Origin of the sequence: Candidatus Poriferisodalis sp. (genome assembly GCF_965214215.1) — a bacterium.
GTDB lineage: Bacteria > Actinomycetota > Acidimicrobiia > Acidimicrobiales > Poriferisodalaceae > Poriferisodalis.
This window is the reverse complement of record NZ_CBDCBD010000003.1, coordinates 517,974-575,644: the sequence shown is the minus strand read 5'-3', so window position 1 is coordinate 575,644 and position 57,671 is coordinate 517,974. Positions and strand designations below refer to the sequence as shown.

At 67.3% G+C, this 57,671-nt stretch carries 35 protein-coding genes (2 of these 35 cut by a window edge); 15 read left to right on the top strand and 20 right to left on the bottom strand.

Going from position 1 to position 57,671, the window contains the following annotated elements:
* Nucleotides 1-1,490, top strand: partial view of a sigma-70 family RNA polymerase sigma factor gene (locus ACOOF5_RS05075; RefSeq protein WP_420437256.1) — the 3' portion only. 256 nt of this gene lie to the left of the window's left edge; the window shows 1,490 of its 1,746 coding nt (coding positions 257-1,746); its start codon lies beyond the left edge, outside the window; the stop codon is at nt 1,488-1,490.
* 164 nt (nt 1,491-1,654) lie between these two features.
* Here the strand turns inward: ACOOF5_RS05075 and ACOOF5_RS05070 are convergent, their stop codons facing one another.
* On the bottom strand, nt 1,655-2,443 hold the full coding sequence (locus ACOOF5_RS05070) for an SDR family NAD(P)-dependent oxidoreductase (protein ID WP_420437254.1): 789 nt from the start codon (nt 2,441-2,443) through the stop codon (nt 1,655-1,657).
* 217 nt (nt 2,444-2,660) lie between these two features.
* On the opposite strand from ACOOF5_RS05070, the gene ACOOF5_RS05065 reads away from it, so the two are divergent.
* The gene (locus ACOOF5_RS05065) at nt 2,661-3,047 is read left to right on the top strand and encodes a helix-turn-helix transcriptional regulator (protein WP_420437252.1); all 387 of its coding nucleotides are present in this window, start codon (nt 2,661-2,663) and stop codon (nt 3,045-3,047) included.
* Nucleotides 3,040-4,338 carry a type II toxin-antitoxin system HipA family toxin gene (locus ACOOF5_RS05060; RefSeq protein ID WP_420437250.1) on the top strand — a complete coding sequence of 433 codons (1,299 nt, stop codon included), beginning with the start codon at nt 3,040-3,042 and terminating at the stop codon, nt 4,336-4,338. Before ACOOF5_RS05065 ends, ACOOF5_RS05060 begins: the two co-directional genes overlap by 8 nt.
* A 75-nt stretch (nt 4,339-4,413) precedes the next feature.
* On the opposite strand, the gene ACOOF5_RS05055 is transcribed toward ACOOF5_RS05060, so the two are convergent.
* From ACOOF5_RS05055 to ACOOF5_RS05040, 4 genes are all read right to left on the bottom strand, one after another.
* The gene (locus ACOOF5_RS05055) at nt 4,414-5,196 is read right to left on the bottom strand and encodes an SDR family NAD(P)-dependent oxidoreductase (protein ID WP_420437248.1); all 783 of its coding nucleotides are present in this window, start codon (nt 5,194-5,196) and stop codon (nt 4,414-4,416) included.
* Between the two features lies 1 nt (nt 5,197).
* Nucleotides 5,198-5,866, bottom strand: coding sequence for a nitroreductase family protein (locus tag ACOOF5_RS05050; protein ID WP_420437246.1), 669 nt, complete (start codon nt 5,864-5,866; stop codon nt 5,198-5,200).
* A 101-nt stretch (nt 5,867-5,967) separates the two neighbouring features.
* A complete protein-coding gene (locus tag ACOOF5_RS05045; RefSeq protein WP_420437244.1) occupies nt 5,968-7,134 on the bottom strand; it encodes a DNA-formamidopyrimidine glycosylase family protein in 1,167 nt (388 codons plus the stop codon).
* Nucleotides 7,135-7,140: 6 nt separating this feature from the next.
* On the bottom strand, nt 7,141-7,644 hold the full coding sequence (locus ACOOF5_RS05040; protein ID WP_420437242.1) for a hypothetical protein: 504 nt from the start codon (nt 7,642-7,644) through the stop codon (nt 7,141-7,143).
* 230 nt (nt 7,645-7,874) lie between these two features.
* Between ACOOF5_RS05040 and hemB the strand changes: the two genes are divergently transcribed.
* A complete protein-coding gene (hemB, locus tag ACOOF5_RS05035) occupies nt 7,875-8,855 on the top strand; it encodes a porphobilinogen synthase (RefSeq protein ID WP_420437240.1) in 981 nt (326 codons plus the stop codon).
* A gap of 8 nt (nt 8,856-8,863) precedes the next feature.
* On the opposite strand, the gene ACOOF5_RS05030 is transcribed toward hemB, so the two are convergent.
* The 5 genes from ACOOF5_RS05030 to dnaE all read right to left on the bottom strand — a co-directional run bounded on the left by ACOOF5_RS05030 (nt 8,864) and on the right by dnaE (nt 16,996).
* On the bottom strand, nt 8,864-9,538 hold the full coding sequence (locus ACOOF5_RS05030; protein ID WP_420437238.1) for an aquaporin: 675 nt from the start codon (nt 9,536-9,538) through the stop codon (nt 8,864-8,866).
* 105 nt (nt 9,539-9,643) lie between these two features.
* Nucleotides 9,644-10,819 (bottom strand): zinc-dependent alcohol dehydrogenase, encoded by a 1,176-nt coding sequence (locus ACOOF5_RS05025; protein WP_420437236.1) that lies wholly within the window; start codon nt 10,817-10,819, stop codon nt 9,644-9,646.
* A gap of 208 nt (nt 10,820-11,027) precedes the next feature.
* Entirely contained in the window at nt 11,028-13,049 is a 2,022-nt protein-coding gene (gene thrS / locus ACOOF5_RS05020; protein WP_420437234.1) for a threonine--tRNA ligase, read from the bottom strand.
* A gap of 65 nt (nt 13,050-13,114) precedes the next feature.
* Nucleotides 13,115-13,294 (bottom strand): hypothetical protein, encoded by a 180-nt coding sequence (locus ACOOF5_RS05015; protein WP_420437232.1) that lies wholly within the window; start codon nt 13,292-13,294, stop codon nt 13,115-13,117.
* 147 nt (nt 13,295-13,441) lie between these two features.
* Nucleotides 13,442-16,996: a DNA polymerase III subunit alpha gene (gene dnaE / locus ACOOF5_RS05010; protein WP_420437230.1), complete on the bottom strand. Its 3,555-nt coding sequence runs from the start codon at nt 16,994-16,996 to the stop codon at nt 13,442-13,444.
* A gap of 154 nt (nt 16,997-17,150) precedes the next feature.
* Between dnaE and ACOOF5_RS05005 the strand changes: the two genes are divergently transcribed.
* Nucleotides 17,151-18,017: an HDIG domain-containing metalloprotein gene (locus ACOOF5_RS05005; RefSeq protein WP_420437228.1), complete on the top strand. Its 867-nt coding sequence runs from the start codon at nt 17,151-17,153 to the stop codon at nt 18,015-18,017.
* 108 nt (nt 18,018-18,125) lie between these two features.
* Here ACOOF5_RS05005 and ACOOF5_RS05000 read toward each other — a convergent pair whose 3' ends face one another.
* Nucleotides 18,126-18,617 (bottom strand): pyridoxamine 5'-phosphate oxidase family protein, encoded by a 492-nt coding sequence (locus ACOOF5_RS05000; protein ID WP_420437226.1) that lies wholly within the window; start codon nt 18,615-18,617, stop codon nt 18,126-18,128.
* A gap of 63 nt (nt 18,618-18,680) precedes the next feature.
* On the opposite strand from ACOOF5_RS05000, the gene ACOOF5_RS04995 reads away from it, so the two are divergent.
* Nucleotides 18,681-20,150 (top strand): PQQ-dependent sugar dehydrogenase, encoded by a 1,470-nt coding sequence (locus ACOOF5_RS04995; RefSeq protein ID WP_420437224.1) that lies wholly within the window; start codon nt 18,681-18,683, stop codon nt 20,148-20,150.
* A 118-nt stretch (nt 20,151-20,268) separates the two neighbouring features.
* Here ACOOF5_RS04995 and ACOOF5_RS04990 read toward each other — a convergent pair whose 3' ends face one another.
* The 5 genes from ACOOF5_RS04990 to ACOOF5_RS04970 all read right to left on the bottom strand — a co-directional run bounded on the left by ACOOF5_RS04990 (nt 20,269) and on the right by ACOOF5_RS04970 (nt 27,699).
* Nucleotides 20,269-22,695 carry a hypothetical protein gene (locus ACOOF5_RS04990; RefSeq protein ID WP_420437222.1) on the bottom strand — a complete coding sequence of 809 codons (2,427 nt, stop codon included), beginning with the start codon at nt 22,693-22,695 and terminating at the stop codon, nt 20,269-20,271.
* 48 nt (nt 22,696-22,743) lie between these two features.
* Nucleotides 22,744-23,505 (bottom strand): succinate dehydrogenase/fumarate reductase iron-sulfur subunit, encoded by a 762-nt coding sequence (locus tag ACOOF5_RS04985; protein ID WP_420440897.1) that lies wholly within the window; start codon nt 23,503-23,505, stop codon nt 22,744-22,746.
* Nucleotides 23,506-23,564: 59 nt separating this feature from the next.
* Complete coding sequence (locus tag ACOOF5_RS04980; RefSeq protein WP_420437220.1) at nt 23,565-25,487, bottom strand: fumarate reductase/succinate dehydrogenase flavoprotein subunit; 1,923 nt, start codon at nt 25,485-25,487, stop codon at nt 23,565-23,567.
* 78 nt (nt 25,488-25,565) lie between these two features.
* Nucleotides 25,566-26,405 (bottom strand): succinate dehydrogenase cytochrome b subunit, encoded by an 840-nt coding sequence (locus ACOOF5_RS04975; RefSeq protein ID WP_420437218.1) that lies wholly within the window; start codon nt 26,403-26,405, stop codon nt 25,566-25,568.
* Nucleotides 26,406-26,475: 70 nt separating this feature from the next.
* Nucleotides 26,476-27,699 carry a hypothetical protein gene (locus ACOOF5_RS04970; RefSeq protein WP_420437216.1) on the bottom strand — a complete coding sequence of 408 codons (1,224 nt, stop codon included), beginning with the start codon at nt 27,697-27,699 and terminating at the stop codon, nt 26,476-26,478.
* 321 nt (nt 27,700-28,020) lie between these two features.
* Here ACOOF5_RS04970 and ACOOF5_RS04965 point away from each other — a divergent pair, with 321 nt between their 5' ends.
* Both ACOOF5_RS04965 and ACOOF5_RS04960 read left to right on the top strand, forming a co-directional pair.
* Nucleotides 28,021-29,472, top strand: coding sequence for a sigma 54-interacting transcriptional regulator (locus ACOOF5_RS04965; protein WP_420437214.1), 1,452 nt, complete (start codon nt 28,021-28,023; stop codon nt 29,470-29,472).
* A gap of 106 nt (nt 29,473-29,578) precedes the next feature.
* Entirely contained in the window at nt 29,579-31,615 is a 2,037-nt protein-coding gene (locus ACOOF5_RS04960) for a hypothetical protein (protein WP_420437212.1), read from the top strand.
* A 3-nt stretch (nt 31,616-31,618) separates the two neighbouring features.
* On the opposite strand, the gene ACOOF5_RS04955 is transcribed toward ACOOF5_RS04960, so the two are convergent.
* Nucleotides 31,619-32,335, bottom strand: coding sequence for a TetR/AcrR family transcriptional regulator (locus tag ACOOF5_RS04955; RefSeq protein ID WP_420437210.1), 717 nt, complete (start codon nt 32,333-32,335; stop codon nt 31,619-31,621).
* A 235-nt stretch (nt 32,336-32,570) separates the two neighbouring features.
* Between ACOOF5_RS04955 and ACOOF5_RS04950 the strand changes: the two genes are divergently transcribed.
* The 6 genes from ACOOF5_RS04950 to ACOOF5_RS04925 all read left to right on the top strand — a co-directional run bounded on the left by ACOOF5_RS04950 (nt 32,571) and on the right by ACOOF5_RS04925 (nt 52,439).
* Nucleotides 32,571-33,695 carry an LLM class flavin-dependent oxidoreductase gene (locus ACOOF5_RS04950; protein ID WP_420437208.1) on the top strand — a complete coding sequence of 375 codons (1,125 nt, stop codon included), beginning with the start codon at nt 32,571-32,573 and terminating at the stop codon, nt 33,693-33,695.
* A gap of 69 nt (nt 33,696-33,764) precedes the next feature.
* Nucleotides 33,765-34,148, top strand: a complete 384-nt coding sequence (locus tag ACOOF5_RS04945) for an STAS domain-containing protein (RefSeq protein ID WP_420437206.1) — start codon at nt 33,765-33,767, stop codon at nt 34,146-34,148.
* A 52-nt stretch (nt 34,149-34,200) separates the two neighbouring features.
* Complete coding sequence (gene nhaA / locus ACOOF5_RS04940) at nt 34,201-35,568, top strand: Na+/H+ antiporter NhaA (protein ID WP_420437204.1); 1,368 nt, start codon at nt 34,201-34,203, stop codon at nt 35,566-35,568.
* A gap of 221 nt (nt 35,569-35,789) precedes the next feature.
* Nucleotides 35,790-37,898: a sodium-translocating pyrophosphatase gene (locus ACOOF5_RS04935; protein WP_420437202.1), complete on the top strand. Its 2,109-nt coding sequence runs from the start codon at nt 35,790-35,792 to the stop codon at nt 37,896-37,898.
* 263 nt (nt 37,899-38,161) lie between these two features.
* On the top strand, nt 38,162-46,714 hold the full coding sequence (locus ACOOF5_RS04930; protein ID WP_420437200.1) for a hypothetical protein: 8,553 nt from the start codon (nt 38,162-38,164) through the stop codon (nt 46,712-46,714).
* 124 nt (nt 46,715-46,838) lie between these two features.
* Entirely contained in the window at nt 46,839-52,439 is a 5,601-nt protein-coding gene (locus tag ACOOF5_RS04925) for a S8 family serine peptidase (RefSeq protein WP_420437198.1), read from the top strand.
* A gap of 167 nt (nt 52,440-52,606) precedes the next feature.
* Here ACOOF5_RS04925 and ACOOF5_RS04920 read toward each other — a convergent pair whose 3' ends face one another.
* Together ACOOF5_RS04920 and ACOOF5_RS04915 are read right to left on the bottom strand one after the other, a co-directional pair.
* A complete protein-coding gene (locus ACOOF5_RS04920; RefSeq protein ID WP_420437196.1) occupies nt 52,607-54,601 on the bottom strand; it encodes an ABC transporter permease in 1,995 nt (664 codons plus the stop codon).
* Between the two features lie 64 nt (nt 54,602-54,665).
* Complete coding sequence (locus ACOOF5_RS04915; protein ID WP_420437194.1) at nt 54,666-55,754, bottom strand: quaternary amine ABC transporter ATP-binding protein; 1,089 nt, start codon at nt 55,752-55,754, stop codon at nt 54,666-54,668.
* Between the two features lie 176 nt (nt 55,755-55,930).
* Here ACOOF5_RS04915 and ACOOF5_RS04910 point away from each other — a divergent pair, with 176 nt between their 5' ends.
* The gene (locus ACOOF5_RS04910) at nt 55,931-56,551 is read left to right on the top strand and encodes a TetR/AcrR family transcriptional regulator (protein WP_420437192.1); all 621 of its coding nucleotides are present in this window, start codon (nt 55,931-55,933) and stop codon (nt 56,549-56,551) included.
* Here ACOOF5_RS04910 and betA read toward each other — a convergent pair.
* A protein-coding gene (gene betA, locus ACOOF5_RS04905; protein WP_420437190.1) for a choline dehydrogenase crosses the window boundary here: on the bottom strand, nt 56,509-57,671 show its 3' portion. Its footprint extends 523 nt past the window's final position; 1,163 of the gene's 1,686 nt are visible here — the last part of the coding sequence; its start codon lies off the right edge, out of view — the gene reads right to left on this strand; it ends in the stop codon at nt 56,509-56,511. The two genes, ACOOF5_RS04910 and betA, sit on opposite strands and share 43 nt — an antisense overlap.

The window sequence follows — 57,671 nt, the reverse complement described above, 5'->3', positions numbered from 1 at the left end:
AAGGCAACCGTCGGCGTCGCGAGGGCGAGAAGACCGAGCGCGCAGCCGTGAACGACACTGCGCTGCAACCCACGCCCAGTGTCGAGACCGAACTTGGGCTCGATCTCGATCTTTCCGAATTGGCCGACGCCGTGGAGGGCTTGTCAGAGCCGTACCGCGAGGCGCTGCACATGCGCTTCGTCGAGGAGCTTTCCTACGACGAGATGGCCGAGGCGGCCGGTGTCAGCGAGGACAACGCTCGTGCCAGGGTGTCTCGGGCCCGTACGGCGCTGCGCTCTGCGATGCGTGTCGCGGCGTTCGTGCCCGTGACGCTTGTCGGACTGCTCCGACGCGGCGAGCGAGCCGCCTCCGCAGTCGCGGGCCACGGAGCTACCGCCGGATCTACTGCGGCTCAGTCGTCGATGGCTTCGGCGATGCCGCTGCTGACCGAGACGGCGCCGGTCGCGTCGCGTGCAGCATCTGCTGTCGCGAACGTCGCGACCACGGGGGTTCCAGTAGTCGCCAAGGCCGCCGTCAGCCTGGGGCTTGCCACCGCAGTGATCACCCCGACAGTCGACTCGCCCGTCCACAAGGCGGCCGAGCGGGTGCTGCCCGATTCTGTCATCGAGGTGCTGACCCCGCTGGCCGTGGAGGTGCCTGCGCCTGATGCACCAGTGGTCGTGCCTGCCGCTGAGGTGCCCGCGGCAGTCGAGGCGGTGCCAACCGTCGTTGAGGCCGAAGCGGCGTCTGCTGTCGCTGAAGCTGAGGTGACGCCAGCCGCCGCAACGGTGTCGCAGGAAGAAACCGTGGCGAGCGCCGACGAACAGCCCGCGGCTGCAACTGCGGACGTCGAGCAGCAGGATGCGCCGGTTGCAACGGGTACCGACAATGACACGTCGTCGGCCGCCGCGGCTGCTGTGTCGGCCGTGCCCGACACAGACGGCGCCCGCGAAGTCGTCGATCAGACGGTCGGCGGGACCGACACGCAGAACGTCGCTGATACCACGGCGGTCGACGAGTCCGAAGCCAGCGCTGTCAGCGAACCAGTGGTGACTGTGGTTGCCACGAGCAGCGTCGAGGGTGCAGATCTGACGTTCACACCGTCGGGTGCCAACCGCTACGACGTCGCAGGCACGCTGTCGCTGACGGTCACAACGACGACAACCACAACGACCGACGAGGTCGAGTCCGTCGAGGCCACCACGATGAGCAAGTCGGTGGCGGTGGTCGTCCCGAGCACGGCGTCGCTTCAAGCCGTCGATCCCGCCGTGGACGAGCGTCGGTTCAGTGCTTTGCTGGTCTTCGCACCCGGCGACGACGGTGCGTCCGCAGAGATGCGACTGGCCGCCCGCGGCACCGAGAACGATGACGGATCGCTGTCGATGTCGGGCGTCTTCACCGGCACACCCACCGAGTCGCTGCCGCTCGTCGATCGAGGCGCCCTGTCGGGCACGCTCATGCTCGACGCCGACGGCCTGCCTCAGTCGCTCGCCGTCACCCTCACCCAGTAGCCAACTGCACCGAGACGAACTCCCTTGGCGTTTGCGGACGGTTCTGCTCGGAGGCTGAGCCAATAGGCGAAGCCGTGGCCCGAGCGGCCCGTGAGAGCGGCAGCGAACAAGAGCGGGAAACAACTGGTGCGACAGCGGGAAGGTTCACCTATCCGCGCATCTTCTCAGGCGTTCTTGATGAGCAGGCCGCCGTCGACGGGCAGCACCGCGCCGGTCATGTACTGGCTGGCGGGCAGGCAGAAGTTGAGCGTGCCGTGGGCGACTTCCTCGGGCTCGGCGTAGCGGCCCAGTGCGGTGCGGCGCTTGGCGAAGATCGTCTTGTGCTCCTGCGATATCTCTGCGGTCATGGCGGTGTTGATCGGCCCGGGGCAGATGCAATTCACCGTGATGGCCTCGCGGCCCAGCTCGACAGCCAGCGACTTGGTGAGCCCGATCACGCCGTGCTTGGCGGCGGTGTACGGCGAGCCGAACTTGGTGGCACCCCAGCCCTCGGTGGAGGCGATGTTGACGATGCGCGCCGCGTCGGACTGGCGCAGGTACGGCAGGGCGGCGCGAACCGTCACGGTGTGCGCCGTCAGCAGCACCTCGAGCGAGATCGCCCAGTTGTCCTCGTACTCGGGGGAATCGATCGGCGAGAACCGTGAGATGCCGGCGTTGTTGATGACGTGGTCGATGCCGCCGAACCGCTCGGCCACCTCGTTGGTGACCTGGGTGACCCGGTCGCGGTTGGCCACGTCCATCGTCCAGCCCGCTGCCGAGCCGCCGGCGTCGTTGATCTCGGCCACCACGGCATCCACCTCGGCCTGGCCCAGGTCGGTCACCGCAACGTGCGCCCCCTCGTCAGCGAACAGGTGCGCGGTCGCCCGGCCCTGGCCCATGCCGGCACCGGTGATCAGCGCCACCCGGCCATCGATCGACCGGCTCAACGTCGACAGTCGCTTCGTCGTCCCCACAGAATTCCTCCGATGTTCGTCGCGCACAGCGCTCGGCCTGCGGCCGCGCTCAACGTAGCCGCAACGGCTGCAGCCGGCCTGGTCGTTGAAGGCATCGTTATGCACTGGTACGAAGACAGGCTCGAAATGTCTGAGTTCTGCGACATATGGGAATTGTCACTGTACGCATGCCCCAGTAGTCTGCCGATGTATCAAGACCAACGTGGAGTGCTTCTGCATGGAAACCGTGACGCCCCGACGGAGCAATGACCCTTCACCAGGCAATGCCGTGCGCCCGTTGTTGACCAGCCGAGATCTCGGAGCAGCCATCGCGGCAGCGCGCAAGGAGCGCGGCTGGTCGCAGAGCACATTGGCGGGCGAGGCTGGCGTGGCCCGCCCGTGGCTGTCGAGTTTCGAGAACGGCAAGCCGACGGTGTCGTTGGACGGGGTGCTACGCGTGACGATCGCACTGGGTCTGGGCTTCGGCCTGGTTCCCGCAGACGCCGATGCCGATGGCAGTACTGGCATCGGCATCGAGAGCGGCCGATTCGATCTCAACCTGTACATCGATGACTGGGGTACCAGCCGCTCGGCCTCTGAGCCGTCAGCCGTTCACCATGACTGACAGCGTCCTCGCTGTGCTGCTGCGTGGGCAGACTGCTGCCGAACTGCACCGCACCACTGCTGGCAAGCTGCGGCTTCGCTACGACGACAGCTACCGCGCCGATCCTTCAGCAACGCCGCTGTCGGTGACAATGCCGCTGTCGTCGGCTGCCTACGGCGACCAGGTTGTGACGCCGTGGCTCTGGGGCCTGCTGCCCGATGACCGCGAAGTGCTGCGACGCTGGGGCCGCGAGTTCTCGGTGTCGAGCGCGAGTCCGTTCCCGCTGTTGGGCACCCCGATCGGTCGTGACTGTCCCGGTGCCGTGCAGCTGTGCCCACCGGCGGAAGTTGGCGCGCTGTCAGGGCGCATGGCCGAGGCGCATTTAATGAGCGAGGCGGACATTGCTGTGCGGCTGCGCGACTTGCGCGCAAACCGTGCGCTGTGGCTCGGCAGTGACTTCCGCGGGCAGTTCAGCCTCGGCGGCGCCCAAGCGAAGACGGCCCTGCACCGCAGCGAAGGGCAGTGGTACCGGGCGAGCGGATCGCTGCCGAGCACGCACATCGTCAAGCCCGAGATTGCCGAGTATCGCTGGAGCCACGTCAACGAGCATCTCTGCCTCGCCACGGCGTCCCACGCGGGGCTCCTGGCTGTGCGGACATCGTTGGCGACCTTCGAAGACGAAACCGCGCTAGTGGTGGAACGGTTCGACCGTGTCTGGCGCGGTGCGCAGGTGCACCGAATTCATCAAGAAGACCTCTGCCAAGCCCTCTGCGTCCATCCCGATCACAAGTACCAATCCGACGGTGGGCCAGGGCCGCAGGACGTTGCCGGCCTGCTGCGTTCGGCCGTGCCAGGCCGGCTGGCCGCCGCTGACGTGTGGCGCTTTGTCGATGCGCTCGCGTTCAACTGGCTGATCGCGGGTACCGATGCCCACGCCAAGAACTACGCACTGCTCTTGCACGGTTCGTGGGCGCGGCTGGCGCCGCTGTTCGATGTCGCATCGTTCCTGCCGTACGACGACTCCAAGGGCCACAAGGTGAACTTGGCCATGAAGATCGGTGACGGCTACCGGCTCACGCGGGCCGACCGTCCTGATGCATGGCAGAAGACTGCGAGCGATCTCGGTCTACATGCGCATGACGTCGTAGCGCGCGTTTCTGACCTCGCCAGCCGTCTACCGGCTGCGGTCGCTAGGGCAGCGAACGATCCAAGCATTGCCGTCTGCGGTGCTCAGGACTTCGCCCAGCGCCTCGTTGAGTTCATCACTGCCCGCGTCAGCCGCTGCGCCGCCATCGTCGAAGCAGCTGCCTGAAGCCGCAGCTCGCGTTTTGGTTGCGGACCGCGCGGCGGCGGATCCGTTCAGGAGCTAGCTCGGCAGGTGCTGCGGTCAGCCGGTTTGCCAGGCGGTGCCGCCGTCGATTTTGAGCACCGAGCCCGTGGTGTAGCTCGACGCTTCTGATGCGAAGTACAGCGCTGCGCCCACCACTTCGTCGGCTTCGCCGCCGCGCCGCAATGCGATCTCGTTGTTGGCCCGCTCGTTGAAGGCCTCCATGTCCCATGCCTTCGAGATGTCGGTCAGGAACGGGCCGGGCATGATGCAGTTCACCCGCACCCGAGGCGCGTACTCGCGGGCGAACGACTGCGTGATGGCGTGGATGCCCGCCTTGGCCGCCCCGTATGCGGTCTCGTTCGGCGACGGCGCCACGGCCGCTACCGAGCTCACATTGATGATCGAGCCGCCGCCGGATTCGAACATGTGCTTGCCGAACACTGCCGAGGCCCGGAACGGCCCCTTCAGGTTCACCTCGATCACCTTGTCGAACAGCGACTCGGACACCTCGTACAGCGACGGGTACAGCGGCGACAGCCCGGCATTGTTCACCAGCACCTCGCAGTGGCCGAACTCGTCGTAGACCCGTTCGCACAGGGCGTCGTTCTGGTCCCAGTAGCCGACGTGGCACTCCACCGCCAGCGCCCGCTGGCCGGTGGTCGAGCGCACCTCGTCGGCGACCGCTTCGCAGTTGTCGAGCTTGCGCGACGCGATCACCACATCGGCGCCAGCCTTGGCGAACGCCAGCACCATCTCGCGGCCCATCCCGCGGGAGCCGCCGGTGACCACCGCCACCCGTCCCGACAGGTCGAACAGCTCGTTCGCCGACCCAGCGGCCATCTCAGCGGCTCCAGGAGTTCCAGCTCATCACCGAGTCGAGATCGGTGCGGGTGGCGAGCTTGAAGTCGGTGCCCTGCGTGTAGGCCACCGGGCTCAGCGCGTACTGCCGCACGGTGTCGTAGGGGATGCCCAGGATCTCGGCGGCTTCGCGCTCATAGCCGAGGTGCAGCGTGGTCCAGCAGGTGCCGAGGCCCCGCTCACGTGCGGCCAGCATGAAGCTCCACGCCGCGGGGATGATCGAGCCGGCCTGGCCCACCATCATCCGGGCGTCGTCGGTGCGGCCGGTGATGCACGGCAGGAACAGCACCGGGCTGCGGTGCATGTTCTCCGACAGAAACTCGGCCGACGAGGTCACCCGAGCCTGCTGCGCCTCCCGCTGGGCGCCGAGGCCCGAGCCCACCCGGCCCGCATACACGGGGCTGTTGCGGTAGGCGTCGAAGCCCTTCTTGTACAGCGCTGAGATAGCCTCGATCTTGTCGCGCTCGGTGACGAACACGAAGTGCCAGCCCTGCATGTTGGAGCCCGTCGGCGCCTGCACGGCTATCTCGACGCACTCCCGCAGCACCGATTCGGGCACCGGCCGGTCGAAGTCGAGCCGCTTGCGCACTGCCCGTGTCGACTGCAGCACCTCATCGGCCGACAGGCCCAGCTTGATTCCGGCATCGCTCATCATGTGCTCCTTGGGCCCGGCGTGGTTGCGGGCGTTGTCTCGCAGATATCCCGCAGGAGGGTATCCGCCGCCCGTGAGCCGCACCGGGGCCGCGAACCCCGCTAGCGCAGGAATTTGCTGGTGGTGTTGTCGGCGAGCACGCGCCCGCCGGTCTGGCAGCCGGCGCAGTAGTTCACCGAGTAGTCGCGGTACTCGACAGCACGCACAATGTCGCCGCAGGCCGGGCACGGCTCGCCGGTGCGTGCGTGCACCGCTGAGGGTCGTTCGGCCGACCGGCTCATCTGGGCGAGTTGGCGCTCGGCTGTCAGCGACTCGTCGACCACGGCGCCGATGGCGGCCACCACCCGACCGACTGCTTCGGCGTCGAGCTTGGCGGTCGAGGCGAACGGCGACAGCTTTGCCCGGTGGCAGATCTCGTTCGCCATGCGACGCCCGAGGCCCGAGATCACCCGCTGGTCCCGCAGGAAATTGTGCAGGCGCGCCGGGTGAGCCGCCATGAGCTCAGCCATGCCGGCGGGGTCCACGTCGGTGGCCTCAGGCCCCAGCCCGATGAGTGGATTGACGGATGCTGCCGAGGTTGTGTCGATGGCCTCGGGCTCCACGCCGGTCGAACGGTCGGTGGTGGGCTCGGGTTCGGGTTCTGGTTCTGGTGCGGCTGGCGGGTCGGTGGACGATGGGTCCGCGGCCGGGTCGCCGGCCAGCACCCACACGCCGGCTCGTTTCTGGGTGCCGGGCTCGGTGAGCAACAGGCCCAGCCCGCTGTCGAATTCGAACCGCACCAGCCCATCGCGGGGCCGGCGCGGCCGCTTCGCACCCGGCTCGAGCACCCGCAGCCGGCCGCCTTGCATGAGGTGCACCACAAAGGTCAGCCCGTCGCCGTCTTCCCCGTCACCCGAGGCGCCCCTGGCCCCGCTCCCGCCGTCGTGCTCCCCGTCTGCCCAGGTGCCTCTGGCCCAGCTCGCGCCCGTTGCGTCACCGGCTGCAGCTGCGCTCTGAGCGCCTGCGTCACCGGCCTCGCTCTCGCCTTGTGCACCCTCGTCGCCGTCACCGCCGGCGACCGAATCGGCAGATGGGGAGGCGAAGTGCAGAAGCAGGTACTTGGCTCGCTGGCCGACACTGCGCAACGGCCAGCCGACGGCATCGCTCGGCGGCGGGCTGGCGGTCTTGAACGCCGTGAACGACAGCGGCTCGACCCGCTTGAGCACCTCGCCGGCCGCCAGGGCCTCCAATCGTTCGGCATGCGCCCGGATCTCAGGGATCTCCGGCACGAAGCGTCAGCTCCCGCCGGTGTTGTCGTCGTCGCTTGGCTCGTCAGCGCCGTCTTCGCCGTTACGCCCGCCAGCGGCGCTGCCGCCATCAGCGCCGAGCGCCGCGCCCAGCGCCGTGTTCACCAGCGCCAACGCCTCAGAAGCAACGATCAGCACGCGCACATCGCCGCTCACCTTGATGAGTCCCGCCTGCAGCGCCGCCAGCGCACCCAGGTCGCCACGCCGCACGGCCTCGGCCGTCTCCCGGGACTGGCTCATCACGACAACGCCGTTGCCGTTGCCATCGCCGACGTCGTCGCTGCCGCCGCCGTCACCGTCGGTCGTGCTGACTTCGGGAGGCGCCGGCTCAAGGTGTGCCCGACCGCCGTCGATCACCAATCGGTAAGCGACAACGGGCCCGCCGTTGCCGTCGCCGATCCGCTGTTCCACAGTGGCCCGCACCGCGGGCAGATCCACCTCTGCCAGCACCTCGGACATCGCAGCACACCAGCCCTCAGTCCCGATCTCCACGCCAGCGAACCTATGCCGCTCGTGCGGGCGTGTCACGCCACCGGCCTGCCGGGCTGCGTGGGTGCCGGGGCGTTGGGCGGGGGCTCGCACGGCGGGCGCTGTTGCTGGTGGGGTGGCGCATGAGATCCGGCGCTTCCGCTGGGGGGCATCCCCGTCGGGCGCTGCTGCGGGCGCCGCAGCGCAGTAGGTCGGGCGCTTCCTCCCGTGCAGCAGCGCAATAGCATGACGTGGTGACCTTCCCGGCTCGCCGCCTCCGTCGACTGCGTCGCACCCCGGCGCTGCGCCGGCTCGTAGCCGAGACCACCGTCACCCCCAGCGATCTCATCGCCCCGCTGTTCGTGCGCGAGGACGCCACCGAGCCGCAGCCGATCATCTCGTTGCCCGGCGTCGTGCAGCACACCCAGGAATCGCTGCGCAAGGAAGTCAACGAGCTGGCTGGCCTGGGCATCAGCGGCGTCATTTTGTTCGGGCTTCCCACCCGCAAAGACCCCATCGGCTCCGAGGCCTGGAACCCCGATGGCGTCGTGCAGGTGGCCCTGCGCAACCTGCGAGACGATCACGGCTCGGAGATGGCGATCATCGCCGACCTGTGCCTCGACGAATACACCGACCATGGTCACTGCGGCGTGGTGACCGGCGACGGCGAGGTCGACAACGACGCCACGCTCGAGCTCTACCAGCGGGTCGCGTTGGCCCAGGCCGAGGCCGGCGTCGACATGGTGGGCCCGTCGGGGATGATGGACGGCCAGGTCGGCGCAATCCGCCAGGCGCTCGATGCGAACGGCCACGTAAGCCTGCCGATCATGGCCTACTCGGCCAAGTACGCCTCGGCCGAGTACGGGCCGTTCCGTGAAGCCGTCGACGTAACGATCAGCGGCGGCGGCAACCGCAAGGGCTACCAGCAGGACCCTGCCAACGCCCGTGAAGCCATGGCAGAGATCGAGCTGGACGTCGCCGAGGGGGCCGACATCATCATGGTGAAGCCGGCGCTGGCGTACCTCGATGTGATCGCCGCCGCCAGGGCCCGATTCGACTTGCCGCTGGCGGCGTATCACGTGTCGGGCGAATACGCGATGCTCAAGGCCGCAGCAGCGAACGGCTGGATCGACGGCGATGCCACTGCGGTCGAGCACCTCACCGCCATCAAGCGGGCCGGCGCCGACCTGATCCTGACGTATCTGGCACGCGAGTTCGCCGAGACCCTGCAGTAGCGGCAGGCTCAGCGCTGCGGGTGGGTCACCTGGGCCACTGCGATCGCACACAACGACCCGATGAACTGCGCCACGATGAACAACGGCGCGCTGGCGGGGGCGATGCCGGCAAACGTGTCGGAGAACATGCGGGCCACGGTCACCGCCGGGTTGGCGAAGCTCGTCGACGAGGTGAAGAAGTACGCGCCGCCGATGTAGGCCGCCACCGCGAAGGCCACGAACTGGGCCTTGCCCGAGCGCACCACGCCGATGATGACGATGACCAGCCCGAACGTGGCGATGATCTCGGACACAAAAGCGGCGCCGCTGATCCGGTCCCTGGTGGACCAGAACACCGCATCGAGCTCGAAGATCACGTTGGCCGCGATGACGCCCAGGATCCCGCCGGCGGTTTGTACCACCACGTACAGCCCGGCCATGCGGTTGTCCAGGTCGCCGGCAAGCCGCGCCCACAGCGTGACCGCCGGGTTGAAGTGCGCTCCCGAAGTCGATGCGAACAACAGGATCAGGCACGTCAGCGCACCCGCTGTCGCGATCGAGTTCTCCAGCAGCTGCAACCCGACATCGTTCGGGCTGAGCCGCTCAGCCATGATTCCCGAGCCGACCACGCTGAGCAGCAGGAAACCGGTGCCCACGAACTCCGACGTCAGCCGGCTGGCGGTGGTCTCACGCAGCGCTGTCACCCCGACAGCCTGCCAGCCGCGATTGAACAAACCCTGACTTCGGAGCGAACATCGGGCAGCGACCGGTCTGCGCAGCCTCGCTGATCTGCCGCACCCGAGACGGTGCTAGTTCTCGCGGAGGTCGAAGGCGATTTTGGTGGAGCCTCGGGCGCCGGCGTTGGCTGCGTGCTCCAGCGCAGCCCGGTATTCCTCGAGCGGGTACAGCTCGGAGACCAGCCGGCCCAGGTCACAGTCGCGCACGAGCTTGATGGCGGCCTCGAACGTGTGGCCGCCGTCCAACGACGGCTCGGTGCCGTAGCAGTAGGCGCCCACGAGCTCGGTCTCGCGGTGCCACAGCGCAGAGAGGTTCAACTCGACGTTGGCGGGCATGCCCAGCACCACCACCCGGCCACGGGGTCGGGTGAGGGCAATGGCGTCGGTCAGCGACGCCGACGAGGCCACTGCGTCGATCGTCACGTGCGTCCCTGACCCCAGCGTCTCGCCGATCACCCGGGTGCCCGCGGCGCGGCGCACTGCCCGGCCGAGCTCGTCGGGAGTCACGGCCAGGTCGGCGCCCAGCTCACGGGCCAGGCGGCGCTGGTGGCTGTAGCGGGCGCCCACCACGATCGCCGCCACGCCAGTGAGCTGGCGCAACGCAGCCACGGCAACGAGACCCATCGTTCCGGCGCCGATGACGGCCGCCGTGCCGCCCTCGGTCACCCCCGACCGCAGTGCAGCATGCACGCCCGCAGCGGTCGGCTCGATCATCACGGCGGCCTCGTCGGACAGATCCTCGGGGCCCAATGAACCCAACGAGTGGAGCTGGCTGCGGTGGGCGGCGAATCGCTCCGACCAGCCGCCGCCCGTCGACGCGCACGACCCGGTCTGCAAACCGGCCTCGATCTCGCCGCCGATCAGGTGGCCATAATCGTCGCCGTCAGCCGGGGCGGCGTCTGGCCAAGGCGGGGCGAAGCCGTGAGCCTCGTGGCCGAGCACCGGCTCGAGCACCACCCGGGTGCCGTCGTCGGTGTGGCCGACTACCTCATGGCCGGGCACGAACGGGAACGACACCAGCGGCTCGAAATAGCGAGACACCTTGCCGTCCACTGTCGCGAGGTCGGAGCCGCAGATGCCCGACAGCGCCGTGCGCACGTACTGCCAGCCGTCGCCGGGCAGCTTCGGCGGATCCATCTCGGTCAGCCGCAGCGGACCCACGCCCGCACCCGAACCCGGCTTCAGCTTCCCCGCAGCCATCGCCGCAGCGAACCGCAGCTCCTTGCGCTCGAACACCAGCGCTCTCACGACCGTACGCCCGCTGGGGTCGACAGCGTTTCGCCCATGACCCGTCGGCTGTGCTCGCGTGACAAGGCGAGCCGGAAACGGCCAGACACCTTGCGCACTGCGCAGCGGGAGTGCTCGCGCGGAACGGTTGAGTGCACCGCAGCAGTTTGGCTTGATGACGACGGCTCGGCCGGCACGCCGAGCAAACCCGGGTCCGTCTTCGTGGCGCTCATGCGGAGAGCGGCTGGTTACTGCTGACGTCGATGGCTTTGGATTCCACCTCGTCAGTCAGCTGCGCGACGAACTGGGCCAGCGGCACATCGCGCCGCACGGGCTGGCCCCGCGGGTTCACACCCACGGTGCCCGCCGCGACATCGTCGTCGCCCACCACCAGCACGTAGGGCACCTTTTCCAGCTTGGCCCGGCGGATGCGTGCACCCAGCGGATCATCCGCCGGCACGGTCTCAGCCCGGAAACCGGCCCCAGCGAGCTGCGCCACCACCTCCGAAGCGAACGCATCATGATCGGCCCGAACGCCCAGCACCACGGCCTGGATCGGTGCAAGCCACGGCGGGAACGCGCCCGCGTAGTGCTCCACCAGCACCCCGAAGAACCGCTCGATCGAACCCAGCAGCGCCCGGTGGATCATGATCGGCCGATGCATCTCGCCGTCGGTACCGGTGTAGCGCAGGTTGAACCGCTCAGGCAGGTTGAAATCGACCTGGATGGTGGACAGCTGCCATGAGCGCCCGATCGCATCGGTCACGTCGATGTCGATCTTCGGCCCGTAGAACGCCGCCTCGCCCGCAGCGACCTCATAGTCGTGGCCGCGCCGATCCAGCGCCGCCGCCAGTGCCGTGGTGGCTCGCTCCCAGCTGTCGTCGTCTCCCACGTACTTGTCGGGATCCTGTGTGGACAGCTTGAACTCGAAGTCGTCGAAGCCGAATGCCCCAAGCACCGACAGCACGAAGTCCAGCAGACCTTCGATCTCGTCGCCGAGCTGTGACGGCGCCACATACAGGTGACTGTCGTCCTGGGTGAAGCCCCGGATGCGCAGCAGCCCGTGCAGCGTCCCTGACCTCTCGTAGCGGTAGACGGTTCCGAGCTCGAACAGCCGCAGCGGCAGCTCGCGGTACGAACGCTGGCGCTGGTTGAAGATCAAGCAGTGCATCGGGCAGTTCATCGGCTTGGGGTAGTAGACGCCGTTGTCCATCTCCATCGGCGGGTACATGCCCTCGGCGTAGAAGTCGAGGTGCCCTGAGGTCTCGAACAGCCGGGCGTTGGCCAGGTGCGGCGTGTACACGAACTCATAGCCGCCCGCCTCGTGACGGTCACGGCTGTAGTCCTCCATGATCTTGCGGATCACCGAACCCTTCGGGTGCCACACGGCCAGCCCGCCGCCCAGCTCAGCGGGGAAGCTCAGCAAGTCGAGCTCGGTCACGAGCCGCCGGTGGTCACGCTTGGCGGCCTCTTCCAGCCGCTCCAGGTGCGCCGCCAACTCGGCCTTGGTGCCCCACGCCGTGCCGTAGATGCGCTGGAGCATCTGGCGGTGCTCGTCGCCACGCCAGTAGGCGCCCGCCACCCGCATCAGCTTGAAGTGGCCCAACCGCCCGGTGTGGGGAACGTGGGGGCCACGGCACAGGTCGACGAATTCGTCGGTATTGCGGTAGGTGGTGATCACCCCGCCGGCGGGGCCAGAGGCAGGGTCGTCGGCCTCGCCGTCGAGAATCTCGATCTTGTAGGGGTGCGAAGCGAACAGCTCGTCGGCGGCAGCCCGGTCTACCTCGGCCCGGATGAACGGCTGACGGGCAGCCACGATCGAGCGCATCTCGGCCTCGATCGCCGTCAGATCGTCGTCAGAAAAGGTGCGCGGCCGCCCGTCGGCGTCGGCGCCCAGGTCGAAGTCGTAATAGAAGCCGTCGGTGATCGGCGGCCCGATCGAGAAGGTGGCGCCGGGATACAGCCGCAGCACCGCTTGGGCCAGCACGTGGGCGGTCGAGTGGCGCAGCACCTCGAGCCCTTCGTCGGATGAGGGGAAGACCAGCGACACCGAAGCCCCGTCGGGCAGCGGCCGGTCCAAGTCGAGCTGCTCGTCATCGGCCACGGCAACGAGCGCATCCTTGGCTGCACGCCGCCCCAGCGACGCAGCCAGATCGGCACCGGTAGCGCCGCCCGCCAGCTCCCGGGTCTGCCCGTCAGGCAGCACCACCGTGACTACCGAGTTCGGGTCTGCCCGCTCGCTGCCACTCATCGGGACAGTTTCCTCTCCATCGCCCTGCGGGTGCCAGTGAATTTCCTGGCAACTTGGCGCAGCGGCTACCTGGCGCCCCCGCCAGAGAACACGATGTTGATCAAGATGACCAAGAACAGCAGCCCGCCCAGCACCCACAGCTTGTCGGCTAACTGGAAACTCTTGAACTTCGCGAACGGGACCATCATCTTGTGAGGGTCCTCGAGCGACTTCTGGTCGACCTTGCGGGTATCGCCGTCGCTCATGAGTGCTCCTGAAAAAACTGCCAAGCGGCCGGTGCCGCAGTGGGAGGGGGTCGGCCGCATGCGCAGCCAGCGGGCAAGGCTAGTGGTCTGGCCGCGTCATGGCTGAGGGTTCGGCTGCCTCAGCGGCGGGCGCACCTCGTGGTCGGGCTAGGTGCGTACGGCGTCGGCGCCGAGCAGCTCGCGCATCGGACCTGCCAGCGTCCGCGCATCGACCCAGCGCGACTCGGGCAGCTTCACCACAGAATCGCCCACCCGCAGATGCACTGGCGCATCGCCAGGACACTGCGACAGCATCTGCTCGAACGAGGCCAGCCAGTGTTCGTCGATGTCCACCCGCTCCACGTCGAGCGACAGCGGCACCGGCCCCTTGCGCAACCTGAACTCCTCCAACTCCGACGCCAGGAAGGCCGTCTCGCCGTCGCCGCGCCGATCCGGCCGGCCCCGCACCAGCACTACGGCATCCTCGGTCAGCGCATCGCCCGCAGCCGCGAGGCCCTTGGGGAACAGCGTGACCTCCACCGACCCCTCCATGTCTTCGAGCACGAACCGGGCCATGGGCTCGCCGCTGCGGGTATAGCGACGCTGCAGGTTCTGCACGACACCGCCGATCGTCACCCACTGCTGGCCGCCCTCGGGGTTCGGCGGCAACTCGCCCAGTCCGCCGACTGGGCAATCGACCTTCCGCTGCAACTGCGCCTCGCCGCCCCGCAGCGGATGGTCTGACACGTACAGCCCGAGCAGTTCCTTCTCCCACGTCAGCGTGGTGCGCTCGTCGGCCGTGACGTCGGGCACCTCAATGCGCTCATCGAAACTCTCGCTGCGGCCGTCACCGCTACTACTCCCGTTCGGCCCCCCGAACAGCGACTGCACGCCCGCCGCAGCCTCCTCCCGCCGCCGCAACGCCGACTCGATGATCCGGTCGAACACATCGAGCAGGCCCTTGCGAGAGTGCCCGCAGCACTCGAACGCACCCGCCTTGATCAGCGACTCCACGAACCGCCGGTTCAGCACCTCACGAGGCATCCGCATGCAGAAGTCGTCGAAGTCGGCGAAGGGTCCGTTGGCAGAGCGCTCAGCAATGATCGGCTCGGCCACCTTGATGCCCACATTGCGCACCGCCGACAGGCCGAACGGAATCGTCTGCCCATCGGCCGCAAAATCCAGCTCGGAGCGGTTGATGTCGGGCACCAGCACCTCAATGCCGTGCTGACGGCAGTCGGCCAGGTACACGCCCGCCTTGTCGATGTTCCGCTTGGAACCCGTCAGCACCGCCGCCAGGAACTCGGTGGGGTGGTTGGCCTTCAGATACGCCGTCTGGTAAGCGATCAGCCCGTACGCAAACGCGTGGCTCTTATTGAACGCATAGTCGGCAAACGGCTCGATGATGTCGAAGAGCTGCTCGCCCAGTTCCGCCGTGTAACCCTTGGCCACGCCGCCTTCCACAAACTTGGTGCGGTGCTCGGCAATCTGGGCACGGTTCTTCTTGCCGCAGGCCTTACGCAGGTCGTCGGCTTCGGACATGGAGTAGCCGGCGATCTCCTGGGCCACCCGCATCATCGACTCCTGGTAGATCATCAGCCCGTAGGTCTCTGACAGCAGTTCGGCCAGATCGGGATGCGGCGGCGCAGCAGACTCACGACCGTTCTTGCGGTGGGCGTAGCTGTTGTGCATGTCGGCGGCCATCGGCCCGGGCCGGTACAGCGCCACCAGCGCGCAGATGTCCTCGAACTGGGTAGGCGCCATGGAACGCAGCAGCGAGCGCACCGGGGTCGACTCGAGCTGGAACACCCCCATCGTGTCGCCCGCCTGCAGCAATCGGAAGGTAGCGTCGTCATCGAGCGGCACGGCGTCGATGTCGAGCCGGCTGCCGGTGCTGGCCTCCAAGAGCCGCACGCACTCGTCGATGATCGACAGCGTGCGCAGCCCCAGGAAGTCCATCTTCAGCAGGCCGAGGTCTTCCACGCCGCCCATGTCGAATTGCGTGACGATGGGCGCCTCGTCGGGGTCTTTGCCAGACTCGGGCTTGCGCTGGATGGGCAGGTAGTCGGTCAGCGGCGCCGGGCTGATGACTACGGCCGCGGCATGCACCGAGTCTTGACGGATCAGCCCTTCGAGCCCGCGGGCTACGTCCACCACCTCACGCACGTCGTCGTCGCTGGCGTACATGTCGCGCAGCTCGGCGGCGGCGGCGTACCCGTCTGCGTGCTCGTCGACTCGCTCGAGACAGGCAGCCAGCGGCGTGTCGCGCCCCATGATGAGCGGCGGCATCGCCTTGGACACCCGGTCGCCCAGCGAGTAGGGCTTGCCCAGCACCCTGGCCGCATCGCGCACCGCCGCCCGGGCTTTGATGGTGGAGAACGTGATGATCTGCGCCACATGGTCGTGGCCGTACTTGTCGGCGGCGTAGCGGATCATCTCGTCGCGGTAGCGGTCGTCGAAGTCGATGTCGATGTCGGGCATCGAGATGCGGGCGGGGTTCAGGAACCGCTCGAACAGCAGCCCGTAGTGGATCGGGTCGAGATCGGTGATGCCCAAGCAGTACGCAACGGCGCACCCCGCCGCCGAGCCGCGCCCCGGACCCACCCGGATGCCGGCCTCACGGGCATGGCGGATGAGGTCCCACGTAATGAGGAAGTAGCTGCTGAAGCCCATGTCGGAGATGACCCGCAGCTCATAGGCGATGCGCGCCGCAGTGTCTTGCGCCACGTTGGCCCCCCAGCGCCGCTTGGCCCCCTCGAACGCCAGGTGCGCGAGGTAGGCGTCGGCGCCGGCGTGGGAGGCGGGCACCTCGAAGTGCGGCAGCAGCGTGCGGCCGAATTCGATGCTCACGTCGGCCCGCTCGGCGATGGCCAGCGTGTTGTCGCAGGCCTCGGGGTGCTCGCCGAACAGTGCCCGCATCTCGGCGGCCGACTTGAGATAGTGCTGGTCGCCGTGGAACTTGAACCGGTCGGGGTCGCTGCGCAGCGAGCCGGTCTGCACGCACAGCAGGGCGTCGTGGGCGACGGCGTCGTGCTGGTGGGTGTAGTGCAGGTCGTTGGTGGCGAGCAGCGGTGCGCTGAGGTCGTGGGCGATCTGCAGAAGCTGGGGGTTGCAGTCGTGCTGCGCGCCGATGCCGTGGTCTTGTAGCTCGACGTACAGCGAGTCACGCCCGAAGATGTCCTGCAGGCGGCCGGCCCGGCGCCGGGCCTCGTCGTAGTCGCCGGCGAGCAGGGCCTGCTGCACCACGCTGCCGAGGCACCCGGTGGTTGCCACGAGGCCCTCGGCATGGTCGGCGAACATCTCCCAGTCCATCCGGGGCTTGTAGTAGTAGCCCTCGAGGAATGCCCGGCTGGCCAGCTTGAGCAGGTTGCGATAGCCGGCGTCGCTGTGGGCGAGCAGCGTCAGGTGGTAGTAGAGCTTCCCGCCGCCCTCGCCGTCGTCGCCGGTGTCGTCGACCTTGGCGTTCTTGGCCCGGTTGCGGTTGGGGCGCTCGTGGCGACTCTCGAGCGCCATGTAGGCCTCGGTGCCGATGACCGGCTTGATGCCGTGCGCTTTGCAGGCCCGGTAGAAGTCGAGGACCCCGTACATGTTGCCGTGGTCGGTGATGCCCAGCGCGGGCTGGCCGTCGGCGGCCGCGGCGGCCACCACTTCGTTGACGCGTGCCGCCCCGTCAAGCAGCGAGTACTCGGTGTGGGTGTGCAAATGCACGAATGACGCTGCCACGCTGCTCCTCGGTCTGTGTTGAAGCGGCCCGTTTGTCGAACATAGACCGGGCGATGGCGTGATCGTCGAATGTTTGGCGGACGCGCCCGCCATGCTGGCCGAACCCCCGCAAAACCGGGTTGGACGGCGGCCCGCCGCACTGCATCATGGAGGCATGAACACCCCGCAGCGCGCGCCCCAAGACGCACCGCGCGCGCCCGACCGCGACGACCTCGACGAGCTCGGGTTCGACGAGGGTGCCGTGCTGCCGTGCGACGAGCTGAACAGCGTCCTGGTCGAAGACGATCCACGCGAGGGCCTGTGGGAACTGGTCGACAACGGCTGGGCCCACGAACACCTGCCCGAGCTGCCCGCACTGGCGCTCGAACAAGACCCCATCCATCGCCACAAGGACGTGCTGGCCCACACCATCGCCGTCGTGGCCCAGAGCCCGCCAAGGCTGCGGGTGCGCCTGGGGGCGCTGTTCCACGACATTGGCAAGCCGCTGACCCGCGACATCGGCCCGGGCGGGGTGACGTTCCGCAACCACGAGGCCGTAGGCGCCAAGCTCACCCAACGCCGCATGCCGCAGATGGGTTACAGCGACGACATCACCGCCGAAGTTGCCCGCCTGGTGCACCTGTCGGGCCGTTTCAAGGGCTACGACACCGGCTGGACCGACGCAGCAGTGCGGCGCTACGCCCGCGACGCCGGCCCGCTGCTGGGCGACCTGAACGACATGGTCCGCAGCGACTGCACCTCACGCAACGTCAAGCGCATCGAGGCCCTGCACGACGCGCTCGACCGCTTCGAGGTGCGCATCACCCGCTTGGCCCGCGAGCAGGCAGCCGCCAAGGTGCGCCCCGAGCTGAACGGCGACGAGGTGATGGCCCACTTGGGCCTCGAACCCGGCCCCGACGTCGGTCGCGCCATGAGGTTCCTCCTCGAACTGCGCCGCACCGAAGGCGAGCTGGGCGACGCCGAAGTCCGCCACCGCCTCGACGCCTGGTGGGCCGAGCAGGGATCGGCGGCAGCTCCCTAGCCGCGGTCGTGTCGCGCCCCCCGCCCGTCGAGTTCCACGAACGCCGCCTCCCCGAGTCGAGCTAGCGGGGCCGAGCTGGCCTGGACGAACCTTCCGAGGTGAGCGGGCTCAGCTGATGCGGCGTTCGGTCAGCCCGCCCGACGGCGTCCAGGTTTCGACCACGAGTTGCTGACGGTCGACGCGTACGAGCACGGCGCGGGCGATGCTGGCGGTGAACAGCGCCATCGGTGTCGCGTCGTCGACCTCGTGATGGTGGCCGCGCAGGAACGTCTCGAGCTGGGCGTCGTCGGCCGGCACGGCACTGCCCTCGATGCGAGCATCACCTGCCTGCAGTTCGCCGCTCTCGGGCGCAGAGTGCAACCCGAACCGGGCGTCACGCCGCAGGTCGGCGGCCTTCATCGAGTTGCGGTCCATGCCCAACCAGAGGTGGCCCTCGCGTATGGGGGCTTCCATGCCTGACATCCGGGGCGAGCCGTCGGCACGGATCGTGGCCATGACCGCATGCAGGTGACTCTCGAAACGCCGCTGGATGCGGTGCGCCAGCTCCCCACACACCGCAGCAAAGCCATCCCAGCTCACGTCACTGCCTTGTGCACCCATCTGATCTTCCCCACCATCGGTCCTGCGTGATTGTGCCTCACCGACATCGGTACCGTCGCCACGGTGAATCTGGCACGTGCAGGAGCGACGTTGATGACCGCAGCACTCGTGGTCGGCGCGTGCGCCCTCCCCTCCCGCGACCCCGACGGGAGGCTGGTTGTCGAGCAGGTCGACCCGGCATTCGCCGTGACAGCGCCCCCCGTGACGGCACCGCCAGCGTTGCGGACCGTCCCTCCCCTCGCCACGACAAGTCAGCCGCCCACTACGGCGACATCGGCAAACCCGACTGGCTCAACGGCCGCAGCAGGCAACGTCGAAAACACTGGCAGCACGGACAGCGCAGGCAATACGGGCAACACAGACACGGCGCAGGGATCGACGCCTTCGCCCCCCACGAGTGCCGCGCCAGCCGCCGATGCTGTGCCTTCGCTTGCCGAGATCCGCCTTGATCTGGTGCCTGTCGCACACATCGAGGCGCCGATTGCGCTGGTCGCCCGACCGGGGACCGGCCAGCGGTATGTCGCCACGCTCACCGGTCAGGTTTGGCTGCTGGACCCTGCCGCCGGCAGCGAGGCTGATGCCGATGTCGCTCCGCAGCTCGTGGCCGATATCGGCGCGAGGGTCAGCCAGGGCTGTGAGAACGGGCTGCTGGGCGTGGCTTTCTCGCCCGACGGCGCCCAGCTGTATCTCAGCTACACCGACACCTCGGCGAACAGCCGGATCGTGGTGATGCCGATGGTGGGCGACACTCCCCAGACCGAACGCCGACGAGTGCTGCTGGCGCTTGACCAACCGGCGTGCAACCACAACGGCGGCGACCTCGCCTTCGGGCCCGACGGGAACCTGTGGGCCGGGTTCGGTGACGGCGGCGGCGCGAACGACAGGTTCGGGCACGGCCAAGACAGCTCCACCCTGCTGGGCACGATGGTGCGCATCAACCCCGACCCGTCGTCGGGGCGCGGCTACGGCATTCCCGCCGGCAACCCCTTTGCGTCGCGCGGGGGAGCGCCCGAGGTGTGGGCGTACGGCGCACGCAACCCGTGGCGCTTCTCGTTCGACCGGCTCACCGGTGACCTGTGGATCGCAGACGTCGGCCAGAACCGCATCGAGGAGATCCACGTGCTGCCCGCCGCCGACGGCTGGTCGCCAGGCGCCAACCTCGGCTGGCCGCTGTTCGAAGGCAACGAACGGTTCAACGGCGGCGACACTGGCGGTGAGACGCCGGGCGACCTGGTATTCCCGGTGTACACCTACGGCCACGATGAAGGCTGCTCGGTGACCGGCGGCTACGTGTACCGGGGAAGCAACATTGCGGCGCTTGCAGGCACCTACGTGTTTGGCGACTACTGCACCGGCAAGATCTGGGGCCTCGTCCGCGGCCCCGACGGCACAGCCGAGCGCATCGATCTCGGCGTGTCAGTGCCGCGTAGCACGCTGGTGTCCTTCGGCGAAGATGCCGGCGGCGACCTCTACGTCCTCAGCGCAGCCGGCACCGTTTTCGGTCTCAAGTCAGCCACGCCAAGCAAACGTTGACGAGACTGCGCAGATGTCATAGCTGAGGCGGCGGAAGAGGGCTCTGCGAGGTTGGAACCTGCTGGATTCCCGGAGCAGAGAACTCTTCCGCCGCCTCAGCGGGCCAACGCGGCGAGGACTATTCGGCGTCGGGCTGGGGCTGCCAGGCGCCCCAGGTGACGTCGGTGATCAGGCGATGCACCCACCGAGGCTGGCCGGTCTCGATGCCCCACACGTCCACCCCGCGCGCGCGGTTTCGGTACCAGCCGATCAGCGACTCAACCGAACCTGAGCCGTAGATCAAATGGGTGTCTTCCGGCGACCAGATCGCGATCCGCGTCGGCGCGGGAAGCGTGTGCACCAGCTCGACGTCACCATGGGCCGAACCGGGCGTGTGCACGTACAGCGCCTCCCGCTCGGGTACACCGTCGCCGTCGTCGTCGTGGTGGGCCACGTAGGCCGCACGGCCGTCGTCGGACCACGACAGCGCGTTGCCGGGTTCCGCCAGCGTGATCGTTTCGCCCTCGCCGTCGGCACGCTCGGTGCGGGCGACGAGGCCCGTCACGTTGCCGTCGTCGTCGCGCAGCATCTCGCTGTAGGAGATGTACGTGCCATCGTGTGACCAGAAAACCCAGCCGTACGCGGTCGGCGATAGCTCGCCGATGAACCGCTTCGAGCTCCCGTCTCGATGTGCGACCCACGAAAACTCGGGCGACAGGTAGTCGGTCACCGGGATGTCTGTCTCTTCCCCGTACTCGAGGTACGTGCTGTCCGGCGACCAGCCCAGGAACTCCACGTTCCGAGCGATGCTCACCGGGTCGGCGCCGTCGTTCGGATCGCCGCCGACGGTGCTGATGCGCAACTCCGTCGTGCAGTCGTCCGGATCGAGTGCTTCATATGCGAAGTGCTGCCCGTCAGGGGACCACGGGTTGACGATGACCACGGTCCATGCGTGGTAGTGAACCGGGCCGATTTCGCGTGTCTCGCTGCCGTCGGCTGACGCGAGCCACAGCACCCAGCTCTCATCGTTCGGGTCGGCGGGGCATTCGTGCGGGGTGCCATAGAGGAGATGGCTGCCGTCGGGCGACCAGCGCAAGATGACGGCGTCGTCGGCCAATGTGACGGGCGGGGCGCTGCCATCGGTCGGCTCGATGCGTGCCTCGTTGACCTCCTCGCCCGTGTCGGGGTCGATATGGCCGGTGACATAGGCCAAGTGCTTGCCGTCACGCGACCAGACGAAATCGCCGAGGTCGCCGTAGTACCAGGTACGGGAATCCATCTGGCCCAAGCTGCGCACCGGAGTGCCGTCGGCGTCGAACAGCAACGCCTCAAAGGAATCGAGGCGGTCGTTGTCGTCGGTGTCGGTGTTGTTCCACGCCATGAGATGACTGCCGTCGGGTGACCACCACGGCCATGTGCCCTCGGGGATCAGCAGCTCGCCGGGGGCATCGGGCGCCGCGGCCAGCACGCGCCCGCCATCGTCGGCCCACACCAGCCGCCGACCGTCGCTGTAGTCCCATTCCCAGCCGTTGTGGTCGACGGTCCGCAGCATTCGGTCGCTGCCGTCGGCTCGAACCGTGAACAGCGTCGAGCGGATGCCCGGCACTCCCGAGGCCGAAGTGAGCGCCAAGAAGGGCGGACTGTCGCTCTCGTCGACGACGAGCCGGACTCGCTCGCCTCGGCTGATCGCCTCGAACGTCGTGCGTGCGGTGCCGGCGAGCGTTGCGGTGTCGATGGCGGGCGCTGCCATGCCGCTCGCGAGCGCGACGCGATCGGGAGAGATGTCGGATCCGATGCTCGCCAGAACCGCTCGGGTCGCTGCTTCAGCGGCGTTGCCCGCTTCATCGGTGAGCCCGGCGAACACGATCCGCGCGGGTCGGTAGTCGGCGATCAGCGATGCGGTCGCTTCGGCGAGACCGTCGGCGACCGTGGCCGGCGAGAAGTAGGTGATGGCGGCATCTTCGAATCGTGCGGCGAAGGCTCGCGCTGTGTCGATGTGTGCGTCGTTCCAACCGTCGGCCACGATCAAGGTGACCGCGTCCAAGCCGACGACCGCTGGACTCTCCAGCGCGGCGCGCGCAGCAGCGGCGGAAGTTTCTACTCGTGTCGCCCCGTCCAAACGTTGCATCACAGCCCACCGGTACGCGCCGCGCACTGCTGTTTCGAGTTCCTCCATGACCGCGACCGGCACGGCAGCCTCGCCGCCGACGACGATCACGCGGTCAGGCTCGAACCTCGAGATGAGGTCGGCGACATCGGCGGGAACGCCGTCGTCGCTGAGGCATGCAGCACCGGCATGGCGCGATCGAACGGCGAGCTCCACCGCAGTCGCAGTGTCGGCAGTACTCGAGCAGTTCGCTAGGACCAAGGTCAGGTTTGGTCCGCTGCGCACCAGATGTGCGGGACGTTCCTGCGCCGACGCGGGCGCGGCGAGCACGACCGAGACCAGCAGCACAGCGAACGTCACGGCTGCGGCGGCAATGCGCGTTCGACGCTTGACTCGGCGGCCTGGGCCTGCAGCGATGCGAGGACGTGTGCGTGAGCGGAAGTGGGCGAGATTGATCACGGCAAAACGCTACTGCGGGGTGTCTGCCCATGGCGCGGACGGCGCGGCTCAGTTCTGGCCGGCCAGCTTGCGGTTCTTGATCTTGGCCTTGACGTAGTCGCGGTTCATGAACGCAATGAAGTCGAGGCTGATCTCCTTGGGGCAGGCCTCGGTGCACTCGCCGTGGTTGGTGCACGACCCGAAGAACTGCTCCATCGTCTCCACCATCGACTCGGTGCGCTCCCAGCGCTGCGGCTGGCCCTGGGGGATCAAGTTGAGGTGCGCCAGCTTCGCCGAGGTGAACAACTGCGCCGCCGAATTCGGGCACGCAGCTACGCACGCCCCGCAGCCGATGCACGCCGCCGCGTCGAACGACGTGTCGGAGGCCTCCTTGGGCACCGGAGTGAGGTTGGCATCGCCCACCGCCCCGGTGTTCACCGAGATGTAGCCGCCCGCCTCGATGATGCGGTCGAACGAGCTGCGGTCGACCACCAGGTCACGCACCACCGGGAACGCCTTCGCCCGGAACGGCTCCACGGTGATGACGTCGCCGTCGGAGAACTTGCGCATGTGCAGCTGACAGGTGGTGGTGGCCACCTCGTGCCCGTGCGCCCGGCCGTTGATCATCAGGCTGCAGGTGCCGCAGATGCCCTCACGGCAATCGTGGTCGAACTCGATCGGCACGCCGCCCTCGTCGATGAGCCGCTCATTGATGGTGTCGAGCAGCTCGAGGAACGACATGTCCTCGCTGACCCCGGGCGCGTCGAAGTTCACGAAGCCGCCCTTGGCGGCGGGCCCGTCCTGGCGCCAGATGCGCAGCGTGAGGTTCAAGGTGCCGCCTTGGCTCTGCTGGCTTTGGCCGTTGTTTTGGCTCTGCCCGTTTGTCCCGCTCACTTGTAGCTCCGTTGCGTCAGTGCCACCTCGTCGAACGACAGCTCCTCGGTGTGGCGGGTCTGCACGGTGTCGGTGTCGTGCCATTCCCACGCAGCGACGTGCGCAAAGTTCTCGTCGTCGCGCTGCGCCTCGCCGTCGGGCGTCTGGTGCTCGGCCCGGAAGTGCCCGCCACAGCTCTCCTCGCGCACCAAGGCGTCGCGGGCCATCAGCGTGGCCAGCTCGAAGAAGTCGGCCACCCGCCCGGCCTTCTCCAAGCTTTGGTTGAGATTGGCGCCCGAACCCGGCACGCGCAGATCGGCCCAGAACTCGGCCTCCAGCGCCGGGATCTCCGACAGCGCCTTCTCCAGCCCCGCAGAAGTGCGCTCCATGCCGATGTAGTCCCACACGATCTTGCCGAGCTCGCGGTGAAACCAGTCGACTGAGCGGGTGCCGCCTATCGAGAGGAATCGCCCGGTGGCGTCGGTCACCTCGGCAACCGCCTGGGAGCACACGGGGTCATCGGTGGGCACCACCGGCTCGCCCAGCCGGGCCGCCAGGTCGTCGCCGATCGTGTAGGGCAGCACGAAATAGCCGTCGGCCAAGCCCTGCATGAGCGCTGAGGCCCCGAGGCGATTGGCCCCGTGGTCGGAGAAGTTGGCCTCGCCGATCGAGTAGCAGCCCGGCACCGTAGTCATGAGGTGGTAGTCGACCCACAGCCCGCCCATCGTGTAGTGCGTGGCGGGGTAGATGCGCATCGGCCCGGCATAGGGGTTCTCCCCGGTGATGCGCTCATACATGTCGAACAGGTTCCCGTACTTGGCCGCTACTGCGTCGCGGCCTTCACGGTCGATCACCTCGGAGAAGTCGAGGTAGACGCCGTTGCGCAGCGGCCCCACGCCCTTGCCCTGGTCCACCACGGTCTTGGCGTTGCGGCTTGCCACGTCGCGTGGCACCAGGTTCCCGAAGGCCGGGTACTTGCGCTCGAGGTAGTAGTCGCGCTCGGGCTCGGGGATCTGCCCCGCCGGGCGGGCGTCGTCCATCTGCGAGGGAACCCAGATTCGCCCGTCGTTGCGCAGCGACTCCGACATCAGCGTCAGCTTCGACTGGAACTCGTCGCTGGCGGGAATGCAGGTGGGGTGGATCTGGGTGTAGCAGGCGTTGGCGAAGAACGCCCCCCGCCGGTGCGCCCGCCACGCAGCAGTGACGTTGCAGGCCATGGCGTTGGTGGACAGGTAATAGACGTTGCCGTACCCGCCGGTGGCCAGCACCACCGCATGGGCGGTGTGCGCCGCGATCTCGCCCGAGACCAGGTCGCGGGTGACGATGCCGCAGGCCCGCCCGTCCTTGGTGATGAGGTCGAGCATCTCGGTGCGGGTGTGGAGCTCGACACCTCCGGCGGCCACCTGCTTGGCGAGCGCCTGGTAGGCGCCCAGCAGGAGCTGCTGGCCGGTCTGGCCCCGGGCATAGAACGTGCGGCTGACCTGAGCGCCGCCGAAGGACCGGTTGTCGAGCAGGCCGCCGTACTCGCGAGCGAAGGGCACGCCCTGGGCCGCGCACTGGTCGATGATGTTCAGCGACACCTCGGCCAGGCGGTGCACGTTGGCCTCACGGCTGCGGTAGTCGCCGCCCTTGACCGTGTCGTAGAAGAGCCTGTGCACCGAGTCGCCGTCATTGGTGTAGTTCTTCGCGGCGTTGATGCCGCCTTGGGCTGCGATCGAGTGGGCCCGGCGGGGCGAGTCGTGGAAAGTGAATGCCTTCACCCGGTAGCCCAGCTCCGACAGCGACGCCGCCGCGGAGGCGCCCGCCAAGCCGGTGCCGACCACGATGATCTCGAAGCGGCGCTTGTTGTTCGGGTTGACCAGCTTCATGGAGAACTTGTGGTCGGTCCACTTGTTCGCCATCGCCCCGTCGGGCACGCGAGCGTCGAGCACGCCGTTCATGACCATCAGTGCGCCTCCGCTACTGCACAGTGTTTGCTGTGGCCTTCGCTGCTGCGCGGGGTGTGTTTGCGTCCCATGTCAGTGCGCCTCCGCCTGTGCACCCAGGCACTCCAAGCCGGTGGTGTCGTTGACCGGGCAGTCCCGATTGTCCTCGTTGACCAGGCCGGCCTGCACGAGCACCGGGAACGACAGGTTCCCCACCAGGATCACGCCGGCCAGCACGGTGGCCAGGTTGCGGCGCAGGCCGTTGTAGCGCGGGTTGTTGACACCGAGTGTCTGGAACATGCTCCAGGTGCCGTGGAAGATGTGGACTGCCAGAGCCACGTTCGCCACGACATAGAGGATCGCCACCGGAATGGACGACAGCGACTCCACCACGTTGTGGTACGGATCGCCGCGCACGTACGCATCGCCCAGCCACCAGCCCCACGTCAGGTCGGCTAGGTGGAACAGCACGTACAGGCCCACGATGGGGCCGGTCCAGCGCATGGTGCGCGAGGCGTAGTTGGCGGCGACGTAGTCGCGCTTCGACTCGTACTTCTTGGCGCCGCCGATGAAGCCGGCCCGCTGCGAGGCCAGCCGGCTGCGCTCCTTGAGCGTGTACGCCGAATGCAGGTGCACCAGGAACATCGCGAGCAGCCCGATCCGCATGATCCACAGCACCAGCGTGCGGGGCAGCAGCCCGCCGCCGAGGTCGCGCAGCGTCTCGGCGTACTCGTACATCCGCGAAGGGCCCTCGTAGAGGTGCAGGTTGCCGATCATGTGAACGATCACGAAACCCAGCAGTCCCACGCCGGTCCAGGCCATCACCCACTTGCGGCCGATCGCCGACTGGTAGATGTTCAGCGGGAACGGCAGGGGGCGCTTGGTTTTGAACACCGGTGCAGACCCGGCGGGCTGCGTGGCAGTCGGCGCCATGTATTCCTCCCGTACGTGGCGTTGTGCGGCGGCACAGTATGCCGGGCTCCCGCCGGTCGACCCGCTGACGTTAGCGAACTGGCCGGGATGGATCAGCGGCGCTCATCGCCTTGGCAATGACGCGCCGTGCCCACGGCGACCACCCTCGCCCGCCAGCGGTCTGGGAGGGCTGCCATGCCGCGATGCAGGGATGGTGGCCCGCGTGGTCGGCAGCCGCTGCGGCGGCTAGAGAAGCGAGCGCGCGCAGGCCACGCTCGGCGCCGGCGAACACGCTGGGATCGAGCGTGACCTGCTGGCACAGCAGCCGGCCCGCTGCGTTGGCCGATTCATAGGTGCTGGGGTGGCTCAGCTCGTGCTCGTTGGCGCGCAGCGCGTCAAGTCCGTCGCGGTGCGGCTCGCCGTTCACGAGCAGCGACTTGCGCCGCGTCGCGATCGTCCGGATTCCGGTGGGGCGCCTGATCGCATGGCTGGAGCGCCCGTCGATCGCGATGTCGATGTCGATGCAGTACAGCGCTTGGTCTCCCATGCCGGCGGGCCACCACAGCGAGGGGCGCTCGAGCGTGACCAGCCACTCCAGCTCGTTGCGGCCACGGGCCAGCACCGGCTCAGACTGCGCCATGCCGTCGTCGCGCGTAGCGGCGGGCCGGGTGGATTCGCGGGACCAGCCGGCATCGGGGTCGTCGGCGGGCAGCACGGTCGTGGTCACCTCGCCGCGGTGCGTGCCGCTGCTGTTCACGGTGGCAGAGATGCGCAGCACGGCCTGGTCGAAGCTGGCCTCGATCACCAAGGCCCGCACTCGCTCGATGCGCGCCGGCCCGGTCTGGCAGATGCGGACGTGCGCGTCCTGGTCCTGGGGCACCCGCACGGTGCCGCGCGCCGCCTCGACGGCTGCCAGATGCTCGGCGCCCGAGCGCAGCAGTGGACTCACTTCGAACGCATGCTCGGCGTGGCGCCCGCGCAGATCGCCCAAGTAGGTGCCGTCGAGCCAAAGGTGGCCCAGCTCGCACAGGCCGCTCGCAACGAGCCACCAGCGGGTGTGAGGGTCAGCAGCGCTGCGGGGTCCTGCCGGCAGCTCGGGCGGCAGCTCGAAGTGCCTTCGGTAGAGCACGGCATCGGACTGCGCGAGTCCGGAATCCAGCCACCACCGCCCCAGATGCGGCGTGGCCTTCCACGCATCGTCGTCCAGCGCCCGGTCGGCAACGGTGCGCCACTCGCCAGCCCCCGCAGCACGCACCAGCCAGTCACCAGCCAGCGTCCAGGTATTTCCGCCTTGCGCCGTCAAATGGAAAGTCATCGAAAAATACTGAGAGAGATGAATGGGTGTGCTGCAAACATCATGCAAGACCCCCGCCCAGCGAGCCGAGCGGGGGCCTTCGTGGACCGGAGCTGCGAGAGCTTCGTTCCTTGGGGGCTGCCGGGTGGCCGGGAGGGCCTGTACATCCATTCCCGAGGGGTTCGACTCCCCTTGCCTCCACCGTCACGCTATGCGCGGCCAACGGGCGGTGCAACCGGCTTGCGCTGACGCTTGGGGGAACAGCGTCGGTCTCGCCGGATGTCCCGTGCGGCGTCGCGCTTCATGCGTTATCGGGCCTCATGGCGGGCTAGGTTGCCCGCCATGACCCACCCCTCCACGCTCGGCGAACTGCGCAAGATCGGCTGGGTGTCCCAGCCGATCAAAGAGGAGATGCGTGCGAACGCCGCCAAGGCTGTCGCCGCGGGAGAGCCGCTGTTCGACGGCGTGCTGGGCTACGAGAACACGGTGCTACCTCAGCTCGAGAACGCCATGCTGGCCGGCCACGACGTGGTGTTCCTCGGCGAGCGGGGCCAGGCCAAGACCCGCATGATCCGCTCGCTGGTGAACCTGCTCGATGAGTGGATGCCGTACATCGAGGGCTCCGAGATCTTCGACGACCCCTATAACCCGGTGTCGCGCCACGCCCTCGATCTCGTCGCCGAGCACGGCGACGACACGCCTATTGCGTGGGCGCATCGAGATGTCCGCTACGGCGAGAAGCTGGCCACGCCCGACACCTCGATCGCCGACCTCATCGGAGAGGTCGACCCCATCAAGGTCGCCGAGGGCCGGTACCTGTCTGACGAGCTGACACTGCACTACGGGCTGGTGCCGCGCACCAACCGCGGCATCTTCGCCATCAACGAGCTGCCCGACCTTGCCGAGCGCATCCAGGTGGGCCTGCTCAACGTGCTCGAGGAACGCGACGTGCAGATCCGCGGTTACAAGATCCGCCTGCCCCTCGACGTGCTGCTGGTGGCGACGGCCAACCCGGAGGACTACACCAACCGGGGCCGCATCATCACCCCGCTGAAGGACCGCTTCGGGGCCCAGATCCGCACCCACTACCCGCTCGACGTGGACACCGAGATGGACATCGCCTCGGCCGAAGCCCGCCCGCTGGACCTGGCCGGGATCGATGTGGGCTTCGACGGCGGCGTCAGCGTCACGCTGCCCGAGTTCATGGCTGAGATCGTGGCGACGTTCAGTCATGTGGCTCGTGCCAGCAGCCATGTCAACCAGCGCTCGGGCGTGTCGGTGCGCATGACCGTCACCAACACCGAGACGCTCGTGGCTAACGCCACCCGCCGGGCGCTGCAACGCGGCGAGCGCACTGTGGTGCCTCGTGTCAGCGATCTCGACTCGCTCATGAGCTCGACCGCCGGCAAGATCGAGATCGAGTCGATGGAGGAAGGCCGCGACGGCAAGATCGTCGAGACCATGCTCAAAGCCGCCGTGCTGGAGGTCTTCAAGAACCGCTTCTCGCCCGACGAGCTCAGCGACGTGGTGGCCAGTTTCGGCGAAGGCAAGGTGGTGCACACCGGCGACGATCTCGGCTCGGAGGCCTACATGGAGCTGCTCGCCGGCAACCAGGCGCTCGCCGTCGCAGCTGAGTCGCTGGTAGCGACCGCTGCGGATTCGCAGTCCGACGAGGGTGCCGCACCCGCAGTGCTGGCCTCTGCCGTCGAGCTGGTGCTCGAAGGCCTGCACCTGTCCAAGCGGCTCAACAAAGAGCACGTCGGCGCCCGGGCCACCTACCGCTCCCGTGGTTGAGTGGCTGTATGGGTAGCGACCGTTGCCATGAGAGAGTGATGTATATGGAAGAGCGCGTTGGATTCCCGCAGCGCTCGGCTGCACTCCGGCCGGACGGGGCCAGCCAGTGAAGATCCGCTGGCGCCGGGCTCGCCGGGAAGGCGCGCGCTTCGAATACTCGGCCTGGGACGGCACCCAGACGGGTTTCGACTTCGACGCGGACAGCCTGTTCGCGGAGATGACCGACGACCTGCTGTATCACGGCGATCTCAATGCGGCGCTGCGCCGGCTCATGCAGCAGGGTTTCACCGATTCGGAAGGCAACCGGCTCGAAGGCCTGCGCGAGATGCTCGAGCGGCTGCGAGAACGCCGCTCGGAGATGCTCGATCAGTTCGACCTCGGCGGCGTGTACGACGACATCGCCCGCGAGCTCGACGAGATCACCGACACCGAGCGTGAGGCGCTGGCGGAGTTCGCGCACGACGCGGCCGACAGCGGCGATGAGCGCCGCGACGAGATCGCCCAGTCGAGCGCCGCCGAACGCAACCTGCAGCTCGACATGCTGCCCCCCGACCTGGCCGGCAAGATGCGCGGCCTGCAGAGCTACGACTTCGAATCGCCCGAGGCGCGCGAGCAGTTCAACGAGCTCGTCGAGCGGCTGCGCCAAGAAGTGGCCCAGAGCTACTTCGACCAGATGACCGGGGCCATGGGCAACATGAGCCCCGAGGACCTGGCCCGCACCAAGGACATGATGGCCGAGCTCAACCAGATGCTCGAACAGCGTGCCCGCGGCGAGGAGCCTGACTTCGAGGGATTCATGGATCGCTATGGCGATTTCTTCCCCGAGAACCCCCAGACGCTCGACGAGCTGCTCGAGATCATGGCCAAGCGCATGGCGGCCATGGCGTCGATGCTGAATTCGATGACTCCCGAACAGCGCCAGCAGCTCGCCGACCTGGCGTCGCAGTTCATGGACGACATGGACCTGCAATGGCAGGCCCAGCAGCTCGCGCAGAACCTCCAGCAGGCGTTCCCCGACATGGGCTGGGATCGCAACTACTCCTTCGGCGGCGACGACCCGCTGTCGATGTCGCAGGCGGCCGACGTCATGGGTCAGCTCGGCGATCTCGACGCGCTGGCCGAGATGCTGCAGGGCGCTGTCAGCCCGTCGGCACTCGCTGAGGTGGATCCCGAGCGGGTCCGCGAGCTGCTCGGCGATCAGTCCGCAGAGGCCCTCGAACGGCTCAGCGAGATGGCCCGCATGCTCGAGGAATCGGGTCTCGCGCAGCACACCGAGGGCCGCCTGGAGCTGACGCCGCGGGCACTGCGCCGCATCGGCCAGAACGCGCTCGGCGACCTGTTCAACCGACTCATGGACGACAAGGTCGGCAGCCACCAGGTGCGCAAGTCAGGAGTCGGCCACGAGTTCGCGTACGAGACCAAGCCCTACGAGTTCGGCGACGCCTTCAACCTGAACATCGAGCGCACCGTGCGCAACGCGGTGACCCGGCAGGGGACCGGCACACCGGTGAGCCTCACACCCGACGACTTCGAGATCGAGCGCTCTGAGCTGCTGTCGCGGGCATCGACGGTGCTGATGCTGGACCTGTCGCTGTCCATGCCGATGCGCGACAACTTCCTGCCGGCCAAGAAGGTCACGATGGCGCTGCACTCGCTGATCTCGACGCAGTTCCCGCGGGACTACCTGGGCATCGTGGGCTTCGCCGAGTCAGCCTCCGAGCTGACCGCTGCGCAGCTGCCGGAGGTGTCTTGGGACTTCGCCTATGGCACCAACATGCAGCACGGCTTCATGATCGCCCGGCGGCTGCTGGCCCGCCAGACCGGCTCAAAACAGATCATCATGATCACCGACGGCGAGCCGACCGCTCACCTCGCCCGCGACGGGCGGCCGTTCTTCGCCTACCCGCCGGTGCGTGAGACCATTGAGGCCACGCTGCTGGAAGTGGCGCGGGCGACCCGCGAAGACATCCGGATCAACGTGTTCATGCTTGACCCGAACAGCTACCTGCGAGCCTTCGTCGAGAAGATGACCGAGATGAACGGCGGGCGGGCGTTCTTCACGAGCCCTCAGAACTTGGGCGACTATGTGCTCGTCGACTTCTTGGAGCACCGCCGCCGACTGGTCACCAGCGGACGCCTGTAGCTGTCACTCGGAGTCGGAGGCGGGGAGCAGGCCGGCCAAGACCATTTCGGCGAACTGGCGGGCGAGGTCTTCGAGGCGCAATTCGCCGCCAGGGCGGTACCAGCTGGCCAGCGAGTTGAGGCCCGAAATCATGATCCGGGCGAGGACCTTGGCATTGGCGTCGTCGCGCAGCGAGCCGTCGGACTGGCCTTCTGCAAGCAGGCCGACCCACAGGTTCGTGAAGTCGCGCAGGGGCACCCTCAGGCTCTGGCGGGTCTGAGGAGGCGACTCGTTGTAGCAGCGGATGTTGGCCACCGTGAAGTTGCTCTCGGCCACGATGCAGTTGACGTAGGCCACGATGGCTTCAGCGAGACGGTCGGAGCCTTTCGCCTCGGAGCCCAATGCCTCCAGCGCAGCGTCGATCGCGCAGCGGGCGTGGTCGATGCCGACGCTCAGCACCTCTTCGACGATCGCGTCCTTGGAGTCGAAGTGGTAGTAGAGGCTGCCTGCCTGCATCTCTGCGGCGCCGGCGATGTCGGTCAGTGTGGTGGCGGCATAGCCACGGCACGAGAGCAAGCGCGCAGCAGCATCCAAGATGCGCATGCGGCTGCGCTCGCCCTTGCGAATCCTCCGGCCGTTGCCATTGCCATTGCCGCCGTTCTCGTCGGCGGCAGCGGCAGCGGAGTTGTTGGTGGGATCCGGCCGGGCCGAGCTGCCGGTGGCGGCCTCGGTGCTGTTCATGCCGCTGAAGAACTTACTCCTGAACGGGCGTTCATGCAGGAGTCGCACCTTGATCAGGGGGTTTCGCCCGACAGCGGTGCGCGGACCACGGCGAATGCGAGGATGCGGCGGCGCGGGGCCTGGCGCGTTCTGGGGCTGGAACGGGCGTGCTCACCTACACTCCGCGAAGTCGTCTGCGAGGCTTAGGGCCTGTGCCGATCGCGGGCAGCTGCGGGTAGAGGCGACGGGAGCCACGGTGAAGTTCAACTTGTTCATGTACTGCACGATCGGCCGCCGCCACGAGCTGGAGGCGGGCCTCGCAGGGCTCAACAACGACTACTACCAACGCATGCTCGGCGAGATCGCCGACATTGCACGCTTTGCCGACGACAACGGCTGGCACGGCTTCGGCCATCCTGAGCACCACCTGCAGATCGAAGGATTCGAGATCTCCAACGACTTGAACCTCATGGCCAGCTGGATCGCGCAGCACACCGCCAAGCTGCGGCCGATCGCGTGCGGCTATGTGTCCACCACGCACAACCCGATGCGCGTCGCCGAGCAGGTCGCAACCCTCGACCACATGACCGGCGGGCGGCTCAGTTTCGGCGTGGTGCGCGGCTACCAACATCGCTGGGTGGACCAGTTCAAGATCCGGCCCGACCTCGCAGCGGTCGGCAAGTGGAACCGCGGCACCGACGAAGACGCCTACAACCGCCGCTTCTTCGAAGAGTTCGTCGACGTCGTTCTCACCGCCTTGAAGAGCCCCACGTTCTCCTATGAGGGCGAGTTCTGGCGTTTCCCCAACGACAACCTCAACCCCCACACCCACACCGTGTATTCCGATTACGGCGCCGGCGTCGACGAAGACATGACGATCCATGAGGTCGGCATCGCCCCGCGCCCGCTGCAGACACCGCACCCGCCGCTGTACGGCGGGTTCACGATGTCGATGGACTCGGCCGTCTTTTGGGCTCGCTACGGCGGCACGCCGATCGTGCTGAGCGACAAGATGGAATTCTGCGAGGCGCTGTGGAAGGCGTACCGCGACGAGGCCGCCCGTCACGGCGTGGACAAGCCCCGCGGGCACGAGTGCGGCTGGGGCGGCGTCGCCGTCTGCGCGCCCACCGACGCCGAGGCGTGGGAGCAGTTCGCCGACATGGAGTGGTTCTGGAATCAGTGGTCCATCCAGTTCGGCCAGGGCATGCCGCTGCAGCTCGTCGGCAGCCCCGACACGATCAGCCGCCAGATCGAAGAGGCGCAGACGACGTTGGGCATCGACGAGGCGTTCTTCCTGGTCCCCCAGGGCATCCACTCCGCCGACCAGATCAACGCGTCGCTCGAGCTCATCAGCGACAAGGTGATGCCTCGCTTTGCCTGAGCCGGCGCGCGGCCCGATCAAGCCTCTCGCGACAGCGACAGCGACAGCGACAGCGGCAGCTCGCTCATCATGATCTCGGGCATCTCCGAGCGAACTGTCGATGCTGGGGACGGTTCGATCGCGGTGGTGGTGACGCCACGCGGGGAACTCGACCTAGGCGCGATCGCATCGTTGGACAGCGCGTTCCGCTCCGCGCTGGCCGCTGCGGGGACGCCGCCGAAGCTCATCGTCGACCTGTCCGACGCAGACATCCTGGCCCCGGTAGTGGTGGGCGTGCTGCTCGATGCGCGCCGACGGTGCCGCAATGGGGGAGGCGTCATGGTGCTGGCCGCTACCGCCCCCGAAGTGGCGGCCGTCCTCGCGGATACCGGGATCGCCCCGCTCTTCGCCTCGGCGACCGATGTGCAGGCAGCGATCGGGCAAGTGTCGGCGGCATCGCACTGCGGGAGCTGAACTTCGGGCCCTGAGGACGGTGCGGTGCTCGGTCCGTATCCTGTGCGTCCATATGGCGGGTTCTGGCTACCTGTTCCAGCGCGAGACGTTCGTCGGAGGCGACAGCCGGCTCGCTCGCTACGTGGCTCGGCCGATCCTCAATTTCGTCAACCGTGAGGTCGCCAGCAGCGTGCTGCTGCTGCTGGCCACTGCCGCCGCGCTCATCTGGGCGAACTCGCCTTGGAGCGACAGCTATTTCGACTTCTGGCACACCTACATCGATCTCGCGATCGGCTCTTACCACCTGCATCCGTTGACGTTGGAGCATTTCGTCAACGACGGCCTCATGGCGCTGTTCTTCTTCGTGGTCGGCTTGGAGATCAAGCGTGAGCTGGTCACCGGCCATCTCGCGAACGTGCGGGCTGCGATGCTGCCGGCGATTGCGGCCGTCGGCGGGATGGTGGTGCCGGCGCTGCTGTACTTCGCTCTGAATCCGTCGGGCGACGGCGCGGCGGGCTGGGCGATGCCGATGGCGACCGACATTGCGTTCGCCGTGGGCATCGTGTCACTGCTGGGATCGCGGGTCCCTGCGATGCTGAAGCTCTTCTTGTTGACGCTGGCCATCGTGGACGACATCGGCGCGATCGCGGTCATAGCGATCTTCTACGCCAGCGATCTCGACTTCAGGTGGTTGGCGCTGGCCGCCGGCCTGCTGGTGCTGATCCGGGCCCTCACCGTCCTGAAGGTCTGGGCAGTCGAGGTGTACGTGGTCATCGGGCTGGTGGTCTGGTTCGCGACGCTCGAATCGGGGGTGCATGCCACCATCGCCGGGGTGGCGCTCGGGCTGCTGGCGCCGGCCAAGCCGCTCCTCGACCGGGTGCAGGCCCAAGACGTGGTGGATCACCTCCCCGACAATCCGAGCGTGGAGCAGGTCCATCAGGCGTCGTTTCTCGTCCAGGAGTCGGTGCCGATGACCGAACGCCTCGAGTCGGTCCTCCACCCGTTTACCGCATTCCTGATCGTTCCTGTCTTTGCGTTCGCCAACGCCGGGGTGAAGCTGTCAGGCGACACCGTGTCCGACGCGGCCAGCTCGCCCATCACCTGGGGAGTGATCCTGGGGCTGGTCGTCGGAAAGCCGGTCGGTGTCACGCTGTTCACCTGGCTGGCCACGCGGCTCGGCTTCGAGCTGCCCGAAGGCCTCAACTGGCCGCAATTCGTCGGCGCGGGCTTCGCTGCGGGCATCGGCTTTACCGTGTCGATATTGATCTCGGGCCTCGCCTTCGACGACGGCGGCGTGACCGACCTCGCCAAGATCGGCATCTTGGTGGCTTCGGTGGCGGCTGCTGCGGGTGCCCTGCTGGTTTTGTGGTGGGCCGGAAGAGGTACCGGAGACGACGGGATCGTGGCACCGCCCGAGCACGAGATCCACGGCGGGTCCTGAACGCTGAGCGGATCGGTGCGCCCGCTGCGGAGGCGGCAGAATCCTCGGCTCCCGCGATCCGGCCGGTCGCAACGTCGCCGAGTCTCCTGCCGCCTCCGCAGCTTTGGCATCTGTGCCGACTGGCGCACGTCTTTATGCATCGTGGCTCGTGGCCCGGCATACTCCCCCGAGCCATCTCGACCTGACCTGATCCTGATCATGCCGCGACCCTGGAGGTCCCTGTGACTGCTGTTCCGTATCTGGCCCTGATCGCTTCTGTGCTGGCGCTGGCGCTGGCGTACTACTTCGCCAAGGTGGTGCTGCGGGCTGACCAAGGCACCGATCTGATGCGTGAGATCGGAGCCGCCATCCGCGAGGGCGCCATGGCGTTCCTGCGCCGGGAATACAAGTGGGTCTCGGTCTTCGTGGCGGCGATGTTCGTGCTGCTGCTGATCGTGCCGATCGACGGCCGCCCAGCCGCCAGCTTCGCCTATCTCATGGGTGCGGTGCTGTCGTCCGTGGCGGGCTTCATCGGCATGCACATCGCCACTGCGGCCAATACCCGCACGGCCAACGCGGCCCGCGAGGGCGCGGCCAAGGCCCTGCCGCTGGCATTCAAGGGCGGGGCTGTCATGGGCTTCAGCGTGGCCGGATTGGCGCTGCTGGGCATCTCGATCAACTACCTGCTGTGGGTGAAATGGCTGGGCGTCGACCAGGCGTTCCAGGTGGTGGCGGCGTTCGGCCTGGGCGCCAGCTCGATCGCCCTGTTCGCCCGTATCGGTGGCGGCATCTACACCAAGGCGGCCGACGTCGGCGGCGACCTGGTGGGCAAGGTGGAAGCCGGCATCCCCGAGGACGATCCCCGCAACCCGGCCACCATTGCCGATGCGGTAGGCGACAACGTCGGCGACGTGGCCGGCATGGGCGCCGACCTGTTCGAGTCGTACGCCGGGTCGATCGTGGCGCCGGTGGTGTTGGCCTCGCTGCTGGTGCCGGTGTTCATGGAGGGCGACAGCCTGGCTGCCAACTTCGGCGATGCCGAGGCGCTTCTCATGTACCCGATCCTGATCGGAGCGCTGGGCATGATCGCCTCGATTGTCGGCGCGCTGTTTGTGCGAGGCCGCGAGGGCGCCAGCCTGTCGGGGCAGCTGCACGCCGGCCAGTACGTGGCCATGGCACTCACGGTCGTGTTCTCCATCGTCGGCACGCTGGTGCTGTTCGGCGGCAGCCCGACCATCGGCGACTACGTGCTCGACGCACCGATCTTCCTGGCGCTGACCATCATCGTGGGGCTGCTCGGCGGCTGGGCCATCGGCTTCACATCGGAGTACTTCACCTCTGAGCACTACCGCCCGGTGAAGGGCATTGCCCAGCAGTCCGAGACGGGTGCCGCCACGGTCACCATCGAAGGCATCGCGCAGGGCAAGCTCTCGACGCTGCCGGCGGTGGTGCTCGTCGTGGGCATGATCGGTCTGTCGTACTGGTTCGGCGGGCTGGCCTTCGGCGACGCGGGCAACGTGATCGGTCTGTACGGCGTGTCGCTGGCAGCCATCGGCATGCTGGCGGTGACTGGCGTCATCGTTGCTGTGGACGCCTACGGGCCTATCGCCGACAACGCGGGCGGCATCGCCGAGATGGCCGAGCTGCCGCCCGAGGTGCGCGGCGTCACCGACAGCCTCGACTCGTTGGGCAACACCACGGCCGCCGTCGCCAAGGGCTTCGCAGTCGGCTCGGCTGCGGTCACCGCGCTGGCGCTGTTCAAGTCGTTCAGTCTGACCGCAGGCGACCAGGTGCTCCTCGACATCAACGACACCGCGGTCACGATCGGGCTGTTCCTGGGCGCCATGACGCCGTTCATCTTTGCGGCGCTGACGATGTCGTCGGTGGGACGGGCAGCTCAGGCGATGATCGTGGAGGTCCGTCGGCAGTTTGCCGAGATCCCGGGCCTGCGTGAAGGCGAGCCGGGCGTGAAGCCCGACAGCCGTCGCTGCGTGGACATCTCCACCCAGGCGGCCCTGCGCGAGATGCTGCTGCCGGGCGGCTTGGCGGTGGTGCTGCCGCTGGTCATCGGCTTCATCGACGTGAACGCGCTCGGCGGTTTCCTGGCCGGCGCAGTGGTGACCGGCTTCCTGATCGCCATCTACATGGCCAACTCGGGCGGTGCGTGGGACAACGCCAAGAAGTACATCGAGGCAGGAGCGCACGGCGGCAAGGGCACCGATGCGCACGCGGCTGCCGTGGTCGGCGACACCATCGGCGATCCCTTCAAGGACACCTCAGGCCCGGCGATGAACATTCTCATCAAGGTGATGACCATCGTGAGCCTGGTCTTCGTGCCCGCCTTCTTGTAGGCCGGTGGGCTGCATAGGTCGCCGAGCGCCACAGTTCACCGAGCCGCCAGTGCGGGATCGGGGTAGACGTGACATCGGTATCCACATCGACGGCTGAGTGCGGGTGCGCTAGCCCGAGATCCGGTTGGACGCGACTATTTCCGCCTTTGTTATCGTTTCAACGTATGCGTCTTTGGGGGAAGACCTGGCGCTCGCAGAGTTCTGTCAGGACAGGTCGATGGAATCAGCGTCGCGGCAGCGCTGGCCGTGGCCGTCGTGCTGTTGTGGCGCTGTTGACGTCGCTGGCCTTGGTGGCGGCGCTCACCCCTCACGCAGGTGCCGACGACGGATTCGATCTCACGCAGGGCCTCGCGCCCCCGGCGCTGCCTGAACAGGGCGGCCTCACGTACCCCAATCTCGGCTCGGCCCTCAGCGATCTCGCCGACGATCCTTTTAGCGCGCAATACGGCGCCGATTTCCTCTGGGGCGGCGGCTCGGGCGGCGGCGGCTCGGACAACGGCGTCGCTGCGTCGCCGTTGCAGCCGGGCGACAGCGGGACCCACACCGCTTCGATGCTGGCGCTCTCGATCATCGTCGACGGCGATGTCGGACACGTTGTCGATGTGATCAATGCCAGCGGCGGCGATGTCCGCAACGTGCTTGGCAGCTACATCGAGGCTTATGTGCCGCCGTCGGCGCTGGCCCGGTTGGCGCGCACGCCCGGGGTGAGTTGGGCGCGAGAGCTGGCGCGGCCCATGCAGGCTAGGGGAAGGGTCACCAGCGGTGGTGTCGCGCAGCACCTCGCCGGCGCTTGGCACGACGCCGGGATCAAGGGTCAGGGTGTCAAGATCGGTGTGATCGACTTGCCAAGCGGGCGCACGACTAGGGATGGTTTCACCGGAGCGCCCGCATTGTTGGGTACCGATCTGCCGAGTGCGGTCACCGTTCGGTGTTACACCGGTCTGGGCAAACACACGAGCAACATTGCTGATTGTTCTGCCGCAGGCGGCAACAACCACGGCACCATCGTGGCCGAGACGGTGATGGACGTGGCACCCGAGGCCAGCCTGTACATCGCCAACCCGGTCTCGTCGGGCGATGTCCGCCGCACGGCCGAGTGGATGCACGCGCAGGGTGTCAAGGTCATCGTCTACTCCGTCACTTGGGAGTTCCATGGCCCGCCCGATGGCACCAGCCCCTACATCTATGGCGCGCTGAACACGGTGAAGTGGGCGGCTGACAACGGCATCGTCTGGGTGAACGCAGCCGGCAACCGGCATCTAGACACTTGGTACGGCCCCTTCACCGATGCCGACAAAGACAACATTCACGAGTGGAAGCCCGGCACCGAAAATCAGTACCTGACTTTGGGACCGGGCAAGAGCGCGCGTGTGTTCATGCGCTGGGACGACACGTGGGAGGGCGCCGACGACGACCTTGCCCTGATGGTCGTGACCAAGCCCGGCTCTGCTGATGAGGCTGTCCTTGCGACGGCGAACGACACGCAGTCGGGAGGCGCCCATCACGAGCCCTTCGAGAGGGTCACCGTCCAGAACAACGGATCGCGATCTGCCACTGTCGCTTTGAGAGTCAAGTCGATGGACGGGTCCAAGCCCAAGTGGATTCAGCTCGTCACCTGGGACGGCGTGCTGGGAACGCAATCGGACGGCTACAGCGTTATGTCTCCTGCGGACAGCCCGCATCCCGGCATGCTGGCTGTCGGCGCTGGCAGCCCGGTAGGGGTTTACAACTACAGCAGCCGCGGGCCGACTCCCGACGGCCGCGTCAAACCCGACATCGTCGGCGCAGCCGGCTGGATGACCGCAGCGAGCGGCCTGTTCCAGGGCACCAGCGCGGCTGCCCCCCATGTCGGCGGCCTGGCCGCGCTCGTGGTTCAGCAGAACCCGACCTTCGCCCCAGCAGAGGTCACCGGTTACCTCAAGGCGCACGCCAAGCCGAATGGCCATGTCGTGCCGAACAGCACTTGGGGGTACGGCTTCGCGCAGCTGCCCTCGCCGAGTTGCGTTGAGGACCTCAACGGTTCGGGAACCACGTCGGGCAGTTGGACCAATGACTGCTTGTCGGCCGTCGACTCCGCCAAGAGCGGCCGTTACTACAGCATCAGGGTTTTGCAGGAATCGGCGGTGACGATCGATCTGTCGTCGAGCGTCGATTCGTATCTCAGCCTGCGCAGTGGCTACAACGCCCAGAAGGGCGCTGCGCTGCACAGCGATGACAACGGCGGCACCGGCAACAACGCCCGGATCAGCGCCACGCTCGCAGCGGGCAGCTACACGATCGAAGCGACCACGGCTGCCGACGCTCAGACCGGTGCGTTCTCGCTTGCCGTCAGCGGTCTGGCGGCAGTGCCGCAAGTGAGTCTCAGCGGCGGCGCGGATGTCACCGAGGGTTCCAATGTCCGCTTCACCTTGACTGCCAGCCCGATACCGAGCTCGCCGCTGCCCGTCAAGGTGCGGCTCTCGGTGACGGGCGACTACGGGGTGACGCCCAGCACGCGTACGATCAATATCCCCACCAGCACCGGCAGCACCGATCTCGTTCTCTCCACTGCCAACGACGATGTCGCCGAGGTGAACGGCGGCATCACCGCGACGCTCGTCAAAGGCGCGGGCTACGACGTGTCGTCCAGCGCGTCGGCTGCCACTGTCGGCGTGAACGACGACGACAACTTCAGCTGCCATGACCTCGTGGCCGCCGATGGCTCTGTCGACGGCACGTTGGTCACGAACTGCAAGCAGAGCTTCTACTCAGAAAACAGCAAGCGGTACGCCCGTTTCTACTCGTTCGAGATTGCCCAACAAAGCGGTGTCGTCATCGAGATGGAGTCGTCGGAGCTGAACCCGTACCTCATGCTGCGTCAAGGCAAGGACGTGCGGTCGGGCACGCCCTTGCATTTCAATGACAACGCGGGAGAATCACAGAACCCGCCCGGCACGGCCCTCATCTGGAACGCCCGCATCAGCGAGGCTCTCAGCGCCGGGTGGTACACGATCGAGGCATCCTCGCTGGATCACGAGGACACCGGCGCTTTCAAGATGCAGATCCGGGGCTTGAGCCCGCAGACATCGGTTCCGGTGATCAGCATCGCCGGCGGCGACGACATCACCGAGGGCGAAGACGCCGGCTTCACTCTCACTGCCTCCCCCGCGCCTGCGTCTGACCTCGATGTCACTGTTGCGGTCACGCAAGACGGGAATTTCGCCACGACCGGCTCGCAGACGGTCACGATTCCCGCCACCGGCAGCGCCACCTTGACGGTTTTCACAGACGACGACAGTGTCGCGGAGCCCGACGGTTCCGTCACCGCAGCGATCGACGACGGCAACGGTTACGCCGTGTCCTCGACAATCTCGGTAGACAAGCGCACCGGCGCCGGCATCGCGACGGTCAACGTTGCGAACGATGACGAAGGAGCCTGCACCGAAGCGCTGACCGCCGACGGCACTGTCTCGGGGACGTGGGCCGATACCGATAACTGCAGTTCCCAACAGCGTCCAGGCAGAAACGCTCGGTACTACGTCTTCGAGCTGGAGCAGTCGAGCAAGGTCACCATCGACCTCACGTCAACGGTCGACACCTACATGTTCCTGCTCTCAGGAGAGAACACCCAGAGCGGCCAGCCGCTGTACAAAAACGACGACGTCGGCGGAGGAAACCTGAACTCCCGCATCAGCGAAACGCTTGCGGCAGGCTGGTACACCATCGAGGCAACCACCTACGCGAGCGGCATCACCCGCGACTTTTCGCTGACCGTCACCGGCTTCGCGTCGCAGCCAACTGAACCCGAGATCAGCATTGCGGCTGGGGGCGGTGTGACCGAGGGTGCTGCTGCGAGCTTCACGGTCACCGCGACGCCCAAGCCCGCAGCTGATCTGGACGTGACGATCAGTGTGACGCAGAGCGGTGACTACGGCGCGACGACGGGTTCGAGGACAGTGACGATTCCGGCGTCGGGTTCGGAGACGTTCACTGTCGCGACGGCGGACGATTCGGTTGACGAGGCGGACGGTTCGGTGACCGCGACGGTGGGCAGCGGCACGGGCTACACGGTCTCGTCGGGCAGCGGGAGCGCCACGGTGGCTGTGGCCGACAACGACGTCCCCGAGATCAGCATTGCGGCTGGGGGCGGTGTGACCGAGGGTGCCGCTGCGATGTTCACGGTGACCGCGACGCCGAAGCCCGCGGCTGATCTGGACGTGACGGTCACAGTCTCTCAGAGCGGCGATTACGGCGCGACGACGGGTTCGAGGACAGTCACGATTCCGGCGTCTGGTTCGGAGACGTTCACTGTCGCGACGACGGACGATTCGGTCGACGAGGCGGACGGTTCGGTGACCGCGACGGTGGGCAGCGGCACGGGCTACACGGTCTCGTCGACGAAGAGCGCCGCGACTGTGGCGGTGTCTGATGATGACGATCCGTTGCCGGTCATCAGCATTGTCGGCGGCTCAGCGGTGGCCGAGGGCGGGTATGCGACGTACACGCTCACGGCCAGTCCTTCGCCGGCGGCGCCTTTGACGGTGAATGTGACGGTGTCCCAGAGCGGCGATTTCTACGTGGGGACTGGTCCGACGACTGTTCAGATCGCGACGTCGGGCGCCCACACTCTGAGCCTCGGCACCACAGCCGACAGCATCGACGAGGCTGACGGCTCGGTGACGGTGACGCTGTCGGCCGGGACGGGCTACGCGGTGTCGTCCACGCAGGGCGCGGCGTCTGTGGCTGTGTCTGATGATGATGTGCCTGAGATCAGCATTGCTGGGGGTAGTGGCGTGTTTGAGGGGACGGCTGCGAGTTTCACGCTGACTGCGTCGCCCAGGCCTGCGGCTGGTTTGGATGTGACGGTCGCTGTGTCGCAGAGCGGTGATTTCGGTGTGTCGGCGGGGTCGCGGACGGTGACGGTTCCGGCGAGTGGCGTCAAGACGTTCTCGGTCGCGACCAGTGGCGACAGCGACGACGAGGCGGACGGCTCGGTGACTGCGACGGTCAAGGCCGGGTCGGGATATTCGGTGTCGTCGGGCAGCGCTGCGGCCACGGTCGTTGTCGCGGATGATGACGACGGCGGGTGCAGTGTGGTGTTGCCTGACGACGCTGTCTCCGTTGATGAGATCACCGGTTGGCGGGATGGGTTGTCTGCTGCTGCGGCTGCGGGGGTGAAGCGGTTCAATCGTGTGCTGGCTGCTTTGGGCACTGACACGGGCTATACGCCGATGACGGCTGAGCAGGCTGCGGGTGTGGCTGGTTGGCTGGGGAACTCGCGTTGGGATCGTATTGCGCGCACTTTGGCGGCGTTGGAGCAGGCGCAGTGCGAGGACTCCGAGGACGACGAGGATGAGCCGCAGATCAGCATCGTCGGTGGTGCTGGTGTGGTTGAGGGGTCGGCTGCGAGCTTCACGGTGACGGCGTCGCCGGCGCCTGCGGTTGGTCTGGATGTGACGATCAGTGTGTCGCGGTCAGGCGATTTCGGTGCGGCGACCGGAACGCGGACTGTCACGATCCCCGCCAGCGGAAGTTACACACTGACTGTCGCCACTACCGGTGACGGCATCGACGAGGCCGACGGGTCGGTGACAGTGTCGGTCGACGCCGGCACCGGCTACACGGTGTCGTCGAGCGACAGCAGCGCCACGGTCGCGGTGGCCGATAATGATGTGCCCGAGGTCGGTGTCGCGGCCGGTTCGGGGATCACTGAGGGCGGCGATGCGACGTTCACGGTGACCGCGGCCCCGACGCCGTATGCGGCTTTGTCGGTCGAGGTGACAGTCGCCCAGAGCGGCGATTTCGGTGCGGCGACCGGAACACGGACGGTGACGATCCCCTCCAGCGGCAGCTACACCTTGACCGTCTCTACCGTCGGTGACAACGTCGACGAACCCGACGGATCAGCAACCGTGTCGGTGAGCAGCGGCACCGGCTACACAGTGTCGTCCACAGCTGGTTCGGCGACTGTCGCTGTGTCCGACGATGACGACCCGCCGCCGACTGTTCCGCAGATCAGCATCGCTGCGGGCAGCGCCGTGACTGAGGGGACTGCGGCGTCGTTCACGCTGACAGCCAACCCCGCACCGGTGTCAGCCCTGACGGTCAGCGTGACCGTCGCCCAAAGCGGCGACTTCGCTGCCACCGGCGAGCGGACGTTCACGATCCCGACGACCGGCACCGCGACGTTCACCGTCGCCACCACCGACGACACAACCGACGAGGCCGACGGATCGGTCACCGCGACAGTGGGCAGCGGCACCGGCTACACCGTGTCGTCCACGCAGAGCGCGGCGACTGTCGCGGTGTCTGATGACGACGACCCGCCGCCTGTGCCTGCGGATTGTGTTTCTGACGAGACGTTGGAATCGGCGCGTGAATATTACGACCTGAACCGTGACCGGGCGCCGGGTTATGGCCGTAACTGGCGTCGGGTGCTGGTGGCGTTCGGTGATGTGACCAATGATCAGTTGACTGCGATGACTGCGGCTGAGGCGCTCGAGCGCGAGCAGCGCTGGTTCGGATGGCGGCCGTTCCGTGAGGCGTTGGAGTGCATCGAGGCAGCCCAGCAGCCCGCGAACCCGGAGATCAGCATTGCTGCGGGCAGCGGTGTGACTGAGGGCTCTGCGGCGTCGTTCACCGTCACTGCGTCGCCGGCGCCGGCTGCTGCTTTGTCGGTTGACGTGACGGTTTCGCAGTCAGGCGATTTCGGTGTCACGACCGGGTCGCGGACGGTGACGATCCCCACCACGGGCAGCTACACGCTGACGGTGGCCACGACCGGTGACAGTGTCGATGAGGCCGACGGGTCGGTGACCGTGTCGGTGGACACCGGAACCGGCTACACGGTGTCGTCGTCAGCTGGTTCGGCGACGGTCGCGGTCGCAGACGACGACGACCCGCCCCCTCCGCCCCCGCCTCCGCCGCCGGCTGATCCGGAGATCAGCATCACCGCGGGCAGCGATGTCGCTGAGGGGACCGCCGCGACGTTCACGCTCACGGCCAGCCCTGCGCCGGCGTCGGCTCTGCCGGTCACCGTCACCGTCGCCCAGAGCGGCAGCTTCGGCGTGTCCACCGGAGCGCGCAAGGTGACGATCCCGACCGGCGGGAGCTACACGCTGACCGTCGCCACCGCCAACGACAGCACCGACGAGGCAGACGGGTCGGTGACCGTCACGATCGGCACCGGCACGGGCTACATCGTGTCGTCCACGCAGAGCGCGGCGTCGGTGGCGGTGTCTGATGACGACGACCCGCCGCCTCCACCGCCGCCTGTGCCTGCGGGTTGTGTTTCTGATGAGGTGTTGGAGTCGGCGCGTGTCTATTTCGACCTGAATCGTGATCGCGCGCCGAGTTATGGCCGTAACTGGCGTCGGGTGCTGGTGGCGTTCGGTGATGTGGTCGATGATCAGTTGACTGCGTTCACTGCGGCTGAGGCGCTTGAGGGTGAGCAGATCTGGTTCGGGTGGAAGCCGTTCCGTGAGGCGTTGGAATGCATCGAGGCAGCCCAGCAGCCCGAAGATCCCGAGATCAGCATCGCTGCGGGCAGCGCCGTCACCGAGGGGACCGCGGCGTCGTTCACTATCACCGCGTCTCCCAACCCGGCGGCGAGCCTGGACGTAACGGTGACCGTCTCCCAGAGCGGCGATTACGGTGCGACGACCGGGGCACGGACCGTGACAATCCCCACCAGCGGCAGTCACACGCTGACCGTCGCCACCACCGATGACACGGCTGATGAAGCCGACGGGTCGATCACCGCCACGATCGGCTCCGGCACCGGTTACACGGTGTCGTCGAGCGACAGCAGCGCGACGGTCGCGGTGGCCGACGACGACGTGCCCGAGGTCAGCGTCGCGGCGGGCAGCGATGTCGCTGAGGGGGCTGCGGCGTCGTTCACGCTCACGGCCAGTCCTGTGCCTGCGGCGAGTGTTGACGTCAGAGTGACCGTGTCGCAGAGCGGCGACTTCGCTGCCACCGGTGAGCGGACGGTCACGATTCCCACGACTGGCACCGCGACGTTCACCGTCGCCACCGCCGACGACACCACTGATGAGGCGGACGGGTCGGTCACCGCGACAGTGGGCAGCGGCACCGGCTACACCGTGTCAGCGACCCAGAGCGCTGCGACGGTGGCGGTGTCCGACGACGACGACCCGCCGCCGAGCACGCCGGTCATCAGCATCGTCGGGGGCACTGCGATCACAGAAGGCGGCAATGCGACCTACACGATCACCGCCAGTCCCGCACCGACGGCGCCCCTGACGATCAGCCTGACGGTCTCTCAGAGCGGCAGCTTCCATTTGTCGCCTGGTCCGATGACCATCGAGATGGCGACTTCGGGCACCCACACTGTGAGCCTCGGCACCCACGACGACAGCACCGACGAGGCTGACGGGTCGCTGACTGTCACGGTCGACAGCGGCACGGGCTACACCGTGTCATCCACGCAGAACGCGGCGACAGTCGCGGTGTCGGACAACGATCTGGCCCCCGCCGGTCCGCCGACGGTGACCGTCAGCGACGCCACCGCCGTCGAGGACGCGCAGCACCTCGCCTTCGCGGTGACACTGTCGAAACCCAATCCCGACCCGATCACGTTCCGCTACGGCGGATACGGCCGCACCGCGACACTGTGGCAGGACTGGAGCATCGAGTACAGGGCGTTCACACTGGATGCCGGCGACACGACCATCGACGTGACCGTGCCGATCATCGACGACGACACCCCAGAAGACGACGAGACGCTGCGCGTGTACGTCTACGCCATCAGCGGAATCGTCATTCGCGACGGCTTCCTCTACGCCACCGGCACCATCACCGACGACGACGACTGACCGATCCCCCGAATGGTGACGAGTGCTGCGACAACCGCGGTACCGTGACGCCGAGTCACCGCTACCGCGTTATCACGTCCGACGACGAGGCCCGCAGTGCGCCGAGTACAGGGGGTCTTCTGCCATGCCTCGACCAAGGCGAGTCGCGGCTGCGCTCTCGACCGTAGCAATGCTGGCCGGCATCCTGGCGCTGGCCTCGGTCTCCGACACAGCCACGGCCGATTCGGCGGCGGATGCCGTCGATCCCACGGACCAGGCGAGCACGGCTTCGTCCCTCGGCACAGCCACCGCCGAGTCGTCGCCACCGCAGCAGAGTTCGGCTGGCACAACAGCAGTCGCGCACGAGCCTGCCGAGCAGGCATCGGCCGGTTCGTCGTCTGCCCAATCGTCGTCAGCGGCCCCGGTACGGTCGCTGGCTGAGGCCTCCGGGCCAGGCGCAGCGTCGACGATTGAGCTGACCGGCAACGAGTTCACCCACGAGGCGGACTGCTTCGGCTACCAAGCATGGTTGTCCGATGAGTTGTCGGGGTGTCTGTGGCACCTGGACCGGCGGCGCTCGTTCGACGGCCAGCTCGGCGCACGGCCCGTCGGCAGCGACATCAACATCGGCAACGTCTGGTCAATCACCAAAGGCGGAAACGTCAACGTCGCCGTCGTGGACGACACATGGAACCCGGACCATCACGACCTGGTGGACAATGTCGATCTCGCTCGCAGCCACAACTACGCGTCGTGGCTGAACCCGCCGACGGAGTCGCGCGCAGCGCATGCCACCAAGGCGGCAGGGGTCATCGCTGCGCGCGACAACGACCTCGGCAGCAGAGGGATCGCGCCGCGCGCGACGCTGTTCAACTACAACCTGGTGGAAAACTCGGGTTGGACGAATCAGGCCGATGCGATGCAACGCAACGCATCCATCGTCGCAGTGTCGAACAACAGCTACGGCCTCGGTGCGACTACTCCACGGTTCACGCTCACCGAAGATGAATGGTGGGAGGCGGTGGACTACGGACTGGAACACGGGTTCGGCGGTTTGGGCACCTCATATGTGTTCGCAGCCGGCAATGAACGGGCAACCATTCCCGGACGTGACGTCAACACCATCGGCTACCACGCGCATCGGGGAGTCATCAGTGCCTGCGCCGTCGACAACGACGGCCAAGAGACCGAGTATTCCAATACTGGTGTAGCGCTGTGGGTTTGCGCGCCGGTGAACGGGCACGCCGAGCAGAACCACACCACGGTCGGCAACAGAGTTCTGACGACGTTCGGCGACAATCAGTACGGCGGCTTCGGCCTCACCAGTGCCGCTGCCGCTGAGGTGTCGGGCGTGGTGGCGCTCATGCGAAGCGTCAACCCGTATCTGACGTGGCGTGATGTCAAGCTGATTCTGGCGCAGACAGCTCAGAAGAATGACCCCACCCATGCCAGCTGGTCGAACGGCGCCCTCCAGTACCGCTCATCGAGTCTCCGTTACAGCTTCAGCCCGGTCTACGGATTCGGTGTGGTCGATGCGTCGGCTGCAGTGAATGCAGCACTGAACTGGAAGCGTGTGCCCGCCGCAGTGAGCAGGACGGTCAAGTCCGCAGGACCGGAGTACGGCAGCGACCGTTCGGGGAATGGGCCCGACAGCTGGGATGCTCGTATTTTGAGCAATGGCGAGACCACTGAGTTGACGCTGGCGGGGCCGTCGGACATTGACTTCTTGGAGGACGTCGGAGTATCGCTCTATCTCTACAGTCCGCAGGGGCGCGACCTCCGCATTGAACTGGTGTCGCCCAGCGGGACGACGTCGACTCTTGTCGATGCGATCGCCTCGAGAGATCAATGCTCGAATGGGCGCTATACGGGCTTTGACTACACCGGCAACCTTTGTTGGATCAATGGCCATGTCGTCAATCTCACAAGCAGCGAATTCTTGGGCGAGGATCCTGACGGGACCTGGAGGCTGAAGGTCACCGACCCGCTCACCGCCACGGGCGACAGCTACGGGACCACCACGCTGTACTCGTGGCAGGCGAGATTCTTGGGCCACGCAGGAGCTTCCACCGACATTGCGCCACGCGCTCGGCTGCGCGTCAACAACGTCAACGGCATCGAGACCGCGGTCAACGAAGGAAGCACGGTGCGGGTGACGGCCTCGCTGAGCGGCGGCACACTGTCACAAGACGTCGTGATCCCCGTCGAGATCGAGCCCGGGACAGCGACGGCGCCGGGCAACGCCAACGCCGACTATTCGGGGACCGGTCAGCTGTCGATACGGATCCCGGCGGGGCAGAGTTCGGGCTCCGCGACCTTCAACATCGCCGCCGACAACCTCAGCGAGCACGACGAGACGCTCTCGGTGCGTTGGCCGAACCCGCACGGTTCCAGCGCACCCCAGTCGGTTCTGCTTCTGGGAGACCCTGTCGAGGTGACCATCCGCGGCAATCTCGCTCCTGCTGCGCCCCCACGGACTGTCACCTTGGCGGCCACGTCTCCGACAGTCGTCGAGGGTGAGGTTGCGGAGATCACGGTCACTCTCAGCGGCGGTGCGTGGAACAAAGACATCGTTCTGCCTGTCAGTTACGGACCGGGGACTGCAACCGCTACTGGGGCGGGGTCGGCCGTCGACTTCTACCCGTTGTCACTGGGCGACTCTGCGGTCACGTCCATCAGAATCCCCGCCGGAACGACATCGCTCACCTACGAGCTGGAGACCTTCGAGGACGACAACTGGGTTGGGCAGGAACCCCCGGAAACGGTTGCCATTGTCGTCGCACGCCCAGCAGGGCTGCGCAACGAGGTGTCGCTTGTCGGATCGCCAGTGAGGCTCACCATCGTCGAGACCGGGACGGCACCGCCGCCAAAGGCGGTTGATGGGTGCGTGACGGCGTTGGCGGGTGATGGGAGCATCACGGGACAGTGGACGGATTCGTGCGATTCGGTGGGCCGCGAGGGCCGATATGCCCGATTCTTCACGTTCACTCTGGCCTCGCAGGCCACAGTGACCGTCGATCTCGAGTCGTCTGCGGACACGTATCTGTTCCTGCGCAGCGGGTCGGGCAGAGACGGCGAGGAGCTGTATCGCGACGACGACGGAGGCGACAGCTACAACTCGCGAATCGCCGAGTCGTTGGCTGCGGGCGATTACACGGTTGAGGCAACGACATTCGATCGGTCGACTACAGGCGCTTTCACGCTGAGCGTTGACGGCTTGACCGCTCAGCCGCCGCCCGCTCTGCTGCCGGAGATCAGCATTGCGGCTGGGGGCGGTGTTTCCGAGGGGACGGCTGCGAGTTTCACGGTCACTGCGACTCCTCCGCCTGCGGCTGATCTGGATGTGACGGTCGCTGTCTCTCAGAGCGGTGATTTCGGTGTGTCGGCGGGGTCGCGGACGGTGACGATCCCGGCATCTGGTTCTCAGTCGTTCACTGTCGCGACGACGAACGATTCGACCGACGAGGCGGACGGTTCGGTGACGGCGACGCTGTCTGCCGGGACGGGTTACAAGGTGTCGTCGTCGGCGGGTTCGGCATCGGTGGCGGTGTCCGATGACGACGACCCGCCTCCGCCACCTCCGCCGCCACCTCCAAATTGTGTGTCTGATGAGACGTTGGAGTCGGCGCGCGACTACTACGAGTTGAACCATGATCGCGCGCCTGGTTATGGCCGCAACTGGCGTCGGGTGTTGGTCGCGTTCGGCGATGTCGTCGATGATCAGTTGACGGCGTTCACTGCGGCTGAGGCGCTCGAAGGCGAGCAGCGCTGGTTCGGATGGCGGCCGTTCCGCGAAGCGTTGGAGTGCATCGAGGCAGCCCAGCCGTCCGCGGTCCCGGAGATCAGCATCGCTGCGGGCAGCGGCGTCACCGAGGGCTCTACGGCGTCATTCACAATCACTGCGTCACCCGCTCCGACGACTGCTTTGACCGTCGACGTGACGGTGTCACAAACAGGTGAATTCGGCGCGACGACCGGGGCGCAGACCGTGACGATCCCCACCGCGGGCACGTTCACGCTGACCGTGGACACCGCTGGTGACACCGTCGACGAGGCCGACGGGTCGGTGACGGCGATTGTCAGCGCTGGTACGGGTTACACGGTGTCGTCGTCGGCCGGTTCGGCGACCGTTGCAGTCTCCGACGACGACGACCCGCCGCCGGACCCGGAGATCAGTATCGCTGCGGGCAGCAATGTCACTGAGGGGACTGCTGCGTCGTTCACGCTCACGGCCAGCCCTGCGCCGGAGTCAGCCCTGACAGTCAGCGTCACCGTCGCCCAGAGCGGCGATTTCGGTGTGGCGACTGGGGCGCGGACCGTGACGATCCCCGCCGGCGGCAGCTACACGCTGGCTGTCACCACGACCGGTGACAGCGTCGACGAGACCGACGGGTCGGTGACAGTGTCAGTGAGCAGCGGCACGGGCTACACCGTCTCGTCGAGCAACAGCAGCGCCACGGTGGCGGTGTCTGATGACGACGACCCGCCTCCGCCTCCGCCGCCTCCGCCTCCTGCGGATTGTGTTTCTGATGAGACGTTGGAGTCGGCGCGTGACTACTACGAGCTGCATCGTGATCGCGCGCCTGGTCATGGCCGCAACTGGCGTCGGGTGTTGGTCGCGTTCGGCGATGTCGTCGATGATCAGGTGACGGCGTTCACTGCGGCTGAGGCGCTCGAAGGCGAGCAGCGCTGGTTCGGATGGCGGCCGTTCCGCGAAGCGTTGGAGTGCATCGAGGCAGCCCAGCAGTCCGCGGGCCCTGAGATCAGTATCACCGCGGGCAACGGCGTGATTGAAGGCGGCGACGCGACGTTCACCGTTACGGCCAGCCCTGCGCCGGCGTCGGCTTTGTCGGTCAGCGTCACCGTGACGCAGTCAGGCGACTTCGGGGTGTCCACGGGGGCGCGGCCGGTGACGATCCCGACGACTGGCAGCTACACGCTGACCGTCGACACCGCCGATGACAGCACCGACGAGGCCGATGGATCGGTGACTGTCACGATCGACACCGGCACGGGCTACACCGTCTCGTCGGGCAACAGCAGCGCCACGGTCGCGGTAGCCGACGACGACGTGCCGCAGATCAGCATCGCGGCGGGCAGCGATGTCACTGAGGGGACTGCTGCAGCGTTCACGCTCACCGCCAGCCCTGTGCCCGCGGCGAGTCTTGACGTCAGAGTGACCGTGTCCCAGAGCGGAGACTTCGCCAGCACCGGTGCGCGGACGGTCACGATCCCGACGACTGGCAGCGCGACGTTCACCGTCGCCACCACCAACGACACCACCGATGAGACGGACGGGTCGGTCACCGCCACGATTGACACCGGAACGGGCTACACGGTGTCGTCGTTAGCCGGGGCGGCGACGGTCGCGGTAGCCGACGACGACGACCCGGCTCCGCCGCCGTCAGGTCCGCCGACGGTGACCGTCAGCGACGCCACCGCTGTTGAGGGCGCGCAAAGCCTCGCTTTCGTGGTGACACTGTCGAAGGCCAATCCCGTCCCGATCACGTTCCGTTACGGCGGGTTCGGGCAAAGCGCGACGCTGTGGCAGGACTGGAGCATCGACTTCAGGAGGACGTTCACGCTCGACGCGGGCGAAACCGAAGTCGAGATCGTCGTGCCGATCATCGACGACGACACCCCAGAAAACGACGAGACGCTGCGCATATACGTCTACGCCACCAGCGGAATCGTCATCCGCGACGGGTTCATCTACGCCACCGGCACCATCACCGACGACGACTGACCGATCCGCCGCGAACGCGACCCCGAGTCGCTTTCTTGAGGTCCGATGTTCGCGCTCATGTGACCACACTAGGCAGCGATGTAGTCTCGAAAAAAATAGATCTGTAACTACACCGCAGTGCTGCTCGCAGCGGTCTTCATCGCTGTTTCGCCGTCGAGACGCTGGGGTCAGATGGCGGCGGGAGGGCGGAGGCGGTCGGCTACGCCTCGGGTGAGGCGGTCGAGGATTCCTGCCAGCAGGACGATTGCGATTCCTGCCTCGAAGCCTCGGCCAACCGCGTCGCTGCGCCGTAGTGCGTTCACCGTTTCGAGCCCGAGGCCGCCGCCGCCGACCAGCCCGGCGATCACCACCATCGCCAGCACCAGCATGATCACCTGGTTGACCGCCACCATCAACTCGGGCGCCGCCAGCGGCAACTCCACGCGCCGCAGACGCTGCCAGCGGGTCGCGCCGAAGCTCGTGGCGGCTTCGTGCACCTCGGCGGGAACACGACGCAGACCCAGATCGGTGTAGTGCACTGCGGCGGGCAGTGCGTAGACCACCGATGCGATGATTCCCGGGATGCGCCCCACGTGAAACAGCGTGATCACCGGCACCAGCAGCACAAAGCTGGGAATCGTCTGCATGAAGTCCAGCACTGGGTCCATCAACCGCTGGAAGCGGTCGCTGTGGGAGGCCTGGATTCCCAAGGGCACCGCGATCACCAGCGTGACCGCCACGGCCACCAGCGTCTGGGCGAGCGTGTCCATCGACAGCTCCCACATGCCGAGCCACCCGATCCCGAACAGGGCGATGCCGATGCCGATGCCGAGCGTGACGCCGCGAGCCGCCAGACCCCCCAGCACGCCGAGCCCGATCATGGCTGGCCAGGGAATGCCCCCCGACAGCAGCTCCCGCAGCGGCGTCACCAAGTAGAGGGTGATGAAGTCGCTGAGCGGCCCCGTGCCGATGCCCGATGAGCCGATGTCGTAGAGGTTGTCGCGAGCCCATGCCGTGATGTCGTTGACATAGGGCGCGTAGTGCCATTGCAGCCATTCGGGGAACTCGTGGTGACCCACGATGCCCCCGACGAGTGCCACCAGTGCCGTGACGGCACCGATCCAGCGGATCGCCGCGATGTCTGCGGCCGACGCAGAGCCGTCGCCACGACTGCCCGGCCCGTGGCCGCGGCCCCGCTCGCCCAGCGTCGCGATGCCCCGCGTGAAGCGATCCAGGATGATCGCCATGATGACGATGGCGATGCCGGCCTCGGAGGCTTCGCCGACGTCGATGTCGCGCATGGCCCGCAGTACGTCCTGGCCGAGACCGCCCGCGCCGATGAACGCGGCGATCACCACCATGCTCATGGCCAGCATCGTGGTCTGGTTGGCGCCGGCCAGGATTGCCGGACGGGCGGCGGGGATCCGCACCAGCCGCAGCGTCTGGCGGTCGGTAGCGCCGAACATCTCCGAGGCCTCCACCATCGGGTTGGGCACGTTGCGCAGGCCGATGTGGGTGAGCCGCACCACCGGCGGCAAGGCGAAGATGACTGTGGCAACGAGGGCCGGCACCCGCCCGATGCCGAACAGCAGCACGAACGGGATGAGGTAGACGAACCCGGGCATGGTCTGCATGGCGTCGAGGGTGGGACGCAACACGCTGGCGACGCGGTCGTTGCGCCAGGCGGCGATGCCGAGGGGGATGCCCGCCAGCAGCGAGCCGAACACCGCCACGGCCATCAACGCGAGCGTGGCGAAGCCCTGCTGCCACAGATCGGTCATGCCGATCATCACGACGCCGCAGAAGCCGAGCGCTCCCGCCAGCCGGCCGCGCACCCGCCACAGCCCGAGGCCGCAGACGACTGGGTACACGTACCAGGGGAACCATCGCAGGATCGTCTCGAGCTGGCGGATGCCGGCGTCGGCCAGATCGGTGACCGGGTTGAGCAGCACTGTGTACAGCCAGTGCGAGGTCTGGTTGTTGATGAGCCAGCGCCGTGTGCGGTCGATCGGGTCGGCCAGCCCGAAGTTCCACGACTCGGGAAAGGCGCCGACCGAGGCGGCGAACCCGACGATCACGAGCGCAGCCGCAGCCGTCGCCAGCACCACGGCAACGAGCGACCGCCGCCGGGCAGTAGGCGCGCCCGTGCCCACAGGCGACCCAGCCTCGACGGCCTGGCTCATCGCAGGTTCTGCTCCAGCGCTGTGTTTGATGGCGGTGCTGGTGCTGCGGTAGCCATGGTCTGGTTCATCGCAGGTTTTGCTCCAGCACCGCTGCCACGTCGTCTGGGTGCAGCAGACCCAGGGGATCGCCCTCGGAGTTGCAGACCACGACCGGGTGATCCGATGACAGCAGGAACGGCAGCGCAGATTCGAGCGTGGCGGTCTCGGTTGTGCGGGGCCAGCCGTCGTCGATGGCGACCTCGCCGATCGGCCGCATCAGCGAGCACGCGGGGAGCACCTTCGCGATCGGCGCATCCTGGGTGAACGCACGCACGTAGTCGTCTGCGGGCTGAGTCAGGATCTCGAGCGGCGTGCCGACCTGGGTGAAGGCCCCGTCTCGCATGATGGCGATCCGGTCGGCAAGCCGCAGCGCCTCGGCAAAATCGTGCGTGATGAACACGATCGTGCGCTGCAGCTCGAGCTGCAACGCCACCAGCTCGTCCTGCATGTCACGGCGGATGAGCGGGTCGAGCGCCGAGAACGGCTCGTCGAAGAACAGCACCTCCGGCTCGACCGCAAGGGCTCGCGCCAGCCCGACACGCTGCTGCATGCCGCCGCTGAGCTGCTGGGGGTAGTGATCGCCCCAGCCGTCGAGCCCCACCGTGGTGAGCACCTCGCGAGCCCGCTCATGGCGCTCGTCGCGCCCGACGCCCTGCACCTCGAGGCCGTACGCCACGTTGTCGACGACACGCCGGTGGGGGAACAGGCCGAAGTGCTGGAAGACCATCGCCATCTTGCTGCGGCGCAGCTCGCGCAGCGCTGCGTCGCTCGCGTCAGCCAAGACGGTCCCGCACACGTCGATGTCGCCGGAGGTGGGCTCGATGAGGCGCGACACGCAGCGCACCAGCGTCGACTTGCCTGAACCCGACAGGCCCATGACCACGAACGTCTCGCCCGCCCGCACATCGAAGGTGACATCGTGAACCGCCACCAAGCAGCCCGTCTCGGCCTGGATCCGGTCCCGGTCAGCGCCCGCCGAAGCCAGCTCACGGGCGGCATCCACCTTCTTGCCGAAGATCTTCCACAGACCCTGCACTTTGACGGTCGTGTCGCTGCGGTCACGCTCTGTCCGGGATGACGCGATCTCGGCGCCGTCGCGTGTCGGGGGAGGCATAGTGGACCCGTGCTCCATAGCGGCCTCCAAATTCCGAATTACCGTCTGATTGGACGGGTTTGGGGTGTCAGTACGCTGTGCTGACTGTGGCACGATCCGCTCCCCCCGACGCGACAACTGCATGCGATGGGCCAGCGACTGTCACTGCACACAGGGGTGGCGCGCGATCGGGCCCGGTGCAGGATCGGGCCGTCCAGACCCGCGAGCGCATCTTGGCCGCGGCCATCGAGGTCATCCGCACCGATGGCGCTGCCAACCTGACGCTGGATCGCGTCGCCACCGCTGCGGGCGTCAGCAAGGGCGGGTTTCTCTACCACTTCGGGTCGAAGGAGGCCCTGATGGCGGGCCTGCTTGACGAGACGCTCGCTGTCCTCGACGACGAACTGGAAGTCCGCGAAGCGCGCTTTCGCGCCGCCGACCCCGCTGGGTGCGGCACGTTCGCGCTCGCCTACCTCGACTACGTGCGTGAGCCCTACAAGGCAGCCGACGACACCTCGGCGTCGATCCTCGCGGCCGCAGCGCTCGACGACGAACTGCTCGCGAATACCCGGGCGACGTTCGAGCGCTGGCAGGAGCGCCTCATGCACCGCGACAAGCTGGCCGAGACCACCGGCCTGCTCGCACGCATCGTGGGAGACGGGCTCTGGCTCATCGACCTGTTCGGCCTCGCACCTCCGACCAAGGCAGAGCGTCACGAGGTGCTCGATCTGGTCTCGACGATGATCTCTGGTCACGACGCCGATAGCCCATCCGGTCACGAGGCCGGCGAGACCGGCGGGGGCTCCCCGCACGTCTGACCGTAAACAGGCACGTCCAGCGGCGCGAGCGGCTCATTTCCGAGCACCAAGTCGGCAGCCTTCTCGGCGATCATCATCACCGGCGCATAGATGTTGCCGTTCGTCACGTTCGGCATCACCGAGGCGTCCACCACGCTGAGACCCGACGTGCCCAGCACCCCCATCGTCGCCGGATCGGTGACTGCATCGGGATCGGTGCCGAGCCGTGCGGTGCCGGCGGGATGCAACGCGGTCTCGGCGTCGCGCGCCACCCAGTCCATGATCTCGTCGTCGGACTCGGCGGCAGGGCCGGGCGACAGCTCGCCGTCGTTGTAAGCCTCGAAGGCCGGCTGGTTCATGATGTGGCGCGTGACCCGCACGGTCTCGACCCACTCGCGCCGGTCCTGGGCGGTGGAGAGGTAGTTGAACCGGATCGCCGGCTTGGCTGAGGGGTCGGTCGACCTGATACGCACCCAACCGCGGGCATCGGAGTACATCGGCCCGACATGCACCTGGTAGCCGTGCTTGCTGACCGGTGCCGAGCCGTCGTAGCGCACGGCCAGCGGCAAGAAGTGGAACATCAGATTGGGATATGCCTCGTCGGTGTTGCTGCGCACGAAGCCGCCGGCTTCGAAATGATTGGTCGCCCCCGGCCCCCGCCGCGCCAGCCATTGCAAGCCGATCCACGGATGTCGCCAGCGCCGCAGATGGGGCTGCATCGAGACCGGCAGCCGCGAGGCGTACTGGATGTAAACCTCGAGATGGTCCTGCAGGTTCTCGCCGACGCCGGGCAGGGGCGAGACCACCTCGATGCCGTGCTGGCTGAGCAGCGACGGGGAACCGACACCGGAGAGCTGCAAGAGCTGCGCTGAGCCGAAGGCGCCCGCACACAAGATGACGTGCCCTGCTCGGGCGACACGCTCACGGCCCCGCCGCAGGCCCCGCTGGCGGTAGGCGACGCCGGTCGCCCGGCCGCCGTCGAACAGTACCCGGCTGATCAGCGCGCCCGTGCGAAGCGTCAGGTTGGGGCGATCCATCACGGGGTGCAGGTATGCCTGCGAGGCTGACAGGCGCCGGCCGCGGTGGATGTTGCGGTCGAATGCTGCGAAGCCCTCCTGGCGAAAGCCGTTGACGTCGTCGG

Coding starts and splice junctions, on each gene's coding strand:
- nhaA (WP_420437204.1), top strand. CDS start 34,201: ATGGCGGGTTCTGGCTACCTGTTCCAGCGCGAGACGTTCGTCGGAGGC.
- ACOOF5_RS04955 (WP_420437210.1), bottom strand. CDS start 32,335: ATGAACAGCACCGAGGCCGCCACCGGCAGCTCGGCCCGGCCGGATCCC.
- ACOOF5_RS05065 (WP_420437252.1), top strand. CDS start 2,661: ATGGAAACCGTGACGCCCCGACGGAGCAATGACCCTTCACCAGGCAAT.
- ACOOF5_RS04915 (WP_420437194.1), bottom strand. CDS start 55,754: ATGCCTCCCCCGACACGCGACGGCGCCGAGATCGCGTCATCCCGGACA.
- thrS (WP_420437234.1), bottom strand. CDS start 13,049: ATGAGTGGCAGCGAGCGGGCAGACCCGAACTCGGTAGTCACGGTGGTG.
- ACOOF5_RS04980 (WP_420437220.1), bottom strand. CDS start 25,487: ATGAACGGCGTGCTCGACGCTCGCGTGCCCGACGGGGCGATGGCGAAC.
- ACOOF5_RS05000 (WP_420437226.1), bottom strand. CDS start 18,617: ATGGGTGCACAAGGCAGTGACGTGAGCTGGGATGGCTTTGCTGCGGTG.
- ACOOF5_RS05050 (WP_420437246.1), bottom strand. CDS start 5,866: ATGAGCGATGCCGGAATCAAGCTGGGCCTGTCGGCCGATGAGGTGCTG.
- ACOOF5_RS05005 (WP_420437228.1), top strand. CDS start 17,151: ATGAACACCCCGCAGCGCGCGCCCCAAGACGCACCGCGCGCGCCCGAC.
- ACOOF5_RS05060 (WP_420437250.1), top strand. CDS start 3,040: ATGACTGACAGCGTCCTCGCTGTGCTGCTGCGTGGGCAGACTGCTGCC.
- ACOOF5_RS04945 (WP_420437206.1), top strand. CDS start 33,765: ATGATCTCGGGCATCTCCGAGCGAACTGTCGATGCTGGGGACGGTTCG.
- ACOOF5_RS04925 (WP_420437198.1), top strand. CDS start 46,839: ATGCCTCGACCAAGGCGAGTCGCGGCTGCGCTCTCGACCGTAGCAATG.
- ACOOF5_RS05015 (WP_420437232.1), bottom strand. CDS start 13,294: ATGAGCGACGGCGATACCCGCAAGGTCGACCAGAAGTCGCTCGAGGAC.
- ACOOF5_RS04970 (WP_420437216.1), bottom strand. CDS start 27,699: ATGACTTTCCATTTGACGGCGCAAGGCGGAAATACCTGGACGCTGGCT.
- ACOOF5_RS04920 (WP_420437196.1), bottom strand. CDS start 54,601: ATGAGCCAGGCCGTCGAGGCTGGGTCGCCTGTGGGCACGGGCGCGCCT.
- ACOOF5_RS04975 (WP_420437218.1), bottom strand. CDS start 26,405: ATGGCGCCGACTGCCACGCAGCCCGCCGGGTCTGCACCGGTGTTCAAA.
- ACOOF5_RS04965 (WP_420437214.1), top strand. CDS start 28,021: ATGACCCACCCCTCCACGCTCGGCGAACTGCGCAAGATCGGCTGGGTG.
- ACOOF5_RS05055 (WP_420437248.1), bottom strand. CDS start 5,196: ATGGCCGCTGGGTCGGCGAACGAGCTGTTCGACCTGTCGGGACGGGTG.